This is a genomic window from Streptomyces sp. CB01373 (assembly GCF_002803075.1).
GTDB lineage: Bacteria > Actinomycetota > Actinomycetes > Streptomycetales > Streptomycetaceae > Streptomyces.
This window is the reverse complement of sequence record NZ_NNBK01000020.1, coordinates 115,343-172,332: the sequence shown is the minus strand read 5'-3', so window position 1 is coordinate 172,332 and position 56,990 is coordinate 115,343. Positions and strand designations below refer to the sequence as shown.

Genomic DNA, 56,990 nt, shown 5'->3' with positions numbered 1-56,990 from the left:
AGCGCTGACCGTCGGGCGGCGCTAACCACGAGTCAGTGCCACCTCAGGGCACAGCCGAAGGGGGTGCCGGCCGTATCGCTATTCCAGTTGTGCTCATGTCAGGCACAATCGCACGCATGCCGACACCCGACCCGCGGTCACCACGCCGCGCCGCGCAGCCCGTCTCCACCGACCGTGTCTTCCGGTCGCTCCTCGACATCGCCACAGGAGCGGTACTGCTTGTCGTCGTCCTGTGTCTGGGCATCGCCGCGGTCGTCACCACCGACGGCGGCATGCCCTGGAAGGCGCTGGCGGCGATGCTGCTGGTGATTCCGCTGCTGTTCGCCCTCACCTTGCGGCCCGCGGTCTTCGCCAACGACCACCGGCTGCGCATCCGCAACCCGTTCCGCACCATCACACTGCCCTGGGGTGCCGTCTCCGGTCTGCGGTCCGGCCACTCCAACGAAGCCTTCGACCAGATCGGCACCAAGTACCAGTTGTGGGCCATCCCGCTCTCCACGCGCCGCCTCAAGCGAGCCGGCCGCGCGCAGATCAGGATGTCCCACGCCTTGCAGAGTCCGGGTGGCCCCGGCCTGGACCGCCGCCTCTACGACCTGGGACGGCCCGACCGGCCGAGCACGGGGCTGGAACGCCTGCAGCCGCAACCCGACAGGACCATGGACAGCCTGCGTGCGCTCCAGGAGGCAGGTGCCATGACCAAGGAGGGCCAGGGGCAGCCCGAGGTGCGCTGGGCGTACGAGATCCTCGCCCCGGCGGCGGCCGGCCTGGTGCTGCTGGTGGTACTGCTCGCCGTGGCCTGACCGCACGCGAAGACATGTGGCCCATGGGCGGCCGGCACGAGTGTCAGCGATCGAACTGTCCCCGACCCACCACTTCCCCGGCTCCCACAGGTCAGTACCCGAAGTCCTGCGTCCACCACGGACCGCCGGAGCCGAAGTGCGCGCCGACGCCCAGGGTCTTGAAGTCGCAGTTCAGTATGTTGGCGCGGTGGCCCGGGCTGTTCATCCAGGCGTCCATCACCGCCGCCGCGTCGGCCTGTCCGCGGGCTATGTTCTCGCCGCCGAGGCTGGTGATGCCGAGCTTCGCCGCCCGGTCCCACGGCGAGGCACCGCTGGGGTCGGTGTGGTCGAAGAAGTTCTCCGCGGCCATGGCCTCGCTGAAGTCCTGCGCGAGGCCGGCGAGCGCGCTGCTCGCCGTCAGCGCGCTGCACCCGACCTTCGCCCGCTCCTCGTTGACGAGCCTGAGCACCTCGGCCTCGACGGCCGCCTGCGTGGGGGCGGCGGTCGGGGCCTCGGTCTTCGCCGGGGCGGCCTGGGAGGCGGTCTCGGCGGGCGCGGTCTCCGGCTTCTCCGGGGCGGTGGTCGGCTTCGCCTCCGGTGCCTTGGTGGGCGTGGCCGACGCCTCCGCTTCCGGCTTCGAGGCCGGAGCCGACTCGGAGGCGGACCGCTGCGACGGAACGGGCCGGTCCGCGCCGCGGCTCGTCGTGGAGCCGCCGGCCTGGCCGCCCGCGTCGGCGCTGCCGGAGGTGCCGCCCAGCGGGGCCTCGCTGTTCGTCGGCGAGCCCGCGGCCTGCACCTTGTCGGCGCCGCCGCCCGGGCCGCCCAGCTTGTAGTTCTCCAGACCGGGCACCGCGCCGGTGGCGACCGCGACGGTGCCGAGGGCGACCGCGGCGGAGACCCCGAGCAGCCCCGTGCGGACCGGCGTCGCGGCCTTCTTCTTCCGGCGGTGCCCCCGCTCCCGCGGCCCGTCCGCCGGGCTGAAGCCGTCGGCCGGGAAGATCACGGTGGTGTTGGCGTGGGCGGAGCCGTCGTCCGTGTCGAAGAGGTACTCCGGAGCCGTGGCGGGCGCGTCGCCGTACAGGTCCGGGTTCAGATAGGGCGCGATGCCCAGGCGGCCGTCGTCGTCCTGCGGGCGGCTGTCCCACGGATCGCGGTCGGGCTCGTACTCGTACGAGCCGTGCGTCCGACTGTCCCCCGTGGCGCGGCCCGTGGCGGCGCGGCCGGCGTCCCAGCGTCGGTGGCGTCCCATGTGCTGGCCTTCCTCGTCTCTCTCGGTCGACGCGCGCCCTGAGCCGACGCGGTCAACCCAACTCACACGATCGAGTGAGTTTCAGATGAGATTCATTGGATCGGGACGGTACCGCATGGCGCGAGGGGCGGAGGTGCCGCGAGAGACATTGGCCGGTTAGGTTGCACCCATGAGCGAGGATGTTCGACTGGTCGCCTGGGTCCGCGGGCACGTCCAGGGAGTGGGTTTCCGCTGGTTCACGCGGGCCAGGGCGCTGGAGATCGGGGACCTGAGCGGTTTCGCCCTCAACCTGGGGGACGGGCGCGTGCAAGTGGTCGCCGAGGGGGCCCGCGAGGGGTGCCAGAAGCTCCTGGACTGGTTGCAGGGCGGCGACACGCCCGGACGCGTCGACGGTGTCACCGAGATATGGGACACACCTCGCGGCGGCTACGACGGGTTCGCGATCCGCTGACCGTGTGGCGCGGTGGGGCCCCGACGGCGGCGGCGGCATCTGCCACCGGCACCTGCCCGGAGGGAAAAGGAGCAGGTGGTTGCCAAGAAACGCGCGGCATGGCAGGCTCCGCACAGCAGGATGATCCGCACGCCCCGAAGGGCCCGCAGGAGTCGCAGCGCCACCTGATTTCCGGTCGCGCGCCCCCGGGACACCCATGGATACGGGGCGTGATCGTGTTGACCGTCAAACTTTTTGGTGAGACGCTGAAAGCCCGCGCACCTCAGCTGTTTGGCATGGATGAACGGCACCACAACTCAGGCAGTGCCAAGCACCACGGGTGCGAATCCCTCACGACCCACACCGCTTCGGTCGGTCACTCAGTGTGGAGGACCATCCATCATGGCAAAGGCGCTTCTCGGTTACGTCGGCGGCTCCGACCCTCGACTCCTCGCCGAGATGCGACGGCTCCAGCAGCGCGTCCAGGACCTGGAATCCGAGCTTGTGCGGATCCAGGCCGAGAACGACGCCCTGACGGCTGCCGCTTCTCACGACAGGATCATGGAGCGCGTCGACGCACACCAGGCGGAGCCTGCGCTCACCTGATCACTGCATCGCACAACGACACAGGGGTTGGGCTGTCGTCAACCGCTCAGTTGCCAGAGTTGCAAGGGACGCTTCGGCGTCCCTTCGTTCTTTCCCCCGCCCTGCTTGGCCCTGCTTGGCCCCGCTTGCCCCGCCTTCGTTGCCCCCGCGCACCCTTTCACCGTCTTTAACATTTGGTGTGCCCTGCATATTCAGAGGCGAAACCGCGCGGTTGCGGGGGTTAGTGAAGTGGGGTAGGAGCTGCCGGTAAAGTCCGGCTGCGTGCACCTCAAGGCCCTGACCCTCCGCGGGTTCAAGTCGTTCGCCTCGGCGACCACGCTCCGGTTCGAACCGGGGATCACGTGCGTCGTCGGGCCGAACGGCTCGGGCAAGTCCAACGTCGTGGACGCGCTCAGCTGGGTCATGGGCGAGCAGGGGGCCAAGTCGCTGCGCGGCGGCAAGATGGAGGACGTCATCTTCGCCGGCACCACCGGGCGCCCGCCGCTCGGCCGCGCAGAGGTGTCCCTGACCATCGACAACTCCGACGGGGCCCTGCCCATCGAGTACGCCGAGGTCACCATCACGCGGATCATGTTCCGCAACGGTGGCAGCGAGTACCAGATCAACGGCGACACCTGCCGGCTGCTCGACATCCAGGAACTGCTGTCAGACTCCGGCATCGGCCGCGAGATGCACGTCATCGTCGGCCAGGGCCAGCTCGACTCCGTCCTGCACGCCGACCCCATGGGCCGCCGCGCCTTCATCGAGGAGGCCGCGGGCGTCCTCAAGCACCGCAAGCGCAAGGAGAAGGCGCTCAGGAAGCTGGACGCCATGCGGGCCAACCTCGCGCGCGTGCAGGACCTCACCGACGAACTGCGCCGCCAGCTCAAGCCGCTCGGCCGGCAGGCGGCGGTCGCGCGCAGGGCCGCGGTCATCCAGGCCGACCTGAGGGACGCGCGCCTGCGGCTCCTGGCCGACGACCTCGTCGGCCTGCGCGAGGCGCTGAGCAACGAGGTCGCCGACGAGGCGGCCCTGAAGGAACGCAAGGAAGCCGCCGAGCAGGAGCTGAAGAAGGCCCTCCAGCGCGAGGCCCTCCTCGAGGACGAGGTGCGCCGGCTCGTCCCGCGCCTCCAGCGCGCCCAGCAGACCTGGTACGAACTGTCCCAGCTCGCCGAACGCGTACGCGGCACGATCTCGCTCGCCGACGCGCGCGTGCACAGCGCCACCTCCGCGCCCGCCGAGGAGCGGCGCGGCCGCGAACCCGAGGAACTGGAACGCGAGGCCGAGCGCGTCCGCGAGCAGGAGGCAGGGCTCGAGGCGGCCCTGGAGGCGGCCCAGCGAGCCCTGGACGACACCGTCGCCCACCGCGCCGAGCTGGAGCGGGAACTGGCCGTCGAGGAGCGGCGCCTGAAGGACGCGGCCCGCGCCATCGCCGACCGCCGCGAGGGCCTGGCCCGGCTCGCCGGCCAGGTGAACGCGGCCCGTTCGCGCGCCGCCTCCGCCCAGGCCGAGATCGAGCGGCTGGCCGCCGCCAGGGACGAGGCCCAGGAACGTGCCGTCCAGGCCCAGGAGGAGTACGAGGCGCTCAAGGCCGAGGTCGACGGCCTCGACGCGGGCGACGAGGAACTGGCCGGGCGGCACGAGGCGGCGAGGACGGCGCTGGCCGAGGCGGAGGCCGCCCTCACCGCGGCCCGCGAGGCGGTCACCGCGGCCGAACGCAAGCGGGCGGCGACCCAGGCCCGGCACGACGCCCTCGCCCTGGGCCTGCGCCGCAAGGACGGCACGGGCGCCCTGCTCGGCGCGAAGGACCGCCTCACCGGCCTGCTGGGCCCCGCCGCCGCACTCCTGACGGTCACCCCCGGCTACGAGACCCCTCTGGCCACCGCCTTCGGCGCCGCCGCCGACGCCCTGGCCGTGACCAGTCCCACCGCGGCGGCCGACGCCCTGCGCCTGCTGCGCAAACAGGACGCGGGCCGGGCCGCGCTGCTCCTCGCCGGCCCCTCACCGGAAACGACCGCGGCCCCGCCCGGCCCGGCACCGGACCACCCCTTCGCCGCCGAGTTCGTACGCGGTCCCGCCGAGCTGATGCCCGCCGCGCGGTGGCTGCTGCGGGGAATCGTCGTGGTGGGGACGCTGGAGGACGCGGAGGACCTGGTTCTCGCACGGCCGGAGCTGACCGCGGTGACCGCCGAGGGCGATCTGCTCGGGGCGTACTTCGCCCAGGGCGGCTCCGCGGGGGCGCCCAGCCTGCTGGAGGTACAGGCCTCTGTGGACGAGGCCGCCGCCGAGCTGGAGCGGCTCGCCGTGCGGTGCGAGGAGCTGACCGCGGACCAGCAGCGGGCCGCCGAGCGGCGCGGCCGGTGCGCGGCGCTGGTCGAGGAACTGGGGGAGCGGCGGCGGACCTCCGACCGGGAGAAGTCGGCCGTCGCCCAGCAACTGGGCCGGCTCGCCGGACAGGCACGCGGCGCAGCCGGGGAGGCCGAGCGCTCGGCGGCCGCCGCCGCCCGCGCCCAGGAGGCCCTCGACAACGCCCTTCAGGAAGCGGGGGAGCTGGCCGAGCGGCTCGCCGTGGCCGAGGAGACGCCGATCGAGGAGGAGCCCGACACCTCCGCACGCGACCGGCTCGCCGCCGACGGCGCCAACGCCCGCCAGACCGAGATGGAGGCCCGCCTCCAGGTCCGTACGCACGAGGAACGGGTCAAGGGGCTGGCCGGCAGGGCCGACTCGCTGGACCGGGCCGCCCGCGCCGAACGCGAGGCACGCGCGCGTGCCGAGCAGCGGCGCGCCCGGCTGCGCCACGAGGCGGAGGTGGCCTCGGCGGTCGCCGCCGGCGCCCGGCAGCTGCTCGCCCACGTCGAGGTCTCCGTGGCCCGCGCCGAACAGGAGCGGTCCGCCGCCGAGGCCGCCAAGGCCCGTCGCGAGCAGGAGCTGACCGCCGCCCGCGCCGAGGGCCGGGACCTCAAGGCCGAACTCGACAAGCTGACCGACTCGGTCCACCGGGGCGAGGTGCTCGGCGCCGAGAAACGGCTGCGCATCGAGCAGCTGGAGACCAGGGCCCTGGAGGAACTCGGGGTCGAACCGGCGGGCCTGATGGAGGAGTACGGGCCGCACCAGCCCGTACCGCCCTCGCCCCCCGCCGAGGGCGAGCAGCTCCCGGAGGACCCGCAGCACCCCCGCAACCGGCCCCGGCCCTACGCACGGGCCGAGCAGGAGAAGCGGCTGAAGGCCGCCGAGCGCGCCTACCAGCAGCTCGGCAAGGTCAACCCGCTCGCCCTGGAGGAGTTCGCGGCGCTGGAGGAACGCCACCAGTTCCTCAGCGAGCAGCTCGAGGACCTCAAGAAGACCCGCGCCGACCTGCTCCAGGTCGTCAAGGAGGTCGACGAGCGCGTCGAGCAGGTCTTCACCGAGGCCTACCGGGACACCGCCCGCGAGTTCGAGGGCGTCTTCGGCAGGCTCTTCCCGGGCGGCGACGGGCGGCTCGTACTGACCGACCCCGACAACATGCTCACCACGGGCGTGGATGTCGAGGCGCGCCCGCCGGGCAAGAAGGTCAAGCGGCTGTCCCTGCTCTCCGGCGGCGAGCGGTCGCTGACCGCCGTGGCGCTGCTCGTCTCCATCTTCAAGGCCCGTCCGAGCCCCTTCTACGTCATGGACGAGGTCGAGGCGGCCCTCGACGACACCAACCTCCAGCGGCTGATCCGGATCATGCAGGAGCTCCAGGAGGCCTCGCAGCTCATCGTGATCACGCACCAGAAGCGCACGATGGAGGTCGCCGACGCGCTCTACGGCGTCTCCATGCAGGGCGACGGCGTGTCGAAGGTCATCAGCCAGCGCCTGCGGTAGCGGCCCGGGGCGCGTGCGGAGGCGGGGGAGGCCGGCGCCCGCGGCAGCGACCGGGCGCTCGTGCGGCGGCGGGCGGGTCCGCGTGCGCCCGCCACTTCGGGGTAGTCGGATCATGCCTGACCCCCACCCCGGAAGCGCCTGCCGGGGTGTGCCCGAGGAGTACACGTGACCACGACGCAGGCCCCAGGCCCAGGAGCCCGGACAGCTCACCCCGAACATCTCGGGCACGTCATCTTCATCGCCGCGGCCGCCGCCATGGGCGGCTTCCTGTTCGGGTACGACAGCTCCGTCATCAACGGCGCCGTCGAAGCCATCCGGAGCCGCTACGGCATCGGATCCGCGGAACTGGCCCAGGTCATCGCCATCGCCCTGATCGGCTGCGCGATCGGCGCCGCCACCGCGGGCCGTATCGCCGACCGCATCGGCCGGATCCGCTGCATGCGGATCGCCGCGACCCTGTTCACCATCAGCGCCGTCGGCTCCGCCCTGCCGTTCGCCCTGTGGGACCTCGCCTTCTGGCGGATCGTCGGCGGCTTCGCCATCGGCATGGCCTCGGTCATCGGTCCCGCCTACATCGCCGAGGTCGCCCCGCCCGCCTACCGCGGCCGCCTCGGCTCCTTCCAGCAGGCCGCGATCGTCGTCGGCATCGCCGTCTCCCAGCTCGTCAACTGGGGACTGCTCAACGCCGCCGGCGGCAACCAGCGCGGCCGGCTGCTGGGCCTGGAGGCCTGGCAGGTCATGCTCGGCGTGATGGTCGTCCCGGCCGTCCTGTACGGACTGCTGTCCTTCGCCATCCCCGAGTCCCCGCGCTTCCTGCTCTCCGTGGGCCGCCGCGAGAGGGCCCGCCGGATCCTCGCCGAGGTCGAGGGCGACCACATCGACCTCGACGCCCGCGTGGCCGAGATCGAGAACGCCATGAAGCGCGAGCACAGGTCCAGCTTCAAGGACCTGCTCGGCGGCAGCTTCCTCTTCAAGCGGATCGTCTGGATCGGCATCGGCCTCTCCGCCTTCCAGCAGTTCGTCGGCATCAACGTCGCGTTCTACTACTCCGCGACGCTGTGGCAGTCGGTCGGCGTCAACCCGACGGAGTCGTTCGTCTACTCGTTCACGACATCGATCATCAACATCCTCGGCACGGTGATCGCGATGATCTTCGTGGACCGCATCGGCCGCAGGCCGCTCGCGCTCATCGGCTCGGCCGGCATGGTCGTCGGTCTCGCCCTGGAGGCCTGGGCGTTCTCGTACCCCCTGGTCGGCGGCAAGCTGCCGGCCACCCAGGGCTGGGTCGCCCTGATCGCGGCCCACGTCTTCGTCCTCTTCTTCGCCCTGTCCTGGGGTGTCGTCGTCTGGGTCCTGCTCGGCGAGATGTTCCCGAACAAGCTCCGCGCCGCCGCCCTGGGCGTGGCCGCCTCCGCGCAGTGGATCGCCAACTGGGCCATCACCGCGAGCTTCCCGTCGCTGGCCGACTGGAACCTCGCCGGGACCTACGTCATCTACGCGGCCTTCGCCGCGCTCTCCATCCCGTTCGTCCTGAAGTTCGTCAAGGAGACGAAGGGCAAGGCGCTGGAGGAGATGGGGTAGCCGGGCGGCCGGCGGGCCCGGTGTTCCAGGGGCACGCGGCCCCGTCGGGACTACCGCTGAACGCCCAGGTGGTCGCGCATACTGGACGCGTTATGGAAACCATCATCCTTGCTGTAGTCATCGCCGTGGTGGTGCTCGGCGCGCTCGGCGGGCTCATCGTCGGCAGCCGGCGGAGGAAGCCGCCGCCCCCGCCGCCGCCCTCGGCGCCCGACATCACCGCCCCTCCGGCCGAGCCACACGTCGGCGAGGAGGCCGAGACGCCGCGGGAGGAGCCGCGGCGGACGATCGAGGAGGTGGACCTCCCCGGCGGCTCGGCTCCCACCGCCGTCGAGGAGCCGCCCGTCGAGGAGCTCCCGGCACCTCCGATCGAGGTGCCCGAGCCCACCGCCGGCCGTCTGGTGCGGCTGCGCGCCCGCCTCTCCCGCTCGCAGAACGCCCTGGGCAAGGGCCTGCTCGTCCTGCTGTCCCGCGAGAACCTCGACGAGGACACGTGGGAGGAGATCGAGGACACGCTGCTGACCGCCGACGTCGGCGTGCAGCCCACCCAGGAACTGGTCGAGCGGCTGCGCGAGCGCGTGCGTGTGCTCGGCACCCGCACGCCCGAGGAGCTGCGCGGACTGCTGCGTCAGGAGCTGCTCACGCTGATCGGGCCCGACATGGACCGCATCGTGAAGACCGAGCCGGCCACGAGCAAGCCGGGCATCGTGATGGTCGTCGGCGTCAACGGCACCGGCAAGACCACGACGACCGGCAAGCTCGCCCGCGTCCTGGTCGCCGACGGCCGCAGCGTCGTGCTGGGCGCCGCCGACACCTTCCGCGCGGCCGCCGCCGACCAGCTCCAGACCTGGGGCGAGCGGGTCGGCGCCTACACCGTGCGCGGACCGGAGGCCGGCGACCCCGCCTCCGTCGCCTTCGACGCGGTGAAGGAGGGCAAGGAGATGGGCGCCGACGTGGTGCTCATCGACACCGCCGGCCGCCTGCACACCAAGACCGGCCTCATGGACGAGCTCGGCAAGGTCAAGCGCGTCGTGGAGAAGCACGCGCCGCTCGACGAGGTGCTGCTCGTGCTCGACGCGACCACCGGGCAGAACGGCCTGGTCCAGGCCCGTGTCTTCGCCGAGGTCGTCGACATCACCGGCATCGTGCTCACCAAGCTGGACGGCACGGCCAAGGGCGGCATCGTGGTCGCCGTCCAGCGCGAGCTGGGCGTGCCGGTCAAGCTGGTCGGCCTCGGCGAGGGGCCGGACGACCTGGCCCCCTTCGAACCGGAGGCCTTCGTCGACGCCCTCATCGGCGACTGACCCCCACCCTCCCCAGCGCCCGCCCCATCACCGGGGCGGGCGCTTTCGTGTGACGCCGTCGCGGTGGGGGAACCCGCGCCCCGGTCCTCGCTCGCCGACGGAGGTCGCTCGCCGAAGGAGGTCGCCGCCGTCGCCGTGCCGAGCCCGTTCCGCTACGCCCGGGAGCGGTGGGCCACGTAGGCCAGGGTGCCGAGGAGGAGGCGGGCCTGCGGGGGCTTGGCCGCGTCCAGGGCGGGTGGGCGGAGCCAGCGCACCGGGCCGAGGCCGCCGCGGTCGGAGGGCGGGGCCGTGAGGAACGTACCGGGGCCGAGTCCGCGCAGGTCGAGGGAGCCGGGATCGTCCCAGCCCAGCCGGTAGAGCAGGGCGGACAGCTCGGCGGCGGCGCCGGGGGCGACGAAGAACTGGGCCCGGCCGTCCGGCGTGGCGGTCACCGGGCCGAGGGGCAGGCCCATCCGCTCCAGCCGGGCCAGGGCACGGCGCCCGGCCGGCTCGGCGACCTCGATGACGTCGAACGCGCGGCCGACGGCCAGCATCACCGCGGCCCCCGGCAGCTCCCGCCACGCTCTGGTCGCCTCGTCGAGCGTGGCCCCGGCCGGGATCCCGGGCGCGAAGTCCAGGGGATGGGCACCCGGAGCCGGGCAGGCCCTGCGGCCGCAGGAACAGGCCCCGCCGACGGCCCGCGCGCCCCGCACCACGTCCCAGCCCCACAGCCCGGTGTACTCGGCCACCGCCGTGCACTCCGAGGAGCGGTACGACCGGCCGCGGCGCCGCGTACCGGAGCGGATCTCGCGCATACCACCGATCGTGAAGCCCATGCCCCCTCCAACGGGTCCACCGCCCCGATGGTTACGAGACGAATGTTCATCGTCACTCTCCGTCGCCGAACCTCCCCGGTTGTACCGGGTCCGTGCGGCGTGCGGAAGTGCCGCGGGTGGTGCGCCCGGCGGCGCGCGCCCTCGCGTGCACCGCTCCACCCGCCCGCGGCCGGACTATGTCAAGTGAATCGCGCCTGGGCCGGCGCGGGTTCATACGAAGGGGTGGCGAATGGTGGCGTTTCAGCGATCCCCGTGGCTGAGCGGGTGATCGTAGGATTACTGTGAGTGTGCGAGGCCTGGGGGCACATGCACTCGTGGGTATGCCGGAGGCAACTCGGCAGTCGGTTCGAAGGGTGAGAATCGGCGGACGAAAGGCCTTGTTGACCGGCATTCTGATAGGGCTTGGCGCACCAAGCGACAAGTGGTCTCAGGGATGGGGGCGTTCCAGTGAGCGGCAACGGCGGAAGCGGGACGAGCGCTGCGAGCGCGGACAAGCGCCCGAACGAGCTGCTCGCCTCGTGGTTCGTGCGCAGCGGCTGGTCCAAGGGCGAGCTGGCCCGCCAGGTCAACCGCCGCGCCCGCCAGCTGGGCGCCAGCCACATCTCCACCGACACCTCGCGCGTCAGGCGCTGGCTGGACGGCGAGAACCCGCGCGAGCCGATCCCCAGAATCCTCTCGGAGCTCTTCTCCGAGCGTTTCGGCTGCGTCGTCGCCGTGGAGGACCTGGGCCTGCGCACCGCACGCCCGACGCCCTCCGCCACCGGTGTCGACCTGCCCTGGACGGGCCCGCAGACCGTGGCCCTGCTCAGCGAGTTCTCGCGCAGCGACCTGATGCTGGCGCGGCGCGGCTTCCTCGGAACGTCGCTGGCGCTGTCCGCGGGCCCGTCCCTCATCGAACCGCTCCAGCGCTGGCTCGTGCCCGTGCCCCCGGCGCCCCTGGCGGAGCCCGAACCGCAGGCCGCCTCCCGCCGCCCCGGCCGGCTCTCCCGGCCCGAGCTGGAGCTGCTGGAGACCACCACGGTGATGTTCCGGCAGTGGGACGCCCAGTGCGGCGGCGGCCTGCGCCGCAAGGCCGTCGTCGGCCAGTTGCACGAGGTGACGGACCTCCTCCAGGAGCCCCAGCCCGAACCCACCGGCCGCCGGCTGTTCAAGGTCGCCGCCGAACTCGCCGAACTGGCCGGCTGGATGAGCTACGACGTGGGACTCCAGCCCACCGCCCAGAAGTACTTCGTGCTCGCCCTGCACGCCGCCAAGGAAGCCGGCGACAAGCCGCTCGGCTCCTACGTCCTGTCCAGCATGAGCCGCCAGATGATCCACCTCGGCCGCCCCGAGGACGCCCTGGAACTCATCCACCTCGCACAGTACGGCAGCCGCGACTGCGCGAGCCCGCGCACCCAGTCCATGCTGTACGCGCTGGAGGCCCGCGCCTACGCCAACATGGGCCAGCCCGGCAAGTGCAAGCGCGCCGTGCGCATGGCCGAGGACTCCTTCGGTGACGCCGAGGACTGGGACGAGCCGGACCCCGACTGGATCCGCTTCTTCTCCGAGGCCGAGCTGTACGGAGAGAACTCCCACTCCTTCCGTGACCTCGCCTACGTCGCCGGCCGCAGCCCCACCTACGCCTCCCTGGCGGAGCCGCTGATGCAGAAGGCCGTGGAACGGTTCGCCGAGGACCACGAACACCAGCGGTCGTACGCCCTGAACCTCATCGGCATGGCCACGGTGCAGCTGCTCCAGCGCGAGCCCGAGCAGAGCACCGAGTACGCGAGGCAGGCCATGAGGGTGGCCAAGAAGGTCCGCTCCGAGCGCGTGAACACCCGTATCCGCAAGACCGTCGACAACGCCGTACGCACCTACGGGGACGTCGCCGAGGTCATCGACCTGACCGAACAGCTCGCCCTCGAACTGCCCGAGACCGCCGCCGAGGCCGTCTGACAGCGCCTCCCCGACCCCGGCCGCGGCCGGCCCTCCCGAACTGCCCGACTCGGCTCCCCCATGCCTGGTCATCGGAAGGCCGCCCGCGGTCGGCCTGTTCTTCCGTACAGGCTTCACGGCACGTCATCACGCGATTCACCGCCACGTAACACAGCAGATCTCTTCGTCATCCGGGCGAAACAACGAGAGGCGTCCGCCGAAACCGCGCTCGGCCAGTCTCGTGACACGGTCGGCCGGCCAAGCCCGCGCCGACTCGCCGACCGGACCGAGCAAGGCTTCGCCCGGCCGCCCGCACGGGGCCGTACCGACCGACGAGGAGACGCCGATGGCACCAGCCGCCATCATGCTGGCGGCGGACGCGCCCAAACTGTCGTCCGCCAACACCGGCTTCATGCTCATCTGTTCCGCCCTCGTGATGCTGATGACCCCCGGACTGGCCTTCTTCTACGGAGGCATGGTCCGGGTCAAGAGCACGCTGAACATGCTGATGATGAGCTTCATCAGCCTCGGAGCCGTCACCGTCCTGTGGGTGCTCTACGGCTTCTCGATGGCCTTCGGCACCGACCGGGGCTCCCTCATCGGCTGGACCTCCGGCTTCGTCGGCTTCAGCGGCATCGGCAAGACCGAACTGTGGCCGGGATCCACCATCCCGGTCTTCGTCTTCGCCGTCTTCCAGCTGATGTTCGCGATCATCACCCCCGCCCTGATCAGCGGAGCCCTGGCCGACCGGGTGAAGTTCAGCGCCTGGACACTGTTCCTGGTGCTGTGGGTCACGGTCGTGTACTTCCCGGTCGCCCACTGGGTCTGGGGCCCCGGCGGCTGGGCCGGCAAACTCGGAGTGATCGACTTCGCGGGCGGCACCGCGGTCCACATCAACGCCGGCGCGGCGGCACTCGGCGTGATCCTCGTCATCGGAAAGCGCATCGGATTCAGGAAGGACCCGATGCGCCCGCACAGCCTCCCGCTGGTCATGCTCGGTGCGGGCCTGCTGTGGTTCGGCTGGTTCGGCTTCAACGCCGGCTCCTGGCTCGGCAACGACGACGGCGTCGGCCCGCTGATGTTCGTCAACACCCAGGTCGCCACCGGCACCGCCATGCTCGCCTGGCTCGCCTACGAGAAGGTCCGGCACGGCGCGTTCACCACTCTCGGAGCCGCCTCCGGCGCGGTCGCCGGACTGGTCGCGATCACCCCGTCCGGCGGCGCCGTCTCCCCGCTCGGCGCGATGGCCGTGGGCGCCGTCGCCGGAGTCCTGTGCGCCATGGCGGTCGGCCTGAAGTACCGGTTCGGCTACGACGACTCCCTCGACGTGGTCGGCGTCCACATGGTCGGCGGCGTCGTCGGCTCCCTGCTGATCGGCCTCTTCGCCAGCGGCAAGGGCCAGTCCGCCGTCCGGGGCCTGTTCTACGGCGGTGGCCTGGAGCAGTTCTGGAAGCAGTGCGCCGGAGTCTTCGCCGTCCTCGCCTACTCCCTGATCGCCTCCGCGGTCCTCGCCTTCCTCCTGGACCGGACCATCGGCATGCGGGTCACCGAGGACGAGGAGGTCTCCGGCATCGACCAGGCCGAGCACGCCGAGACCGCGTACGACCTCACCGGAGCGGGCGGCGGAGTCGTCGGCGTCGCCACCCCGGCCCTGGCCGCCGCGCAGATCAAGAAGGCCGCCACACGGAGCAGGAAGGTGGACGCATGAAGCTCATCACCGCCGTGGTCAAGCCCCACCGGCTCGACGAGATCAAGGAGGCCCTCCAGTCGTTCGGCGTCAACGGCCTCACCGTCACCGAGGCGAGCGGCTACGGACGCCAGCGCGGCCACACCGAGGTCTACCGCGGAGCCGAGTACACCGTCGACCTGGTGCCCAAGATCCGCATCGAGGTGCTCGTCGAGGACGACGAGGCCGAGCAGCTGATCGAGGTCGTCGTCAAGGCCGCCCGCACGGGCAAGATCGGTGACGGCAAGGTCTGGTCCGTGCCGGTCGAGACGGCGGTCCGGGTCCGCACCGGCGAGCGCGGCCCGGACGCGCTCTGAACGGCGAGGACAGGAGCCGCCGATGACGGGCGCGGACGTACGAGGCGAAGCGGAGAAAGGCTACGCGGCGGCCCGGCTGCGCCTCCTCACCGAGGGGACACCGTCGGGGAAACCGCGCCGGACCGCGCTCGCCGAACTGACCGACGGCTGGCTCGCGGAGCTGTTCACCGCGGCGGCCGGGAGACTGCGGGGCGTCGCCCTCGTCGCCGTGGGCGGCTACGGGCACGGGGAGCTGTCGCCCCGCAGCGACCTGGACCTGCTGCTCCTGCACCACGGCGGCGACCCCGAGGAGATCGCCGCCCTCGCCGACCGCCTCTGGTACCCCGTGTGGGACCTCGGCCTCGCCCTCGACCACGCGGTCCGCACCCCGGCCGAGGCCCGCCGGGCGGCACGCGAGGACCTCAAGGTCCAGCTCGGCCTGCTGGACGCCCGGCACCTCGCCGGCGACCTCGGCCTGACGACCGCACTGCGCACCGCGATCCTCGCCGACTGGCGCAACCAGGCGCCGGGACGGCTGCCCGAACTCCGCGACCTGTGCGCCGAACGCGCCGAACGGCAGGGCGAGTTGAGGTACCTCCTGGAACCCGACCTCAAAGAGGCCCGCGGCGGCCTGCGGGACGCCACCGCCCTGCGCGCCGTCGCCGCCTCCTGGCTCGCGGACGCCCCGCGCGAGGGCCTCGCCGACGCCCGCCGCCGGCTGCTCGACGTGCGCGACGTCCTGCACCTGACGACGGGCCGCGCCACCGACCGGCTCGCCCTGCAGGACCAGGACCAGGTCGCCGCGGAACTGGGCCTGCCCGACGCCGACGCGCTCCTGCGCCAGGTGTACGAGGCGGCCCGTGTCCTCTCGTACGCCGGTGACGTCACCTGGCGCGAGGTGGGGCGCGTGCTCCGGTCACGCGCCGTGCGGCCGAGGCTGCGCGCCCTGCTCGGCGGCGGGAAGCAGGTCGCGGAGCGCACCCCGCTCGCCGAAGGCGTGGTGGAACAGGACGGCGAGGTCGGGCTCGCCCGCACCGCGCGCCCCGAGCACGACCCCGTGCTGCCGCTGCGCGCCGCTGCCGCCGCCGCGCAGGCGGGCCTGCCGCTCTCCCCGCACGCGGTACGGCACCTTGCCGCCACCGCGCGCCCGCTGCCCACGCCCTGGCCCGCCGAGGCCCGCGAACAGCTCGTCACTCTGCTCGGCTCCGGCCGCCCCACCGTCGAGGTCTGGGAGGCACTGGACGCGGAAGGGCTGATCACCCGGCTCCTGCCCGACTGGGAACGGGTGCGCTGCCGCCCGCAGCGCAACGCCGTCCACCGCTGGACGGTCGACCGCCACCTGATCGAGACCGCCGTCCGCGCCTCCGCCCTCACCCGGCGGGTCGGCCGCCCCGACCTGCTCCTGGTCGCCGCGCTGCTGCACGACATCGGCAAGGGCCGGCCCGGCGACCACTGCGCGGCCGGGGAGCCCATCGCCGCGGAGGTCGCCGGGCGCATCGGCCTCGACCCGGCGGACACCCGGGTGCTCGCCACCCTCGTACGCCACCATCTGCTGCTCGTCCGGACCGCCACCCGGCGCGACCTGGACGACCCGGCCACCGTCCGCGCCGTCGCCGAGGCGGTCGGCACCCAGAGCACCCTCGAACTGCTGCACGCCCTCACCGAGGCGGACGCCCTGGCCACCGGGCCCGCCGCCTGGTCGTCCTGGCGCGGCTCCCTCGTCACCGACCTGGTCGGACGGGTCCGCGCGGTCCTCGCCGGGGACATGCCCGACGAGCCCGAGCCCGCCACGCCCACCGCCGAGCAGGAACGTCTCGCCATCGAGGCCTTCCGCACCGGCGGGCCGGCCCTGGCCCTGCGGGCGCGGACCGAGCCGCCCGTCGAGGAGCACCCGGGGGAGCCCGAGCCGCTCGGCGTCGAACTGCTGATAGCCGTCCCCGACCAGCCCGGCGTCCTGCCCTCGGTCGCCGGAGTGCTGGCGACCCACCGGCTCACCGTCCGCACGGCCGAGCTGCGGCCGCTGGACCTGCCGGACGGCGTCGAGGGCGGCTCCGTGCTCCTGCTGGACTGGAGGGTCGCCGCCGAGTACGGCGCTCTGCCCCAGGCCGCCCGGCTGCGCGCCGACCTGGTCCGCGCTCTGGACGGCTCCCTCGACATCGGCGGCCGCCTCGCCGAACGCGACGCCGCCTACCCGCGCCGCCACGGCGTGGCCGCGCCCCCGCCCCGGGTCACGGTCGCCCCGGCCGCCTCCCGGCACGCCACCGTGATCGAGGTCCGCGCACAGGACGCGCCGGGACTGCTGTTCCGGATCGGACGGGCGCTGGAGGACGCGAAGCTACGGGTGCGCAGCGCCCACGTCAGCACGCTGGGAGCGAACGCCGTGGATGCCTTCTACGTCACCGGCCCCGCGGGCGACCCGCTTCCCGACCAGGAGGCGGCGTCGGTGGCGCGACGGCTGGAGGAGGCGCTGCGGACGTGACCTCGCGGTCGTTGTTTGCGTTGATTGTGGTGTGTGCTCCTCGCCTCATGCGGGGATGATCCGCCGGCTCAGCACGTGCTCAAGGTGGTGAATGCCTGCTCCCCGCCGACGCGGGGCTTGCGTCCCCGCCCGTTCACCCTGTGGGCGGGGACGAATCCCTTGCGGAGCCGGATACCCTGGAGGGCGATCCATCCTGTCGCCTATGCCGAGGACCGACGCCGCCGTGTTCGATACTCTCTCCGACCGCCTCTCAGCCACCTTCAAGTCCCTCAGGGGCAAGGGGCGCCTCAGCGAAGCGGACATCGACGCGACGGCTCGCGAGATCCGCATCGCGCTCCTCGAGGCGGACGTGGCCCTGCCCGTTGTCCGGACGTTCATCAAGAACGTGAAGGAAAGGGCCCTTGGAATCGAGATTTCCAAGGCCCTGAACCCTGCGCAGCAGTTCATCAAGATCGTCAACGACGAGCTGGTGACCATCCTCGGCGGGGAGACCCGCCGTCTGCGCTTCGCCAAGCAGCCGCCCACCGTGATCATGCTGGCCGGTCTCCAGGGTGCCGGTAAGACCACCCTCGCGGGCAAGCTCGGCAGGTGGCTCAAGGAGCAGGGCCACTCCCCGCTGCTGGTCGCCTGTGACCTCCAGCGCCCGAACGCCGTCAACCAGCTCAGCGTCGTCGCCGAGCGCGCCGGCGTCGCCGTCTACGCGCCCGAGCCGGGCAACGGCGTGGGCGACCCGGTCAAGGTCGCCAAGGACTCCATCGAGCACGCGCGGACCCAGGTCCACGACATCGTGATCGTGGACACCGCCGGCCGCCTCGGCATCGACCAGGAGATGATGCAGCAGGCGGCGGACATCAGGGACGTCGTCAGCCCCGACGAGATCCTGTTCGTCGTCGACTCGATGATCGGCCAGGACGCCGTCAACACCGCCGAGGCCTTCCGCGACGGCGTCGGCTTCGACGGCGTGGTGCTGTCCAAGCTCGACGGTGACGCCCGCGGTGGCGCGGCCCTGTCGATCCGGCAGATCACCGGCAAGCCGATCATGTTCGCGTCCAACGGTGAGAAGCTCGACGACTTCGACGCCTTCCACCCGGACCGGATGGCCTCCCGCATCCTCGACATGGGTGACCTGCTCACCCTGATCGAGCAGGCGGAGAAGACGTTCAGCCAGGAAGAGGCCGAGAAGATGGCCTCCAAGCTGGCGTCCAAGAAGGGCCAGGACTTCACCCTGGACGACTTCCTGGCCCAGATGGAGCAGGTCAGGAAGATGGGCAGCATCAGCAAGCTGCTCGGCATGCTGCCCGGCATGGGCCAGATCAAGGACCAGATCAACAACATCGACGAGCGGGACGTCGACCGCACGGCCGCGATCATCAAGTCGATGACCCCGGGCGAGCGCCAGGACCCGACCGTCATCAACGGCTCGCGCCGCGCCCGTATCGCCAAGGGTTCCGGCGTCGAGGTCAGCGCGGTGAAGAACCTGGTCGAGCGGTTCTTCGAGGCGCGCAAGATGATGTCCCGCATGGCCCAGGGCGGCGGGATGCCCGGCATGCCGGGGATCCCGGGCATGGGCGGCGGTCCCGGCCGGTCCAAGAAGCAGCCGAAGAAGGCCAAGGGCAAGCAGCGCTCCGGCAACCCGATGAAGCGCAAGCAGCAGGAGCAGGAGGAGGCCGAGCGCCGCGCCGCCGCCGCCCAGTCCGGCGGCGCCCTCGGACTGCCGCAGCAGGGCGGCCAGGACTTCGAGCTTCCGGACGAGTTCAAGAAGTTCATGGGCTGAGGCCCACCCGAGCGCCGTACGGGACCCGCGTGTCACCCGTACGGCGTCTGGACAACGCCGAGGGCGCCCTTCCGTGGAGGGGCGCCCTCAGCGCGTGCCGGGGTACGCCATGTGTCGTAACGTCCAGATATGAGCAATGCCGCGCCGTCGCGCGATGGCTCTGACCAGCCGTGGCGTACCGAGGGCACGCCGGACGAGCCGCCGGGGCGGCCCGGTGGCAGGCGGATGCGCGGCAGGTGGTGGGGGCTGCTCGTCACCGCGGTGATCGTCTTCCTGGTGGCCTACGGCGGGCTGAGCTACTACAACCAGGGCAACGAGCCGACGATCTCGTACACCGAGTTCAGCAGGCAGCTCGGCGCCGGCAACGTCGGCACGATCTACTCCAAGGGCGACGCGATCCAGGGCCGGCTCAGGAGCGCCCAGGCCAATCCGCAGGGCGGGGGGAAGTACACCAAGTTCAAGACCCAGCGCCCGGCCTTCGCGGACGACAAGCTCTGGCAGAGCCTGAGCAGCCACCATGTCACGGTGACCGCGCAGCCGGTCGTGCAGGAGCGCGGCCTGCTGCCGAACCTGCTGCTCTCGCTGGCGCCGATCGTGGTGCTGGCCGCGCTGTGGATCTTCTTCGCGCGGCGGATCGGCTCGGGTCTCGGCGGGCCGGGCGGTCTGCTGGGGCGCAAGGCGCCGCCCAGGCCGGTCGAACTCCAGCCGGGCACCCAGCGCACCACCTTCGCGGACGTGGCGGGCATCGACGAGGTCAAGGGCGAGCTCGACGACGTCGTGGACTTCCTGGAGCATCCGGACGCCTATCGCCACATGGGCGCGAAGATGCCGCGCGGGGTGCTGCTCACGGGGGCGCCGGGCACGGGCAAGACGTTGCTCGCGCGGGCCGTGGCCGGTGAGGCGGGTGTGCCGTTCTTCTCGGCGTCGGCGTCCGAGTTCATCGAGATGATCGTGGGGGTGGGTGCCTCCCGGGTGCGCGAGCTGTTCGCCGAGGCCCGCAAGGTGGCGCCGTCGATCGTGTTCATCGACGAGATCGACACCATCGGCCGGGCCCGGGGCGGCGGCGCCTCGATGGGCGGGCACGACGAGCGCGAGCAGACGCTGAACCAGATCCTGACGGAGATGGACGGCTTCTCCGGCTCGGAGGGCGTCATCGTGCTCGCCGCCACGAACCGCGCCGACGTGCTGGACCCCGCGCTGACCCGGCCGGGCCGTTTCGACCGGGTGGTGAGCGTCTCCCCGCCGGACCGGGGCGGCCGCGAGGCGATCCTGCGGATCCACACCCGCCGGATCCCGCTCGCCCCGGACGTGGACCTCGCCCGGGTGGCGCGTACGACTCCGGGCATGACCGGGGCGGAGCTGGCCAATCTCGCCAACGAGGCCGCCCTGCTCGCGGTCAAGCGGCGGCAGGAGCAGGTGACGCCGACCGACTTCTCGGAGGCGCTGGAGAAGGTCCAGCTCGGCGCCGAACGTGCGCTGGTGATGCCCGAGGAGGAGCGCAGGCGCACCGCGTACCACGAGAGCGGGCACGCCCTGCTGGGCATGCTCCAGCCCGGTGCCGACCCCGTACGCAAGATCACCATCGTGCCGCGCGGGAGGGCGCTCGGGGTGACGCTGTCGACGCCCGAGTCCGACAAGTACGCGTACACGGAGGAGTACCTGCGGGGCCGCATCATCGGCGCGCTGGGTGGCATGGCGGCGGAACACGTCGTCTACGGGGTGATCACGACGGGCTCCGAGCACGACCTCGAACAGGTCACCGGCATCGCGCGCGGGATGGTGGCCCGCTGGGGCATGAGCGAGCATGTGGGCCGTCTCTCCGCCCTCCCGGACGACGCCCAGCAGGCCTACGGGCTCGCCGCCGCCCCACAGACCCTGGACGCCATCGACAGCGAGATGCGGCGCATCGTCGACGAGTGCTACGACGAGGCGTGCCGCAAGCTGCGTGACCACCGGGAGCAGCTGGACGCGCTGGCGCAGGCGCTGCTGGAGAACGAGACGCTGGAGGAGGCCGACGCCTACCGGGTCGCCGGGATCACCCGGCTGCGCAAGGAGGCGGAGGCCGGCGACGGCGTCCGGTGAGACCCGTTCCGCGAGGTTCAGGGCGTCCGTGCGATCAGGTACCGGAAGACGTTGGGCATCCACACGGTGCCGTCAGGGCGCTGGTGCGCGTGCAGGGCCTCGGCGAGTTCCTTGTCGACCTGGTCCTGGTCGGTGGCGGCGACGGCCGCGTCGAACAGCCCCGTGGAGAGCAGTCCGCGCACCGCGCTGTCGAGGTCGGCGTACCCGAACGGGCAGGCGACGCGGCCGGAACCGTCGGGCCGCAGGCCGGCGCGCTGGGCCACCTCCTCCAGGTCGTCGCGCAGGGCGGGGCGCCAGCTTCCGGGACTGCGCAGCGGATCGGCGAGCTTGGTGGCCACCCGCAGCACGGACGAGGTCGCACAGCGCTCCGGCGGTCCCCAGCCTGCGAGGACCACGGGCGCCCCTTTCTCGGCGAGCGGTGTCGCGGCGGCCAGCAGGCCGGCGAGCCCCTCCGAGTCGCCCGCGAGGCAGCCGATCGGCTCGAAGGCGGTCACGAGGGTGTACGGGTCGGCTCCGGGGCCGGCCGCGTCCCGTGGCGAGCCGTCGACGATCCGGGCGGCCGTACGCGTACGTGTGTTCCACGGTTCCGGCAGCAGCCGCTGCCGGGCGAGGGCGAGCCGCTCCGGGCAGGAGCGGTCGACGCCGGTGACCGTCGCCCCTCTGGCCGCGGCCAGGAGCAGGGCGAGTCCGGAGCCGCAGCCGAGGGCCAGCAGCCGGGTGCCGGAGCCCACCTCCAGCCGCGCGTAGACGGCCTCGTGGAGCGGGACCAGCATCCGCTCCTGGATCTCGGACCAGTCACGCGCGCGTGCGCGTGGCTCCGAGTCGGCCGCTGTCGCCGTGTTCTGTAAGTGCCGCCGCACGAGCGCAGGTGTCATGGATAGGCGCCCCAATCCGCCGAGTGCTGCCGTTGTGCCCGGTTCCGTGGCCCCCGTGCAGTGCGCTCCCACTTCCCCCGTATGCCAGATAACTGCGTGCCCTCGCCCGCGTCCAGGGGTCGCGGGGCCCCGCTTGCCTCCTGGGGCGGTACGGGCCGGGATTTCACGTACCGGCAACCTGGGCCCGGGATCGACGTGGCCGGAAGTCGGCTGTCCCGTGGGCCGGTGTCGGACGCGGCGAGCGCACCGGGTAACGTCGGGGGTCTCCGACCGGTTGAGGCTCTTTGGCCCGGGAAGCGGCCGAAACGCCTCTTGCGCGTGGCCCGATCCCGCCGCCCCCGGCGTGCGGGAGTGTCGTACGCGCCGGTGCGTACTCCCTTTGCGCACCACCTTGGGATGAGCTGTGCGGCTTCTCCGCAGATCAGCGCACCCGCCCTCGTCAGGACGCATCAGTGACGACTGACGGGTACGTGCAAATTATTTGGGATGCCCCGGAATAGGAACACAGCGGCCCTTCGGCTCGTTGTCATTACGTGAGCACGACACCACCTGTTCTCGCCGCAGAGCTGGCGCAGGCGTGGGCCGACATTCAGCGGTACCACCCCGAGCTGCCGGACCTTGCCGCGCCTGAGTCCCTGATCGGGGAGTCCTCGTCCGCATGCGGACACGAACTCTCCTTCGAGCGACTGCTTCACGAGGCAGTCCATGGCGTAGCCGCCGCGCGCGGCGTACGCGACACGTCCCGTGCCGGCCGCTACCACAACCGCAGGTTCCTCGCGATCTCCGAGGAGCTGGGCCTGGACCACCCCGAGGAGCCGCATCCGAGCAGCGGCTTCTCGCTGGTCACGCTCAGCCCCGAGGCGAAGCGGCGCTACCGCCCGACGATCGAGCGCCTCCAGCGTGCGCTGAAGGCGCACTCGGCCGCCACCTCCACCGACACCGGCCGCAGCTTCCGCGGACCCGCCGCCCGGCACGGTTCCTCCGGCGGCGGGGTCAGGGTCAAGGCGGTGTGCGACTGCGGCCGCAATGTGCGGGTCGTCCCCTCTGTCCTGGCCCAGGCCCCGATCATGTGCGGCGGCTGCGGCAAGCCGTTCAGGATCCCGGAGCCGGTGGGCGCGGCGGCCGGCTGACCGGCCGACGGCGTCCCGGCATCTCGTGGGTGCCGGACGAGCAGCAGGACGGTGCGCGGGGCGCCGCCGTACCCGGCGGCGCCCCCGTCGACGCGGTTGGGCCCCCGCGTTTCATGGCACCCGGGGCGCCGGGTGCCGCTCAGTCGTGCCCGGAAGCGGCCCCTACGCCCTCCGCGGAAAGCGCCCCACCGGGTGTGGCACAATGGCTAGCTGTACTCGACAGCCGCACAGGACCCCTCTCTCCTCCGGCTGACGCGTCCGTCGGGCACTCGGGTACCGCAACCCCACGCGGCGTCTCCGCCGTGCCCAACCACGTCAAATCCAGGAGAACCCACTCCCGTGGCAGTCAAGATCAAGCTGAAGCGTCTGGGCAAGATCCGTTCGCCTCACTACCGCATCGTCGTCGCCGACTCCCGTACCCGCCGTGACGGCCGGGCCATCGAGGAGATCGGTCTGTACCACCCGGTGCAGAACCCCTCGCGCATCGAGGTCAACGCCGAGCGCGTGGCGTACTGGCTCTCCGTCGGCGCCCAGCCGACCGAGCCCGTGCTCGCCATCCTGAAGAAGACCGGCGACTGGCAGAAGTTCAAGGGCGAGCCCGCCCCTGCGCCGCTGCTCCAGCCGGCCGAGAAGGCCACGCGCCCGTCGTTCGAGGCCCTCGGTGGTGACGACGAGAACAAGGGTGAGGCCATCACCCAGAAGAAGAAGGCTGAGAAGAAGGACGAGGCCGGCGCCGAGTCTTCTTCGGCTGAGTCGACCGAGGCCTGAGCAGCATGCTCGAGGAGGCGCTTGAGCACCTCGTGAAGGGCATCGTCGACAACCCTGACGATGTGCAGGTCGCCTCGCGCGACCTGCGTCGCGGGCGCGTGCTCGAGGTCCGGGTCCACCCGGACGACCTCGGTAAGGTGATCGGCCGCAACGGCCGCACCGCGCGCGCCCTGCGCACCGTCGTGGGCGCCATCGGCGGCCGCGGAGTCCGTGTCGACCTCGTCGACGTGGACCACGTCCGCTGACGCTTTGCGCAACCGGCTCGGGCCGGGGAGGGCCGCTGGGCCGTCCCCGGCCCGTAGTCGTATGAGCCGCCCGGTGGCTCGTGTTCTGACGTTCCGACAGGAGATCTTCCACGTGCAGCTGGTAGTCGCACGGATCGGCCGCGCCCACGGCATCAAGGGCGAGGTCACCGTGGAGGTACGTACCGACGAGCCCGAACTGCGGCTCGCCCCCGGCGCCGTCCTGGCCACCGACCCGGCGTCCGCCGGTCCGCTGACCATCGAGACGGGCCGCGTCCACAGCGGCCGCCTCCTGCTGCGCTTCGAGGGCGTGAGCGACCGCAGCGCCGCCGAGGCCCTGCGCAACACCCTCCTGATCGCCGAGATCGACCCGGAGGAGCTTCCCGAGGGCGAGGACGAGTACTACGACCACCAGCTGATGGACCTCGACGTCGTTCTGGAGGACGGCACGGAGATCGGCCGGATCACCGAGATCTCCCACCTGCCCTCCCAGGACCTGCTGATCGTCGAGCGTCCGGACGGCACCGAGGTGATGATCCCGTTCGTCGGGGAGATCGTCACCGAGATCGACCTGGAGGAGCAGCGGGCGGTCGTCGACCCGCCGCCCGGCCTCATCGACGACCGCTCCGAACCCGACGAGGCCGCCGATGGGCCCGGCGCCTCCTCCCGCACGCCCGCGGAGGACTCGGAGGACACGGCGAACTCGGAGGACGAGTCCTGATGCGGCTCGACGTCGTCACGATCTTCCCCGAGTACCTGGAGCCCCTGAACGTCTCCCTCGTCGGCAAGGCACGCGCGCGCGGGCAGCTGAACGTGCACGTCCACGATCTGCGCGGCTGGACGTACGACCGCCACCACACGGTCGACGACACGCCCTACGGCGGCGGTCCGGGCATGGTCATGAAGACCGAGCCCTGGGGCGACGCCCTGGACACCGTCCTCGCCGACGGCTACGAGACCGGCTCCCACGCGCCCGCGCTCATCGTCCCGACACCCAGCGGCCGCCCCTTCACCCAGGAGCTCGCCGTGGAGCTCTCCGAGCGCCCCTGGCTGATCTTCACACCGGCCCGCTACGAGGGCATCGACCGCCGGGTGATGGACGAGTACGCCACCCGCATACCCGTCTACGAGGTCTCCATCGGCGACTACGTCCTCGCCGGCGGCGAGGCGGCCGTACTGGTCGTCACCGAGGCCGTGGCGCGGCTGCTGCCCGGCGTCCTCGGCAACGCCGAGTCGCACCGCGACGACTCCTTCGCGCCCGGCACCATGGCCAACCTCCTGGAGGGCCCCGTCTACACCAAGCCGCCCCTCTGGCGCGGCCAGGGCATCCCCGAGGTGCTGCTCAGCGGCCACCACGGCAAGATCGCCCGCTGGCGGCGCGACGAGGCCCTGCGGCGTACGACGGCCCACCGGCCCGACCTGATCGAGCGCTGCGATCCGAAGGTCTTCGACAAGAAGGACCGCGAGATGCTGTCCATCCTGGGCTGGGCGCCGGACCCCGAGGGCGGGGCGCGGGGCCGATTTTGGCGCCGGACCGACGGCATGGAAGAATAGACCGCTGTTGTGCGCCGTCCGGCGTGCGCCCCTGCCGCAGGGGGACACGACGCCCGTTCCGACCCGCGCAGCACCCGATCCCGTACATCTAGTTCCCGTTGATGACCTGTGGCATCAACGAAGAAAGCAGACGAAATGTCTCACCTGCTCGACTCCGTCGACGCCGCGTCGCTGCGCGAGGACGTCCCGGCCTTCCGCCCGGGCGACACCGTCAACGTGCACGTCCGCGTCATCGAGGGCAACCGCTCCCGTGTGCAGCAGTTCAAGGGCGTGGTGATCCGTCGCCAGGGCTCCGGCGTGCGCGAGACCTTCACGGTCCGCAAGGTCTCCTTCTCCGTCGGCGTCGAGCGCACCTTCCCGGTGCACACCCCGATCGTGGAGAAGATCGAGCTCGTCACCAAGGGTGACGTGCGCCGCGCCAAGCTGTACTACCTGCGCGAGCTGCGCGGCAAGGCCGCGAAGATCAAGGAGAAGCGCGAGCACTGAGCGCCTCCCGGAGTTCATGGCGGGGCCGGATAACATTCGGCCCCGATGGACACCGAAGCACAGCAGACGGAGCGCGACCGCTCCTCCCGCCCTTGTGACGGCGAACCCGGGACGACCCCGGGGACGCGGGGGCCGGAGGAACGGTCGCGTTTCGCGTTGATCTCGCGGATCACCGAGTGGCTCCCCGGCGGGAGGGTCACCCTGACCGCGCTGAGCTGCCTGGTCCTCCTGCTGCTCCTCAACACGTTCGTGATCCAGCCGTTCGAGATTCCGAGCGGATCCATGGAGCCGGGATTGAGGATCGGGGACCGCGTTGCCGTAAACAAGTTGGCGTACCGTTTTGGAGCCGTGCCGCGGCGCGGCGACGTCGTCGTGTTCGACGGCACCGGGTACTTCGGGGACGGCGACTACATCAAACGCGTTGTGGGTGTGGGCGGAGACCATGTGGTCTGCTGTGACAAGGAGGGCAGAATCCAGGTGAACGGCCGGTCGGCCGACGAGTCGGCGTTCCTCTATCCCGGTGACAGCCCGTCCACCGTGCCCTTCGACGTGGTCGTGCCCGAGGGCACCCTGTTCGTCCTCGGTGACCACCGCGGCGACTCCAGCGACTCCCGCGACCATCTGGGCTCGCCGGGCGGCGGCATGATCCCGGTCGGCGAAGTGATCGGCCGGGCCGACTGGATCGTCTGGCCCTTCGGCCACCGGACCCACCTGCACCGCCCGGACGCGTACGCGCGCGTGCCGGCGGCCGGCCACGCGGACGGCATCCATGGGTAGCCGCGGCAGACCGCGCGGCGTCTCCGCCGACGCCGCCGACAACCTCCTGCCCACCGGGGCACGGCGTGCCGCCGGTCCGGCCGGCGGCCGCAGCCGCGCGGAGCGGCGCAAGCTGCAACGCAAGGTCAAGCGGCGGCGCAGGCGCTCCGCGGTCCGGGAGATACCGCTCCTGGTCGGCGTCGCCGTGCTCATAGCCCTGGTGCTGAAGACCTTCCTCGTACAGGCCTTCGTGATCCCGTCCGGCTCCATGGAGCAGACGATCCAGATCGGCGACCGGGTCCTGGTCGACAAGTTCACCCCGTGGTTCGGCGCCAAGCCGCAGCGCGGGGACGTCGTCGTCTTCCACGACCCCGGCGGCTGGCTGGCCGGGGAGCAGACCGCCCACACGGACGACCCCGTCGGCGTCAAGCAGGTCAAGCAGGGCCTGACCTTCATCGGCCTGCTGCCCTCCGACGACGAGAAGGACCTCATCAAGCGGGTCGTCGGCGTCGGCGGTGACCATGTCAAGTGCTGCGACACCCAGGGCAGGATGACCGTCAACGGCGTTCCCCTGAACGAGGGGGCTTACCTCCATCCGGGCAACGCACCCTCCAACACCCAGTTCGACATCACCGTCCCCAGGGGCCGGCTGTGGGTGATGGGCGACCACCGGGACAACTCCGCCGACTCGCGGGCCCACCAGGACACCCCGTACGGTGGCACCGTCGCGGAGACGTCCGTGGTGGGGCGGGCCATGGTCATCGGCTGGCCCGTCGGCCACTGGACCATGCTGAAGGAGCCGAAAACCTTCTCCTCCGTGTCCGACGCGGCGGCGGGGTCGACCGCCACTCCCCGGCTGTCGCATAGGGTTGCCCCGGACGATCCGAACGGATCGGTTCGACTCCCGAGCCCTGCGGAACTCCCGCTCGTTATGGGAGTGGTGGGCCTGCGCCGCGCATGGGGCAGGCGGTGGCACGGAGTGAGGAGTTGGCGTGGGGGATGTGGCGGTCGGCGCACGGTCCGGACACGACGGCGAGGAGCACCGCGGACACCCCGAAGGAGCGGCGGACCCCGCTGCGCGCGGCGCCGTGGCCTCCGGGAGTGAGAGCGAAACAGCCGAGGACGGCACGGTGACGGAGTACAACGACGGCGGTGACCAGGGAAGCGGGAGCACCCCCGAGGCGAGGAAGCCCCGCTCCTTCTGGAAGGAGCTGCCCATCCTGATCGGTATCGCGCTGGTGCTGGCGCTGCTGATCAAGACCTTCCTCGTACAGGCGTTCTCGATTCCCTCGGACTCGATGCAGAACACCCTTCAGCGGGGCGACCGCGTCCTGGTCGACAAGCTGACCCCGTGGTTCGGCTCCGAGCCCGAGCGCGGCGAGGTCGTCGTCTTCCACGACCCGGACGACTGGCTGGCGGGCGAGCCGGCGGCCAGCCCGAACGCGCTGCAGACGGTGCTCAGCTGGATCGGCCTGATGCCGTCCGCGGAGGAGAAGGACCTCATCAAGCGCGTCGTCGGCGTCGGCGGCGACACCGTCGAGTGCAAGAACACCGGCCCGCTGCTGGTCAACGGCAAGCCGCTGGACGAGCAGTCGTACGTCTACGCGGGCAACACGCCGTGCAGCGTCGACGACCAGGGCGGCCAGTTCAAGGTTCACGTGCCCAAGGGCTTCATCTGGGTCATGGGTGACCACCGGCAGAACTCCCGGGACTCGCGCTACAACCAGAGCGACAAGAACCACGGCATGGTCCCGGTGAAGGAGGTCGTCGGCCGTGCCATCGTCAAGGCCTGGCCGATCAACCGCTGGGGCACGCTGCCCGTTCCGGACACCTTCGACCAGCAGGGCCTCAACCAGCAGTCCTCGGCGGCGGGCCTGTCGGTGGCCCCCGAGGGCGTGGCCCTGACCGCGGTCGTGCCGGTGGCGGTGTGGCGGCGCAGGCGGGCCGCGAAGGCCGCGGCCGGCACGGGCACGCCGACGACGGCCACGGGAGGCCGCTGAGCCCCGCCCGCTGCGGCTCGCGCTCGTGAGTCCACCGCTGTGAAGCCCTTGTGGAGCGTGCGGTGGTGGCCGGGCAGGAGGGGCTGACCCGTTCCGGTACCGACCGGTAGGGTGCGGGTCCATGGGTGGTGAGAGCGCGACGCGTACGGCCCCGCGCAGCGGCGGCACAGGCAGGAACCCGGTGGGCGGCAGGGCCGGAGAGCGGCTGTCCGGTCTGGCGGTGGCCGTGGGGCTGGCGCTGTTCCTCGCGGGATTCGCGTGGGCGGCGGTGGTCTACAGCCCGTACACCGTGCCCACCAGTTCGATGGCGCCCACGATCGGCATGGGCGACCGGGTGCTGGCCCAGCGGGTCGACGGCGGCCAGGTGCACCGCGGCGACGTGGTCGTCTTCCACGACAAGAACTGGGTGCAGAACTCCGCCGTGATCAAACGCGTGGTCGCCGTCGGCGGCGACACCGTCTCCTGCTGCGAGAAGGGCAGGCTGACCGTCAACGGCAAGCAGATCGACGAGCCGTACCTGAAGGGCGCCGTCGCCGAGGCCGGCGGCTTCCCGGCCGTGAAGGTGCCCCAGGGCCGGCTGTTCCTGCTCGGAGACGAACGCCACGGCTCCCTGGACTCCACCGCCCACCTCACCGACGCGGCCGCGGGCACCGTCTCGCGCGACGCCGTGGACGCCCGGGTCGACGCCGTCGTCTGGCCCGTGAAGGGCCTGCTGGAGCGCCCCACCGGCTTCCAGGCGCTCGGTGCCCTCTCCCAGCCGGGCCCGCTGCGCACGATCACCACGATGATCGTGGCGGGTGCCGTCCTGGTCCTCGCCGGGGGCGCCTACGGCCCGATCGCGGCGCGGCTCGGCGGCTCGCGCGCCCGCACCCGGACGGAGCCGGCCGGTGCTCGCTGAGGACGCCGGGGGCGCCGGGAACGCGGACGGCCGGCCCGGAGGGCTGCGCAAGGTCGCACGGGTGGTCCTGCTCGACCCCGAGAACCGCATCCTGCTGCTGCACGGCCACGAACCGGACGACCCGGCCGACGACTGGTGGTTCACCCCGGGCGGCGGCCTGGAGGGCGCCGAGACGCGCGAGGAGGCCGCCCTGCGGGAACTCGCCGAGGAGACCGGCATCACCGAGGTCGAACTCGGCCCGGTGCTGTGGCGCCGGACGTGCTCGTTCCCGTTCGCGGGCCGACGCTGGAACCAGGACGAGTGGTACTACCTGGCCCGTACGGACCGGACGGCGGTCGAGGCCACGGCCCTGACGGAGCTGGAGCGGCGCAGCGTCGCCGGAGCGCGCTGGTGGACGTGTCAGGAACTGATCCGGGCACATGAGACGGTGTATCCGACCAGACTCGCCGAGCTGCTGCGCACACTGCTCGACGAAGGTCCCCCGGCCGGGCCCGTGACCCTCGACACCGAAATCGTCTAGGGCCTCATGGGACTGGCGCACAATGGTGGGATCGCACGGCTGAAGGGGAACATGCCATGAGCGCCGAGGACCTCGAGAAGTACGAGACCGAGATGGAGCTCAAGCTCTACCGGGAGTACCGCGATGTCGTCGGTCTGTTCAAATTCGTGATCGAGACCGAGCGGCGCTTCTACCTCACCAACGACTACGAGATGCAGGTCCACTCGGTGCAGGGTGAGGTGTTCTTCGAGGTGTCGATGGCCGACGCCTGGGTGTGGGACATGTACCGGCCGGCCCGGTTCGTGAAGCAGGTACGCGTCCTCACGTTCAAGGACGTGAACATCGAGGAGCTGAACAAGAGCGACCTGGAGCTGCCGGGCGGGTGAGGGTCGTCATCGGCCTCACCCCGCCTCGATGCCGCTGCTCTCTGTTGTCGGCTCTCTGTTGTCACTCGCGTGAGTGACCGTGTTGTCCACAACCGGTGAGTAGCCCACCAAGATCCACTCCATGGGGCCGGATGCGTGACCGTGGGCGCCGGAGGTGGTGCCGACATGAACGCACGAAGCGCGCTCGGCAGGTACGGAGAGGGACTGGCGGCCCGCCGGCTGACGCAGACCGGCATGACGGTCCTGGAGCGCAACTGGCGCTGCGGCAGGACCGGTGAGATCGACATCGTGGCCCGGGACGGCGACGTCCTGGTCGTCTGCGAGGTGAAGACCCGCCGGGAGGGACTCTTCGAGCATCCGATGGCCGCGGTCACACCGGGGAAGGCCGAGCGGCTGCGCGGCCTCGCGGAACGCTGGATCCAGTCCCACGGAGGGGCGCCGCCGGGAGGCGTCCGCATCGACCTGGTCGGCGTCCTGCTGCCCCGGCGCGGCGCCCCCGTGGTCGAGCACGTACGGGGGGCCGCCTGATGGGCTTCGCGCGTACGTGCTCCGTGGCCCTCGTCGGTGTCGAGGGCGTGGTCGTCGAGGTCCAGGCCGACCTGGAACCGGGTGTCGCCGCCTTCACCCTGGTGGGCCTGCCGGACAAGAGCCTGACCGAGAGCCGGGACAGGGTGCGGGCCGCGGTGGTCAACTCCGGTGGCGAATGGCCGCAGAAGAAGCTCACGGTCGGTCTCAGCCCGGCCTCGGTGCCCAAGGCCGGCAGCGGCTTCGACCTGGCCGTGGCCTGTGCGGTGCTCGGCGCCGCCGAGCGGATCGACCCCCGGGTGCTCGCCGACATCGTGATGATCGGGGAGCTCGGCCTGGACGGGCGGGTGCGCCCCGTCAGGGGCATCCTGCCGGCGGTGCTGGCCGCCGCCGACTCCGGGTACGAGCAGATGGTCGTGCCCGAGTGCGCCGCCGCCGAGGCCGCGCTGGTGCCCGGCGTCTCCGTCCTCGGCGTCCGAAGCCTGCGGCAGCTGATCGCGGTGCTGACCGACGAGCCGGTGCCCGAGGAGGACCCGGACGAGCAGGGGCGACCGGACCCGCTGCTGGCGGGCCTGCGCCTTCCCGGCACGGGCGCGGCCGCCGGAATGCACAGCGTGGGCGCCGCCCAGCAGGACCAGGGACACGACCTGGCTGACGTCGTCGGCCAGGTCTCGGCCCGTACGGCGGTCGAGGTCGCCGCGGCCGGGGCGCACCACCTGTTCCTCGAAGGACCGCCGGGCGCGGGCAAGACCATGCTCGCCGAGCGGCTGCCCGCCCTGCTGCCCCGCCTCGCCCGGGAGGAGTCTCTGGAGGTGACGGCGATCCACTCGGTGGCCGGACTCCTGCCGCCGGGCAGACCGCTGATCGACCTCGCCCCCTACTGCGCCCCGCACCACTCGGCCACGATGCAGGCTCTCGTCGGGGGCGGCCCGGGCGTCGCCAGGCCGGGGGCCGTGTCGCTGGCCCACCGGGGCGTGCTCTTTCTGGACGAGACCCCCGAGTTCAGCAGCCATGCGCTCGACGCCCTGCGCCAGCCGCTGGAGGCGGGCCATGTGGTGATCGCCCGCAGCGCCGGGGTGGTGCGCTACCCGGCGAAGTTCCTGATGGTGCTCGCGGCCAACCCCTGCCCCTGCGGACGGTTCTCGCTGCGGGACACCCTGTGCGAGTGCCCGCCCTCGGCGGTCCGCCGCTACCAGGCCAGACTGTCCGGGCCGCTGCTCGACCGGGTCGACCTGCGGGTCGAGGTCGACCCGGTCACCCGCTCCGAACTCACCCGGCGCGAGGCCGGGGGCGAGGCCACGGCGGCGGTGGCCGACCGGGTGCGGGCCGCCAGGGAACGCGCGGCGGCCCGGCTCGCGGGCACGCCGTGGCGCACCAACAGCGAAGTGCCCGGCCGCGAGCTGCGCAGCCGCTGGCAGGCGGCGGCCGGCGCCATGGACGAGGCCGAGCGCGGTCTGGAGCGGGGCGTCCTCACCGTGCGCGGACTCGACCGTGTCCTGCGGGTCGCCTGGACGGTCGCGGACCTCGCCGGCCACGACCGGCCCGGCGCGTCGGACGTCGCCCTGGCGCTGCAACTGCGCACCGGAGTGCCCCGGGGAGTGCCCATGGCCATCGGGGCGCCGACGTGAGCACCGTCCCGCCCCCCGACGGCGAGCTGCTCGCCGTGGTCTTCCTCAGCCGGGTCCTGGAACCCGGGGACACGGTCGGCGGGCGGTGGCTGCGGGAGTTCGGGGCGGTGGAGGTGGCCCGGCGGCTGCGCTACGGCGGCCCGCGGCTCGCCGGGGTGTCGGACAAGCGGTGGGCGGGACTGTGCGCCCGGGCGGCAGGGGCCGATCCCGGACGGGATCTCGCCGCGGCGCGGGAGGCCGGGGTGCGGTTCGTGCGCCCCGGGGACACCGAGTGGCCCGCGCAGCTCGACGACCTCGGCGACGCGCGGCCCACGGGACTGTGGGTGCGCGGCCGGCCCAGCCTGCGGATATGGGCGCTGCGCTCGGTCGCGCTCGTCGGCGCCCGGGCCTGCACCCAGTACGGCGCCCACATGGCCGCGGCCCTCGCCGTCGGCCTCGCGGAGCACGGCTGGGTCGTGGTCTCCGGCGGCGCCTACGGAGTCGACGGTGCCGCCCACCGGGGCGCGCTCGCCGCGGGCGGTGCCACCGTCGCGGTACTGGCCTGCGGCGTCGACCGGCCCTATCCGCGCGGGCACACCGAGTTGATCAGCAGGATCGCGCAGCAGGGACTGGTGATCGGCGAGTTGCCACCCGGTGACCACCCGACGCCGAGCCGGTTCATCGTCCGCAACCGGGTGATCGCGGCGCTCACCCGGGGCACCGTGGTCGTGGAGGCCGCCCACCGCAGCGGATCACTGGTCACCGCACGGGCGGCGTTGCGGCTGGGACGGCACACCATGGGGGTGCCCGGCCCGGCCACCAGCGCGCTCTCCGCCGGTGTCCACGAACTCCTGCGCGATGGTGCGGTGCTGGTCACCGACGCCGCGGAAGTCGTCGAACTCGTCGGCGACATGGGGGAACTCGCTCCGGACCGGCGCGGTCCCGTACTCCCGCGCGACCTGCTGGAACCGGACGCCCGTCAGGTTCTGGCCGCGTTGCCGGCGCGCGGCGGGGCGACGCCGGACGAGATCGCCCGAGCTGCCCGGACGACCATGGACGACGCGATCGCGAAACTGTACGAACTCCGGTCGCTGGGGTACGTCGAACGACACGGCGATGGATGGAAGTTGACACGCCAGGCGCTGATCTCGGCCCGGGAGGGCCGCGAGCGGTGCTGACCGAGCGTGTTCGGCCGTCCGGGGGAGGCCCGACGCCATTGGGGATTCCCGCAGTTGGGCGTCGCGGTGGTCACCGAGGGTGACAGGTGTGACCCGGTGGGGCGCATCGCGGAACGAATCTGCGCACGCTTCGCGCCCCGTCCTTCGCGCACCGCGACACTTCAGTCACGCTACGCTCACGTGGTTCGGGCGCAGATACCACTCAGAACGACAGCTCACTCGGACGCCCGCATTCCACCGCAGAACGACGCAAGGCGACTAATGCCCCAGCACACCTCCGGGCCCGACCGGGCGGCGATCCCCCCAGCCGCCCGTGACGGTGGCAGCGTGCGGCCGCCCGCTCCTTCGACGCTCGAGGAGCTGTGGCGGTCGTACAAGGCGACGGGGGACGACCGGTTGCGGGAGCAGCTGATCCTGCACTACTCGCCGCTGGTGAAGTACGTGGCGGGCCGGGTGAGCGTCGGCCTGCCGCCCAATGTGGAGCAGGCCGATTTCGTCTCCTCAGGGGTCTTCGGGCTCATCGACGCGATCGAGAAGTTCGACATCGAGCGGGAGATCAAGTTCGAGACCTACGCGATCACCCGGATCCGGGGCGCGATGATCGACGAGCTGCGGGCGCTGGACTGGATCCCCCGCTCGGTACGGCAGAAGGCGCGGAACGTGGAGCGGGCGTACGCGACCCTGGAGGCCCGGCTGCGACGTACCCCGACGGAGGTCGAGGTGGCCGCCGAGATGGGCATCGCGGTCGACGAACTGCATGCTGTTTTCAGCCAGTTGTCGCTGGCCAACGTGGTGGCGCTGGAGGAGCTGCTGCATGTGGGCGGCGAGGGCGGCGACCGGCTGAGCCTGATGGACACGCTGGAGGACACCGCCGCCGACAATCCGGTGGAGGTGGCCGAGGACCGGGAGCTGCGGACGTTCCTGGCCCGGGCGATCAACACGCTGCCCGAGCGGGAGAAGACCGTCGTGATGCTCTACTACTACGAGGGACTCACGCTCGCCGAGATCGGCCATGTGCTCGGTGTGACCGAGAGCCGGGTCAGCCAGATCCATACCAAATCGGTGCTCCAGCTGCGGGCGAAGCTGGCGAGCTTCGGCCGCTGACCCGGGCGGAGTCACTCCCGGTCCGGGTGGCACATCCGTAAAGTGGTTGACGTGCCAAGGATTCGAGCGGCCTCCGTGGCCGAGCACCGGTCGATGCAGCGAGCCGCCCTGCTGGACGCGGCGCGGACTCTGCTGTCCGAGGGCGGGACGGAGGCGCTGACCTTCCCGGCCCTTGCGGAGCGGACGGGGCTCGCGCGGTCGTCGGTGTACGAGTATTTCCGGTCGCGGGCCGCCGTGGTCGAGGAGCTGTGCGCGGCCGACTTCCCGGTGTGGGCCGCGGAGGTCGAGGCCGCGATGGCCTCCGTCGACGGGCCCCCGGCCAAGGTCGAGGCGTATGTGCGCAAGCAGCTGGAGCTGGTCGGGGACCGGCGGCACCGGGCCGTCGTGGCGATCTCGGCGAGCGAGCTGGACGCGGGCGCCCGGGAGAAGATCCGGGCCGCCCACGGCGGGCTCGTCGCCATCATCGTGGAGGCGCTCGGCGAGCTGGGCCACGAGCAGCCGCGGTTGGCGGCGATGCTGCTTCAGGGCGTGGTGGACGCGGCGGTACGGCGCATCGAACTGGGCGCCGCGGAGGATCCGGCGTCCATCGCCGAGGCCGCCGTCGCCATGGCCCTGCGCGGCGTCTGCGGCTGACCCCACGGCGAGGCGCCGGTGCCAGGCCCTCCGTGAACAGTGCCGGAGCATCAGGGCAGTGGCACTCCCAGGACCGGGAGCAGTCTCGTTGGTCCGTTCAGGAGCCATGGGGGGAGCAGGAGGAGAGGGTTCAGGTAGGTCTTGCCGCGCAGTAGGCCCCAGTGGATGCACGGGCCTTCGCAATGCCGGCCCGTCGCCTCGACCGTGCCGACGACCGCCCCCGCCGTCACCTCGTCGCCCTGTTTCACCGACGCCCTCACCGGCTCGTACGTCGTCCGAAGCGGTGGTTCGCCGGTGCCGGACAGCTCGATCGACACCACGCCCCTGCCGGCCACCGGGCCCGCGAAGAACACCCGCCCAGCCGCCACCGCCCGGACCTGGGCACCCGGCGGCGCGCTCAGGTCCACGCCCCGGTGCCCGGGCCCGTAGACCGTCGCCGGTGGATCCCAGCCGCGCAACACCCCGGGCCGCACTCCCACGGGCCACACCCGACCCACGGCGGGCACGGGCGGATCCTCTTCCCCGGACCCGGACCCGGACCCAGGACCGACCGGCGTAGTGGGGTGGTCGCCCGCCCAGGTCGTCCATGTCACCGAGCCGGCCAGCGCCGCCGAGGCCGTGAGCGCCATCAGTACCACCGAGGCCACCAGGGCCATTAGGGCCACCGAGGCCGCCGGGGCCGCCGCCCGCCCGGGCAGTAGACGCCGCCGGACGCCGGCGGCCGTCCATCGCATCGCACGCATCCGAAACATGCGCCCACCGTCCCGCACCCCGCCGACCGCGACCGGAACCTGTGGACGACTCACCCATTGTGGACAGCGGCGTCACCCGGCGCCCCGCGGGTCCCGTACACTTCTGGTGGCGACCCGGGTCACTGGGTCGACTTCGCACGCCCCGACACTCCGACCGGCAACGGCCGGTGTCAGCGCCCCTCGGTCCCTCGTGGCACGGCGCACCGCGGGCGTCAGGCGCGGAAGCCGTCCGGCATCCGCGGCACAACCGAGAAACTCAAGGAGATACGGCCATGGCCGTCGTCACGATGCGGGAGCTGCTGGAGAGCGGCGTCCACTTCGGTCACCAGACCCGTCGCTGGAACCCGAAGATGAAGCGCTTCATCTTCACCGAGCGCAACGGCATCTACATCATCGACCTGCTCCAGTCGCTGTCGTACATCGACCGCGCCTACGAGTTCGTCAAGGAGACCGTCGCCCACGGCGGCACGGTCATGTTCGTCGGTACGAAGAAGCAGGCGCAGGAGGCCATCGCCGAGCAGGCCACCCGCGTCGGCATGCCCTACGTCAACCAGCGCTGGCTGGGCGGCATGCTCACCAACTTCTCGACCGTCTACAAGCGCCTGCAGCGCCTGAAGGAGCTCGAGCAGATCGACTTCGAGGACGTCGCGGCCTCCGGTCTGACCAAGAAGGAGCTCCTGGTCCTCTCCCGCGAGAAGGCCAAGCTGGAGAAGACCCTCGGCGGTATCCGCGAGATGCAGAAGGTGCCCAGCGCCGTCTGGATCGTGGACACCAAGAAGGAGCACATCGCGGTCGGCGAGGCCCGGAAGCTCAACATCCCGGTCGTCGCCATCCTCGACACCAACTGTGACCCCGACGAGGTCGACTACAAGATCCCGGGCAACGACGACGCGATCCGCTCCGTCACCCTGCTCACCCGTGTGATCGCCGACGCGGTCGCCGAGGGCCTCATCGCCCGCTCCGGTGTCGCCACCGAGGGCAAGGGCGAGAAGGCCGCGGGCGAGCCGCTCGCCGAGTGGGAGCGCAACCTGCTCGAGGGCGAGAAGAAGGCCGAGGAGGCCCCGGCTGTGGAGGCTCCCACCGAGGAGGCCCCGGCTGTGGAGGCTCCCGCCGAGGAGGCCCCGGCTGTGGAGGCTCCCGCCGAGGAGGCCCCGGAGGCTCCGGCCACCGAGGCTCCGGCCGCCGAGGGCGAGCAGGCCTGACCCGTCAGCGCCAGCGTTGACGGCGGGAGCGGCGACATGAAGTCCGCTCCCGCCGTTCACCCGTAGGTCAGCACCGAGTCGGGAATCTGCATCTACATGTAGACCGCAGACCGTGCAGATCTTCGATCCTCCAGACTTCGAGAAAGATTTACAGACTCATGGCGAACTACACCGCCGCCGACGTCAAGAAGCTCCGTGAGCTCTCCGGCGCCGGCATGATGGACTGCAAGAAGGCGCTGGACGAGGCCGAGGGCAACGTCGAGAAGGCTGTCGAGGCGCTCCGTATCAAGGGCCAGAAGGGCGTCGCCAAGCGCGAGGGCCGCTCCGCCGAGAACGGCGCCGTGGTCTCGATCATCGCCGACGACAACTCCTCCGGTGTCCTCGTCGAGCTGAAGTGCGAGACGGACTTCGTCGCCAAGGGCGAGAAGTTCCAGGCCGTCGCCCGCGAGATCGCCGAGCACGTCGCCAAGTCCTCCCCGGCCGACCTCGACGCGCTGCTCGCCTCCGAGATCGAGGCCGGCAAGACCGTCCAGGCGTTCGTGGACGAGGCCAACGCCAACCTCGGCGAGAAGATCGTCCTGGACCGCTTCGCGCAGTTCTCCGACGGCTTCGTGACCGCGTACATGCACCGCACGATGCCCGACCTGCCCCCGCAGATCGGTGTCCTCGTCGAGCTCGACAAGCAGACCGATGAGAGCGCCGCGGTCGCCAAGGGCATCGCCCAGCACATCGCCGCCTTCGCGCCGAAGTACCTCGCCAAGGAGGACGTGCCGGCCGACATCGTCGAGTCCGAGCGCCGTGTCGCCGAGGAGACCACTCGCGCCGAGGGCAAGCCCGAGGCCGCGATCGCCAAGATCGTCGAGGGTCGTCTGAACGGCTTCTTCAAGGACGCGACGCTGCTCGGCCAGCCCTACGCCCTGGACAACAAGAAGTCGGTCCAGAAGGTTCTGGACGAGGCCGGTGTCACCCTGAAGCGCTTCACGCGCATCAAGGTCGGCATCTGAGTCCACGGTCCGTACCGCGACGGACCCCCGACCCCGATAGGGTCGACAGCAGTCGTCCACGTCACGCGCGTGTGCAGCCACACGCGCGTGACGGACGGCAGCAGATCTGACGAGGAGGCCATTGCCGCTGCATGGGATGCGAATCACGCCCCACCGGCAATGGCCTTCTTCGCATGTGCACCACGTAACAGAGGCGGGATCTCATGACCACCAAGGCCCAGAAGAGCGACGACGGCAAAGTACCCGGCCGGTTTCTGCTGAAGCTGTCCGGAGAGGCCTTCTCCGGCGGCGGGGGCCTGGGAGTCGACCCGGACGTGGTGCACGCCATCGCCCGTGAGATCGCGGCGGTCGTACGCGACGGAGCGGAGATCGCGGTCGTGATCGGCGGCGGCAACTTCTTCCGCGGTGCCGAACTCCAGCAGCGCGGCATGGACCGCGCCCGCTCGGACTACATGGGCATGCTCGGCACCGTGATGAACTGCCTCGCCCTGCAGGACTTCCTGGAGAAGGAAGGCATCGACAGCCGGGTCCAGACCGCCATCACCATGGGCCAGGTCGCCGAGCCGTACATCCCGCTGCGCGCCGTGCGTCACCTGGAGAAGGGCCGCGTGGTCATCTTCGGCGCCGGTATGGGCATGCCGTACTTCTCCACCGACACCACCGCCGCCCAGCGCGCCCTGGAGATCGACGCCGAGGCGCTGCTCATGGGCAAGAACGGCGTGGACGGGGTTTACGACTCCGACCCGAAGGCCAACCCGGACGCCGTGAAGTTCGACTCCCTCGGCTACGGCGAGGTCATCACGCGGGACCTGAAGATCGCCGACGCGACGGCGATCACGCTGTGCCGGGACAACAAGCTCCCGATCGTCGTCTTCGAGCTCCTGAAGGAGGGCAATATCGCCCGCGCCGTCAAGGGTGAGAAGATCGGCACGCTTGTGGGTGACCAGGGCAGCCGGGACTGACCGGCCGACCCCGTACCGCGGGTCGCCGGAAAGAGACCTGTCCGGGCGACGGACGGGACGGACTCCGGCCGGAGGATGGACAATGTCCTGCCGGTCGGGAACCGTGCAGGAAGAACGCGACGAAGCCGGTCGCCGGTCCCGACAGGGAACCGCAGCCGGGCCTACTCAAGACACGCAGGAGCAAGTGGTGATCGAAGAGACCCTCCTCGAGGCCGAGGAGAAGATGGAGAAGGCCGTCGTGGTCGCCAAGGAGGACTTCGCCGCGATCCGCACCGGCCGTGCGCACCCGGCGATGTTCAACAAGATCGTGGCCGATTACTACGGCGCGCCGACGCCGATCAACCAGCTGGCCTCGTTCTCCGTGCCGGAGCCGCGCATGGCCGTCGTGACCCCGTTCGACAAGACCGCGCTGCGCAACATCGAGCAGGCGATCCGCGACTCCGACCTGGGCGTCAACCCGAGCAACGACGGCAACATCATTCGCGTGGTGTTCCCCGAGCTCACCGAGGAGCGCCGCCGCGACTACATCAAGGTCGCCAAGGGCAAGGGCGAGGACGCCAAGGTGTCCATCCGCTCCGTGCGCCGCAAGGCCAAGGACGCCATCGACAAGCTGATCAAGGACGGCGAGGTCGGTGAGGACGAGGGCCGTCGTGCGGAGAAGGAGCTCGACGACACAACCGCGAAGTACGTGGCGCAGGTGGACGAGCTGCTGAAGCACAAGGAAGCGGAGCTGCTCGAAGTCTGATGGACGACACTTCCTGGGGAGCGCCGCGGCAGGCCGGGTACTGGGGGCCCGCGGACGGGCCATCCGCCCATCAGGGGGGACCCGTCCCGGGGGCCGCTCCGGCGGGTGCCGCGTACGATGCGCATGACGCCCAGCGGACCCGCCCCATGCCCGTCGTGCCCGACGCGCCCGCTCACGGCGGAAACCAGGATGACGACCGGGGTGCCGCCCAGCCGGGCGGCGCCTCGTTCCGCGACGACACGCCGCAGCAGCCGCACCAAGCGCCGCAGCCGTGGCCCCACGACACGCCGCAGACACCGTCCTTCCACAGGACGGCGTCGCAGAATCCGGAGCCCATGCCCGACGCCCCGCAGCCGGCGCCCGCGCCGCAGAAGAAGAACGCGGGCCGCGACCTGGGCGCCGCCATAGGCGTCGGCCTCGGACTCGGCGTGGTGATCGTCGTGTCGCTGTTCGTCGTCAAGGCCGTCTTCGTGGGCGTCGTCGCGATCGCGGTCGTGGTCGGCCTGTGGGAGCTCACCAGCCGGCTCCAGGAGCGCAAGGGCATCAAGGCGCCGCTCGTTCCGCTGGCGGTCGGCGGCGCGGCCATGGTGGTCGCCGGGTACGTCCGGGGTGCCGAGGGCGCCTGGGTGGCGATGGCGCTGACGGCGCTCGCGGTCCTGGTCTGGCGCATGACGGAACCGCCGGAGGGCTACCTCAAGGACGTCACGGCCGGCGTCTTCGCTGCGTTCTACGTGCCGTTCCTGGCCACGTTCGTCGCGATGATGCTGACCGCGGACGACGGTCCGCGCCGCGTGCTGACCTTCCTGCTGCTCACGGTCGTCAGCGACACGGGCGCGTACGCCGTCGGCTGGCGTTTCGGCCGGCACAAGCTCGCTCCGCGCATCAGCCCGGGCAAGACCCGGGAGGGCCTGTTCGGCGCGGTGGCCTTCGCGATGGTGGCCGGCGCGCTGTGCATGCAGTTCCTGATCGACGACGGCGTCTGGTGGCAGGGCCTGCTGCTCGGCCTCGCGGTCGCCGTCACCGCCACGCTCGGCGATCTCGGCGAGTCCATGATCAAGCGGGACCTGGGCATCAAGGACATGGGCACGCTGCTCCCCGGCCACGGGGGCATCATGGACCGCCTGGACTCCCTGCTGCCCACCGCACCGGTGGCCTGGCTCCTGCTGGTCCTCTTCGTCGGCTCCGCCTGATCCCACGACCTGCCATCGAGCCCCCACCCGGCGGGTGGGGGCTCGATGCCGTTCCCCGCGGGGAACGAGATTCAGCGGTCGGCTTGCGTCCTGCCGACCACGGGTCGTGCCGCCCTGTAGAGGGTGAACGCTCGATGAGCGGCTTGAGCCGCCAGGAGCGCGAACAAGGTTCCCCCCAGGCATCGCGCAAGAAGGCTCCACCAGTCCATTGCCGGCCCCGCAAGAATCCGCACCGTCCACCAGACGTCGCAGGTCACCATGCCGGCCAGTCCCGCAGCCAGGAGAGCGGCCGTCCACCAGCGCTTGGGCCAACCATCGGTCACGTTTCCCCCCGGGCGAAATCACTCACCATTACCGGCCGTCTCCGGAGTGTGCCACGCCCGCTGCCTGCCCGTTCAGGCAGGAGCAACGGTGTGGCGGGCTGGAGCGTCTGGACGAGTGCCGGTTTCATCTTGGGCCAGGCTGTGTGAGGGGGGCTTGTGGCGCGGGGTATGCGGGAGCAGGACGGTACGGAGCGAGAGCTGAACGCGTACGAGCGGGTGCTCGCTGAGGACCGTCGGGTCGTGCGCGAGATGCTCCGTGTGAGTACCGGCGGTGCCCATGCCGGGCTCGCCATCACGGTCATCGTCGTCGCCTTGATCGCTGCCGTTGGCGGCGCCCAGTGGGCTCTGATGGTCGGTGGAGCGGTCGCGACCTGGTTCGCCGTCGCCCTTTTCGCGGTTGCCCGTGGCGGGCGCCGAGGGCTGGCCGCGGTCACGCGCGCTTACCTCCTGACTTTCGGCTGGGCCAGTTGGCTGTGATGGTCGCAGGCGTTGCATGGCTGGCACGATCATGCCCGCCGGGGGCAGAGTCCCAGGGAACTGGGCCGGTCCGTTTGAACTCAGCCGGACTGCTCGTTCCCCCACCGCGACCACAGCGTCTCGTGCCAGTGGTCGGTGTCGGAAGCGGGACGAGCCACTGAGGGCACCGGCCCAGGGCCCGTCTCGATCAGGTGCACCAGCGTCCAGGCGACGCCGTAACAGTCGTCGGGCCCGAAACACGTGGCCAGCGCCTGTGCCTCCTCCGCCGTAACCGGTCGGGAGATTGCCCGAAGCTGCTCGCAGCGCCTGTCGACTTCTTCTTCACTCCCGTCCCAGTCGGGGAGAGGACCGTCGGCGACGAACGCCTGCACTTCGGGTCTCATGCTCGAATGATCGGCAGCGGTAGCTGTCGTGGCAAGGCGTCTTGGCAGAACTCAGGTTGTCTGATCCTGAGAGCGAAGGGCACTGTGGTCGGCGGTACGTCGGGTGCATGATGATCCAATGACTTCTTGGCTGAGCAGCCGGAGCACATGGTTGCTGGTACCGCTCTTGTGGGCGATCACGCTGACAGCCACCCTGATCGGAATGGCGTTCGTCCGAGCCTTCCTTGAAAACCCGCCTCTGAGGCCCTTCGCTTCTCAACTCCCCGTGACAGTAGGCGGCACTTTCTGCCTCGCCGTGATCAGCGCCAGGGGTTGCGTCGTAGGCGACGGCAGCAAGACCGATGAGGGGGAGCCGGTTGCCGTACAGCACGGCACGATAGGCGCCTGGATCAAGGTGTATCGGTGGTGCGATCGTCGTCCTGGACTCGCGCAGCCGCATCTCTTCTGCGAGGTTGGCCTGCCTCAGGGTCTGGCCGGGCGATCTGGGAACTCTGGCAGAGTAGGTGCCGGTGTCCTCCGCGCCGACAAGCCGGATGACGGCGGTGCGGTCGGCATGGGCCCCGTCCCCGGAGCCGAGTTCGTCGTTGCCGCGGACGACCTCACTGCCTACGCCGACGTCGCGGCCACCCGGCCTCAGCCGCCGGGCTGGTCCCAGTCCCACGCGATTCCGCCGCCACACCAGCAACCTGCACCGCCCCAAGCACTACAGCCGCCGCCTACGCAGAGTCTTCTACCTCTCCGCGCAGACCAGCATCATCCGCGACGGCCTCAACCCTCGCGCGACGCCGCACGAGTGTGCTGTGGTCTCTCCTGCGTGACGACCGAGCCTTCACTCCCACCCCGCCCATCACGCAGACGGCTTGACTCAGCTCGACGACGCAAAGCTGGCAGCGTGGCTGAGGCCGGCGGGGCTCAGCGAGGCACACGCGCGCCTGATCGGTCAGCATGCCCGCCGTCGTGGCCGACTTTCGCCGGCTGAGGCACAAACGATCTCCGAGACGAGAGTGCCGCCCTCACTGGTGGAGGGCGGCCCATGACCTTGACTTGGTCATTGAAACTTCTACCCCAAAGCCGCTCCGCCGACCGCGCGATAGGCTCACCGCCTGTATAGGCAGGCCTCAGAGCAGTAAGGGGGGAGGAGCCGTGCAGCTCACTGTGCACTGGTGGGACCTATGGGCGCCCGTTTCGATGATCGTCCTAAGCGTCATTCTCAGCCGGGCAACTCGTCGGCGGCGGCACAAGCGGCAGACAGCAGTGAAGTGGGGCTCACGGACTCACTGGGAATGGCTGCCGTTCATGTTCGGGCTGACCGTAGCGATCGCGGAGTTCTCGCTCCTTCTTGACGTACCCGATCCTTGGACCGCGATCTCTGACGCGAGTGCCCGTGCGCTCGGCCTCACCACCGTGTTCATGGCCGCCCGGACAGCGTTCATCCTCTTCATGCGCGGCACTCGACACTTGTTCCGACGCCGAGGAGCGGACACCAGTAGCGGTCCGCGATGGTCGACCTGATAAGGATGAGGCCAGATTTCTCGCAGCTGGCATCCGGCACGGCGCCTGGCGGATCACGGCAAGCATGATGCGCCTACCGGCATTCATACATGGGGGAGCCATGAACACCCGCACCATTGCCGTCATCGCGGCCGTCCTGCTCGCTGGGCTGGCCGGCTGCGGAACCGGCCGAGGTCAAGAAGTCGACTACGGATATCCGCACCTCGGTTGAACACCTCCGTGAGGCGATAGACGAAGAGACCAAAGCGGTCAAGGGGGAGAGGGGCGATGTGCGCGCTCAGGCGGAGAATGTCCGCCTCGTCGCGCGGATCGAGTCCACGAACCTCACGAAGTACGCCAGCCGCGCCCCGGCCGAAACGCAACACTTCGCCAACGCCGCAAAAAGCTGGGCGGAGAGCGTCGCCACCGCACGCGAGGCGATGCTCAGCGACCAGGAAACCAGTGCCATCGCCCTCGCCGACTCCATTACCGAGGAACGGTTCATGGACTCGGCCGCCGCGGACCTCCACGTCACACCATGGACGCCGAGGCCCCCGTGGACGCCGAGCCCCGAAGCTGACAGCGAATAACCCAGAAGCCGGGCAGGCCTCAACGATCGCCCCGCCTGCAGTTCGCATCGAGGGGCGCACGCGACACCCCCGCTCGGGCTGTCTCCGGGCCGTGCGGGGATACTCAACCATGACAGATGACGACAGTCGACGACGGCTTCTCCCCCTGCTCGGAAACGGCGCTTCGGGTACCGGCGCAGGTGCTCATCCGTGAAGCAGAGTTGAAGAAGACCAGATCGACATCGTGAGCCCAGGCGCACCGTCCCCAGCAGTGAACGGGTCTCAGACGTTGATCCAGAAGGACTGACCGCATGCGCCCTTAACTCGGTCATTGAAACTCCAACTCAAAGCCGCTCCGCCGACCTAGTGCAATATCTACCTGTATGTCTCCGAGCGGGGTTCCTCAGTGAGCAGGTACAGCCCCAAGTGCTGGCGGAGAAAGCTCTCCAGCCGTGGAAGGCCGATCGCGTCGGCCGGGAGATCACTGGAACGGGGGTGGTAGAGCTCGACCAGCTGGGCCATCAGCTCTTCGTCAAGCACCGGCGCCTGATAGCGATTGATCGTCCCGAGGTAGAAGAGCCAGCTGTGCAGCCGGTTGGCAGGGCAGCGCCCTTGGCCCGCATGCGGATTCTCCGGCTCGTGCTCGTCACCCCAGGAACCGACGTGGAGGTAGGAGGCGCGACGCAAGCCCTCGTCCAGAACCGGGGTCGGATCATCCTTGCAGTTCCAATAGATCCGAGCCTCGTTCTCAGGTATGGGGCTCGGCACGGCCGCCAACCACAGTTGGTAGATCTCCTCCACGGCCGCAGTTTGGCATGCCGGGCCAAGGCGAAGCCTAGTAGTGGGATCACGTTTGCTGAGGTGGTGTATCGACGGCCACTCGGTGATCTCGTTTGAGGCTATGCGGTGAGTTCGGTGGGCAGGACGGTGTCGTCGGTTTCTGACTCGATCGGGTGGAGGCGGGCTTTGGCGAGGAGTTCGCGGCCCATGTAGCGGCGGGCCTCGGTCCACTCGTCGTTCTGCTCGGCCAGGACCGCCCCGACGAGCCGGATCACGGCGGTGCGGTCGGGGAAGATGCCGACCACGTCGGTGCGGCGGCGGATCTCCTTGTTCAGCCGCTCCTGCGGGTTGTTCGACCAGATCTGTCGCCAGATCTCGCGGGGGAAGGCGGTGAAGGCCAGCAGGTCGTGCTGGGCGGCATCCAAGTGGGCTGCGGCCTTGGGGAACTTGGCCTCCAGCGCGTCCAGGACATGCCTCATCTGTGCTTGGACCGCGTCGGTGTCGGGCTGTTCGAAGACCGTCCGCAGCAGTGTGGCCACCCAGGGCTGGGCCGATTTCGGAACCTGGCTGAGCAGATTTCTCGCGTAGTGAGTGCGGCAGCGCTGCCACGACGCACCGGGCAGGACCGCGCCGATGGCGTCGACGAGGCCGGCATGGGCATCGGAGATGACGAGCTGGACGCCGGACAGGCCGCGGGCGATCAGGGAACGCAGGAAGGCGAGCCAGCCGGCGCCGTCCTCGGCGGTGGCGACGTCGATGCCGAGGATTTCGCGGTGTCCGTCGGCGTTGACGCCGACCGCGATCAGCGCGTGGACGTTGATGATCCGGCCGCCTTCTCGGACCTTCTGGGTGAGCGCGTCGACCCAGACGAAGGAGTACGGGCCGGCGTCCAGGGGCCGGTTGCGGAAGGCGGCGACCTGCTCGTCCAGGTGCTTGGCCATCGCGGAGACCTGGGACTTCGACAGCTGGGTGACGCCGAGGGACTCGGCGAGTTTCTCGACTCTGCGGGTGGAGACGCCGAGGAGGTAGGCGGTGGCGACCACCGAGATCAGGGCCTGCTCGGCCCGGCGGCGGCGTTCGAGGAGCCAGTGCGGGAAGTAGCTGCCCTGCCGGAGCTTGGGGACGGCGAGCTCGACCGTGCCGGCGCGGGTGTCCCACTCGCGCGGGCGGTAGCCGTTCCGGTGGTTGACTCTCCCTTCGCTGACCTGCCCGTATTCGGCGTTGCAGAGGGTGTCGGCCTCCGCCGACATGAGCGCGTCGGCGAACGTCTTGACCATCGCGCGCAGCAGGTCCGGACTCGCCGAGGCGAGATTGTCCTCCGCGAGGGCGTGCAGGGGCAGACTGTCGGGTGCGGTCATCGTGCTGATCTCCTTCGAGCCTAGACATCTCGAAGATCAGCCGGTGGCCGTTCTTATATCCGGACCCTCACTCCGACGCCGGGACAAACACCCGGATCAGGTGGGAACCGGTACACCACTTCCCTGGACGCAACCGGCCCGTACCCCGACAGATACGGACTATGAGCGTCGGCTGCGGCGTGAGGCTCATGCCCAGAACGCGGCGGCGAAGCGAGCTGTACAGCAAGGAGGTACAGCAACCACAGCAACCAGCCTCGACCAGTAGCGCCTCCGAGGGGCCATGAAGCGGCCTGTATGACCGTCACCGACTGATCCACATAGAGCTACGGACTAGAAGCTACGGGTGCTGCGCACAATCGCAGTATGACCGACATCGTCGAAGCCGCCTGGCGCAAGATCCTGGCAACCGCCGGCGAGCACACCTGGCCGGATGGCTCGCCGCTCCTGGGGCCGTTCACAGAGATGGTGCGGATGGCCCATGCCGAGCCGCAGCTGCGTCAGCTCTACCCGTGGACGGGCATGTGGGAGCTGCACTTCAGCAGATGCACGGGGTTCCGTCCCACCTGGGACATCCCCTACATCGGTACCCTGAGCGACGGCCGGTACTACGTCGAGGGACCGCGTCGCAACAGCCCGCGGATCGCTGAAACGGACAGAGCACAGGCCGCCGTAGCCATGGTCATCGAGCGACTGCCACCAGGCTGCGGCCCGGCCTTTGTGGGCACTGCCGAGGAGCTGGCGGCTTACGAGAGGGAAGACGGACCCGAGTAGAGCGCAAGATCGATGAGTGCTCCCCGGGCCGTCTGCGGGCCGTCCGCGGGCGGTCAACGACGACCGGTGCCGACCACTGACGACAGTCGTCCGGGTGGACAGCCGCAGGTCACCCAAGTGGATCTGCGACACTGGTACCACCATGCCCAAGCCCGGAGAACTGGCAGTGGCCGGGCAGCAATATGCCCCCTACCAGCGCGTTCGGCGCGGACAGGGGGCCTGGTGTGGGTCACTGGGCCGTCTCTGGGCCGTCAGGCTCGCGCGGGGCCGGCAGAAGCACCCGATCCACGGCCTTCCTCGTACGCTCCTGACTCGACGGCATCAGGTGCGCGTACACCCGCAGCGTCAACCCAGGGTCGGAGTGCCCCAGGTACTCACTCACGGCCTTGATGCTCTCTCCCGCGTCGAGCAGGACCGAGGCGTAGAAGTGCCTCAGCGCGTGCATGCCGTGCTCGCGGGCGGACTCGTACTTGCGGTCCTCCCCGGCTTCCGCGATCAAGCCAGCCGCCGCGAGTGCAGGCTTCCATTCCTGGATATTGAAGTTGCTGCGCCAGACGAGTCCGCTTGCAGTGTTCGTGAACAGGAGGCGGGCCGACACCTTCGGGCCGTCCGGCTTGCGCCAGGGCAACGTGATCTCGACCGGCTTGTACGCGTCCATATGGGCACGAAGTGCCTCGGCGACCGATGGAGGCAGTGGTACGTCCCGCTCCTTGTTGCATTTCGGCGGAGCGAACACGGCCTTTCCTCGGATGAGCTTCACCTGCCTGACCACCCGCAGTGTGGCGCCCTCGAAATCCAGTGCATCCTCAGCGAGCCCAACGATCTCGCCTTGACGGAGTCCGCACCCCGCGCCCACGTCCACCATGGTCCGGTACCGCTCGGGGAGCGCGGCGCGGACGGCGTGCACCTGCGCGGGCAGCCACGGCACAACGCGGCGTTGCTCGGCGACCGGCGGGCGGACGGACTTCGCGGAGCACGGGTTTCGGGGCAACAGCCCGTCGTCAACCGCTGCACTGAGTACGGCTCGTACGTCGCCGTAGATGTTCCGCGCGTACCCGCCACTCACGGCAGGGTCCTTATCCAGCGCGCTCACCAGTCCACGGATGTGCTCCGGACGGAACGAGTCCAGCGGCCGTGCACCAATCAGCCGGAACGCGTGCAGACGCAACCGCTGTTCGACCACGACCTGACTGGCCGGGTCGATGCCGTGAGTCTGGAGCCACCTCTCCGCGTAGCTCTTGAAGGTGATCCGAGCAGCGCGCGGGTCGATGTACCGACCGCGCGACATGTCCGACGCAATGTCAGTGAGCCACTGCTCAGCGAGCCGTTTCTGACGGTCCGGGAAACTCTTGGACGCGCTTGCGGCGCCACTGGTAGACCGTCTCGACACTGGGCAGCTCGAACATCTCGACCAGGTCCTCAGGGGTCAGGAACCGGTTCGGCAGCTGTGAGGCCATGGTCAGCACTCCCTTTCGTCGGCGAGTTGGTCGCGTAGGGCTTCGCGGGCGGTGTGGCGGTTGAGTTGGAGGTCGCGGGCGATGGTGGCGGCGAGGGCGGATTCGCCGGGGGTGTGGCCGTGGCCGGCGTATTGCCAGTCGGCGAGGACGAGGACGGTGTCCGGCTCGGCGTCGTCCAGGCCGAGGGCGGCGTGTTCCTGGGCGGCGCGGTAGTCGGCGCGTGTCTGGCGGAGGGCGCCGAGGGTGGTGGAGTAGCGGCGGGATTTGGAGGAGAAGTGGCCGCGGAAGCCGAGCATGTGCGCCCAGGCCCACAGCCGCCGGTCTGGATACAGGGGGTCGAGCGTCTTGCAGGCTTCGATCAGGTGCCGGGTGTGGTCGGGGACTTGGTGGCGGTCGAGTTCGGCGAGTTCGCCGATGCGTCGGTCGAGGGTTCCGGTGTTTTCGGCGGCTTTGGTGGCGTACTTGGCGACGTAGGAGGCGACGGCCTGTTCGGTGATGTCGGAGCTGTCCCCGAAGGCTTTGACGGGCCGGACGTCGAGTTGGGTGCCCCAGCGGAAGGTGCGGGCCGGTTGGTCCGCGGCGGCCGGGGCGGAGACCGAGGTGTATGAGTGCGCGGCGGCGGCGCGGATCGCGTCGGCGAGGAGGCCGACGGTGGCCCAGGATGGCGGCGGGGTGTCCGGGCCGTCGGGTCCGTCGAGGCGGATCACGGCGTGGAAGTGGACGGCGCCGCGCTTTTGGAACTCGGCGACCTTGCCGTAGGACAGCCGGGTCGATTCCTTCAGCTCCCGTTGGGTGATGCCGGCGTGGGCGGCGATCTCGCGGCGGAGCCGGTTGGTGAAGCGCTGCCAGAGCTGTCCGGCGTGGTTGTTGAACAGCACGGCGCCCGCGTAGTCGTAGGTGGCCGGGTCGAGGGCGGTGCCCAGTTCGGGAGCGTCGGGGGCGTGGCGGGTGCCGCAGCGGCAGGCGCCATGGTCGGGCCGGTTGTGGACCGGGCCGAACGAGGGTGCGGTGAGGGTGGCGAAGACGCGGGGGTGATCGCGGACGGTGGCGGGGATGTCGCGGCGGTCGTCGCCCGCGAGCCCTGCGCGGATGAGGTGGTAGGTGTCGCCCGCGTAGGTCCAGGCGCAGGACGGGCAGCGGGAGGCGCGGCGGTTGCCGCAGGCGACGCGGAGTCGTCCGCCCGGCTCACCCTCGGTGCTGTAGTGGTGCAGGGTCTGGCCGGTGGTCTTGTCCTTGTGGAGGACCCAGCCGGTCAGGTGGATGGGGTCGGCGCATCCTCCGGTGCGGCGGATCTGGTCTTGCCAGCGGTCGAAGCCGGGGGACCCGGCCACCCGCAGGGAGCTCCCATCCCGTCCACCGTCGACCCAGGCAGAGCCGAGCAGACGCGGCCCATGGCGTCCAGGTCGTTCGTACAGTGGCGCGCTCCACCTGGACGCCATGGACCACGCCCGCTCCACGGTGTGTGGGTCGACGGCGGACGGGATGGGAGCTGAGGTGGTTGGTGGAAAAGGTGAATGGTTGCGCGGCGGCGATTTTCAGCCACATTTTATGATCTATCCAGCTAGAAGATGCTAGCCAATGCTAGCCAATCCAAGTTGCCCCCGACCTGCGTGAACGGATGATTCCAAAATCCCTGTGTAACGCTTTCGTCGCTCTGACCAGGGAAAATGCTCTGGCTTGTTCTTGCATTGCGTACGCACTACAGGAAAGCCTCGCGTAGAGCCTCGCGGAACGGCTAACTCCTGCCTGAAGCCGCCCTCTTGGGGTCCCTCACAAGGCAGCATGCTCGTAACAGCCAGAAGCCCACCACGCGGCTCCGACCTGGAAGCAAGGGCTGCGTGATGGGCTAGGAACCCGGAGGTTCTACAGTGAGTTTGGACCCGACCCCGAGGTATCTGTCAAACCGCCCCAAGTTCCCGTGGGTGGTCGTGATCGTCCTCGTGCTAATGATCGTATGGCCGCCTGTTGCCGAAGCGGTGAGTGCCTACGTCGATGCGGTCGCTGTTGCGGCCCTTTTCGCTGCCGGTTCCAGTACAGCAGTGAAGTACAGCAACCACAGCCGCCGATCCCGTCCGGTAGCGTCTCCCTAGGACCGTAGCGTGACCTGTCTTACCGCCGCTGACCGATTTCTTTAGAGCTACGGATCAGAAGGTTGCAGGTCCGAATCCTGCCGAGTGCGCACAGACCGGAGGCCCTGGAGAGATCCGGGGCCTCTGGCGTTTCAGAGGTAAGAGGCTCCCGGCCGAAGTCGCTGCGCCGACCGCTCTGTAGGGTGCGGCACACACTGGGGCGGGGTAGCTACTGGGGGAGTCATGAACGGCATGAAGGCTCATCAGCACATCGATGTGCGACCGTGGCACGTCTTTGCGTTCGGCTCGGCGCTGGGGTTGGCCGCGCTCTACGAGCGGGTGCAGGGCTTTCGGTCGGGCCGCCAATACGTGCTGTGCCACCAGTCACCAGCTCTGAACCACATCACGCTCGTGGCTCTCGCACTGGTCGCAGGAGCCTTCCTGATGGCCGTGGTCGGCGCGGGGACAGCGACCGTGAGGGGCAAGCCTTCGCGCCCTCCGTTCCTCATTGCTTGCATGTTGGCCGCCCTGGCCCTAGTGGTGGCAGCCGACAGGGTGGACGCCGGCGGCGAACAGCGGGCAGCCAAGATGGCGGCCGAGCCCTTCAGAGAGAACATCTGCGACTACGCGCCGCAGGACTACTCGGCCACTCCCGGTTGGTTCTCCTGGTGATCAGCCGCGGACGGTGATGAGAGGGATGGGTCCGTACTCGACGCCTTGGATCACCTGCACGGCTTGGCACGCGGCGATCACTGCGCCTCACCATGAGCTCGGCAGACAGCCCGACACCACCGAGCACACCCCAGGACTCCGATCAGCGTGACCGACGGCTAGGCCCACCTCGTGCCCGCCGTCTCATTTCCCGTCTCATTCAGCCCCGTTCACGGCCGTTCAGGAAGGACCGCACGCCGGGCTCAACGAAGGACTGAGAGGGACGATTAGATAACACAAAGGTAACGGATTGCTGGCCGTTTTGAGGGGGTCTGGGGCGATTCGTAGGTCACGGGAGGGTCACGGGAGCCAGATCACGTTATTAAGGCCCCTTGCGTTCCTGTCGTGATCAATAAATGCGAAATCGCTGCTCGCGCTGAGTTGCTGCAAGGCGCAAATGGCGTCTCAATTGCCAGCCAAATGGCAGCCATTGGCGGGCATTTGGGGCCGGCGAACCTTTTGCGTATCCCCTGGCCTACCAGCCACTATGGGCGACGTCATGAAGAAGCCCACCCATCCGCAGGCTTACCGGGCACAGGCGGAAAGGTGGGCACAAGCCGTAGGAGGCTCCGTATGAGTGTGACTCGTGCCCCATGGGGCGTGTCAATCCCGAACCTCAAGCTATGGGTGATCACTGTCGTGGTCGTCGTGATCGATTGGCGCGCTGTGGCTGATGCGCTGACCGCACTCGCCAATGTTCTGGGGCTCGTAGCCGTCCTGAGTGTGGGGGCGTACAGCAGCGCGGTACAGCAACCGCGCCGACCCTCAACCGACTGGACCGTCCTCCAATGACCGCTTGACCATGCTGCAGGACCTCAGCGACCCTCCCGCCCATAGTTCGCATCGAGGGGCGACCTGACATCCACGGCTGACATCAACGACGCCGGACGGGGGCGTACCCCAGCGCCTCTGTCCGGCCGTCGCTCCAGTCGATGACAGCAGGCGGAGCAGGCTCGGATCGAACTCCTAAAGCGGGTGTCGTGCCAACGGGCACGTGGCTCATTGGTCGCGGTGGTGACGCCCGCAGCGCGCAGCCCTGTGCTATTCGGCCAGGTAGCCAAGTCCATGGTCCGTCGGCCGGGTAGTCACAGATCCACCCCTCACCTGCCACTCGACCTGTTGAGCCACCTCGCTGCTGGCTACAAAGAGTCCGCGAACCCGGTCCCCGTCCTCGTCGGAAGCAGGGATCGCGGCTATGGACCGCAGTTGCTCCATGAACCAGTCCACAGCCGACTCACGAACATCGCCGCCGTAGAACACGTAGTAGGTCCAGTTGAAGTGGCGGGCGGGAAAGCCCCAGCCGCCGCTGTAGTGCCCGTCAGAATGCCCCGCGATCACTTGACGGACGGCGGCGAGCTGCTGCTCGTCGCACTCCAGCCAGCCCCTGATGGAGACGAAAACGCCCATCTTGTCGCCCTCCCATTGGACCAGCATCACCGTGCCTGCCAAGAGCCGATCTTCCGTGGGAATCGTAGGCGCACCCCCCACCCGCGGGCCGGGCCGACAGCAACGCTGACGGCAACGAGGGCGAACGGCGGCGGCTCCCACTAGCCCGCCGCGGCGGTGGCGCAAGCCTGTCGGCCTGAGGTACGAGGGGTCCGCCCGCATCTTCTAAGCACCGGTCCCAGGGCGTCATGATCTGCCGATGGATGAGTACGCCTGGCCCACGGGCCCTGAAGTGCCGGCCGCGGACTTGGTGCGGGAGAGCTGGGAGGCAACCGTCGCGGCTCTGCCCGTCGAGGCCCGGATCACTGGGGAGGTCATCGGTCGCCAGCGCTTCGGGGTCTTCATACGTATAGACGGCGTGCCGTACGCCACAGCGCTGGCGGAGATCACGGCCATGCCGCTCGGGATGGACCTCGCAGCCCTCGGGGCCTTCGTCAGTGGGGAGGTCATCTGGCACGCCGCCCACAACCACCAGGTCAAGGTCCAGCTCGATGAGTGGCGGGCAGCCGACGAGTGATCTTCGCTGGGCCGTCTCTGGGCCGTCCGAGGCTGCTCAGGGGCGACCGGTGACGACTACTAACGACAGTCGTAGCGACCGGCAGCCCCAGGTCACAGGATTTGATCTGCGACACTGGTAGCGCCATGCCTAAGCCCGGAGAACTCACTTTCGTCGCCCCGCGCGGTGCCAAGAAGCCGCCGCGGCATCTTGCCGACCTGTCGCCTGCCGAGCGCAAGGAGGCTGTCGCCGCGATCGGCGAGAAGCCGTTTCGTGCGAAGCAGCTCTCGCAGCACTACTTCGCGCGGTACGCGCACGACCCGGAGCAGTGGACCGACATCCCCGCCGGGTCCCGCGCCAAGCTCCAGGAGGCGCTGCTTCCGGAGCTGATGACGGTCGTACGGCATCTGTCGACCGACCAGGGGACCACCCGCAAGACGCTGTGGCGCCTGTTCGACGGCACGCTCGTGGAGTCGGTGCTCATGCGCTACCCGGACCGGGTGACCATGTGCATCAGCTCGCAGGCGGGCTGCGGCATGAACTGCCCGTTCTGCGCCACGGGACAGGCCGGGCTCGACCGGAACCTGTCCACCGCCGAGATCGTGCACCAGATCGTCGACGGGATGCGCGCCCTGCGGGACGGCGAAGTCCCCGGTGGTCCCGCGCGCCTGTCGAACATCGTCTTCATGGGCATGGGCGAGCCGCTCGCCAACTACAACCGCGTCGTCGGTGCCATCCGCGCCCTGACCGACCCCGAGCCGGACGGGCTCGGCCTGTCCCAGCGCGGGATCACCGTCTCGACGGTGGGCCTGGTCCCGGCGATCCACCGGTTCTCCGACGAGGGCTTCAAGTGCCGGCTCGCCATCTCCCTGCACGCGCCGGACGACGAGCTGCGCGACACGCTCGTCCCGGTCAACACGCGGTGGAAGGTGCGGGAGGTGCTCGACGCCGGATTCGAGTACACCGCCAGGTCCGGGCGGCGGCTGTCCATCGAGTACGCGCTGATCCGGGACATCAACGACCAGGCGTGGCGCGGCGACCGGCTCGGCCGGCTGCTCAAGGGCAAGCCCGTGCACGTCAACCTCATCCCGTTGAACCCGACGCCCGGCTCGAAGTGGACCGCGTCCCGGCCCGAGGACGAGAAGGCGTTCGTCGAGGCGATCGCCGCCCACGGTGTGCCGGTGACCGTCCGGGACACCCGGGGCCAGGAGATCGACGGCGCCTGCGGTCAGCTGGCTGCGACCGAAAGGTAGCCGGACGGTAGGCTGAGAACCTACACATCTTCATATTCCGACAGGGGAGCGCCACAGCGCTGAGAGTGCGGCACCGGCCGCAGACCCTCTGAACCTCGCCCAGGTCATTCTGGGTAGGAAGTTCGGTCATCACTCAAGCTGTTGTGCCCTGCCCGGGTGTCCCTCGCGGACCCCGGGCAGGGCCGCGTCTCTTCCTGGCCAACCCCCAGGAGGACATCCAGTGCACATCAAGACGTTCGCCGTGGCCGCGGTCGGGCTCGGCCTGGTCACGCTGTCGGCGTGCGGCTCGTCACCCAGCGACAAGGGCTCCGCGGGCGCCAAAACGGTGACCCTCGTCAGCCACAACTCGTGGGCCGCCTCCAAGAGCGTCATCGCCGACTTCGAGAAGAGCTCCGGCTACAAGGTGAAGGTCCTGGAGGACGGCGACGCCGGCCAGGCCGTCAACAAGGCCATCCTCACCAAGGACAACCCGCAGGGCGACGTCTTCTTCGGCGTCGACAACACCCTGCTGTCCCGCGCCCTGGACAACGGGCTGTTCCAGCCGTACGAGCCGAAGGGCGCCGACCTGGTCCTGCCGCAGTACCGGGTCGACGAGGCCAAGCACCGGGTCACGCCCATCGACACCGGCGACATCTGCGTCAACTACGACAAGAAGTACTTCGCCGACCACAAGCTGACCCCGCCCGCCTCGTTCGACGACCTGATCAAGCCGGAGTACAGGAACCTCCTCGTCACCGAGAACGCCGCCACCTCCTCGCCCGGCCTCGGCTTCCTGCTCGGCACCGCCGCCAAGTACGGCGACCAGGGCTGGCAGGACTACTGGAAGAAGCTCAAGGCCAACGGCGTCAAGGTCGTCGACGGCTGGGAGCAGGCCTACAACCAGGAGTTCTCCGGTTCCGCCGGCGGCAGGAAGGCCAAGGGCGACCGGCCCCTCGTCGTCTCCTACGCCTCCTCGCCGCCCGCCGAGGTCATCTACGCCGACCCGCGGCCGAAGACCGCGCCGACCGGCGTCGCGCAGGGCACCTGCTTCCGCCAGGTCGAGTACGCGGGACTGCTCAGCAACGCCAGGAACACCGAAGGGGGCAAGGCCTTCCTGGACTTCCTGATCACCAAGAAGTTCCAGGACGACATGCCGCTGAACATGTTCGTCTACCCGGTGCGCGAAGGCGCCCAGGTGCCCGCGGAGTTCGCCGAGTACGGCCCCCAGGCCAAGAACCCCGAGACCCTGGCCCCCGACAGGATCGCCGCCAACCGTGACCAGTGGGTCAAGTCGTGGACCTCGCTCGTCCTCAGGTAGGCCGCGGACGCGGCCGCCGCACGGGGAACGCGGCGCGGCTCGGCCTCATGGCCGTGCCCGTCGCGTTCTTCGCGGTGTTCTTCGCCTACCCCGTGGCCGCGATCGTCCGGCGCGGCCTGGAGACGGACGGGGCCTGGCAGCTGCGGCGGATCACCGATGTGCTCGGACAGTCCGACATCCGGCACGTGCTGTGGTTCACCACCTGGCAGGCGCTCGCCTCCACCGCGCTCACCCTGCTCGTCGCCCTGCCCGGCGCCTATGTCTTCGCCCGCCTCGACTTCCCCGGCCGACAGGTCCTGCGGGCCGTCGTCACCGTGCCGTTCGTGCTGCCCACCGTCGTGGTCGGCACCGCGTTCCTCGCGCTGATCGGGCGGGGCGGCCTGCTCGACGAACTGTGGGGCGTCCGGCTGGACACCACGGTGTGGGCGATCCTGCTCGCCCACGTCTTCTTCAACTACGCCGTCGTCGTACGGACCGTGGGCGGACTGTGGGCGGGGCTCGACCCGCGCCAGGAGGAGGCGGCCCGGATGCTCGGCGCCTCGCCGCTGACCGCCTGGCGCAAGGTCACCCTGCCCGCGCTGGCCCCAGCGGTGGGCGCCGCGGCGCTGATGGTCTTCCTGTTCACGTTCACCTCCTTCGGCGTGGTGCAGATCCTCGGCGGCCCCGCCTTCTCCACCCTCGAAGTGGAGATCTACCGGCAGACCTCCGAGATCTTCGACCTGGCGACCGCGGCGGTCCTGACGATCCTCCAGTTCGCGG

At 70.4% G+C, this 56,990-nt stretch carries 51 protein-coding genes and 3 pseudogenes (1 of these 54 cut by a window edge); 43 read left to right on the top strand and 11 right to left on the bottom strand.

All coding sequences use genetic code 11. The features are described 5' to 3' along the window. Positions 1-116 precede the first annotated feature (116 nt). Complete coding sequence (locus CG719_RS29440) at positions 117-800, top strand: PH domain-containing protein (RefSeq protein WP_100571748.1); 684 nt, start codon at positions 117-119, stop codon at positions 798-800. Positions 801-891: 91 nt separating this feature from the next. Here CG719_RS29440 and CG719_RS29435 read toward each other — a convergent pair whose 3' ends face one another. Continuing rightward, positions 892-2,028: a CAP domain-containing protein gene (locus tag CG719_RS29435; protein WP_100571747.1), complete on the bottom strand. Its 1,137-nt coding sequence runs from the start codon at positions 2,026-2,028 to the stop codon at positions 892-894. A 169-nt stretch (positions 2,029-2,197) separates the two neighbouring features. On the opposite strand from CG719_RS29435, the gene CG719_RS29430 reads away from it, so the two are divergent. The 5 genes from CG719_RS29430 to ftsY all read left to right on the top strand — a co-directional run bounded on the left by CG719_RS29430 (position 2,198) and on the right by ftsY (position 9,768). After that, entirely contained in the window at positions 2,198-2,479 is a 282-nt protein-coding gene (locus tag CG719_RS29430) for an acylphosphatase (protein WP_100571746.1), read from the top strand. 381 nt (positions 2,480-2,860) lie between these two features. Further along, the gene (locus tag CG719_RS29425; protein ID WP_009190853.1) at positions 2,861-3,064 is read left to right on the top strand and encodes a hypothetical protein; all 204 of its coding nucleotides are present in this window, start codon (positions 2,861-2,863) and stop codon (positions 3,062-3,064) included. Between the two features lie 261 nt (positions 3,065-3,325). Further along, on the top strand, positions 3,326-6,886 hold the full coding sequence (gene smc, locus CG719_RS29415) for a chromosome segregation protein SMC (protein ID WP_100571744.1): 3,561 nt from the start codon (positions 3,326-3,328) through the stop codon (positions 6,884-6,886). 165 nt (positions 6,887-7,051) lie between these two features. Then, on the top strand, positions 7,052-8,467 hold the full coding sequence (locus CG719_RS29410; protein WP_100571743.1) for a sugar porter family MFS transporter: 1,416 nt from the start codon (positions 7,052-7,054) through the stop codon (positions 8,465-8,467). Between the two features lie 92 nt (positions 8,468-8,559). Next, on the top strand, positions 8,560-9,768 hold the full coding sequence (ftsY, locus tag CG719_RS29405; protein ID WP_100571742.1) for a signal recognition particle-docking protein FtsY: 1,209 nt from the start codon (positions 8,560-8,562) through the stop codon (positions 9,766-9,768). Positions 9,769-9,920: 152 nt separating this feature from the next. On the opposite strand, the gene CG719_RS29400 is transcribed toward ftsY, so the two are convergent. Further along, positions 9,921-10,583 carry a bifunctional DNA primase/polymerase gene (locus CG719_RS29400; protein ID WP_100571741.1) on the bottom strand — a complete coding sequence of 221 codons (663 nt, stop codon included), beginning with the start codon at positions 10,581-10,583 and terminating at the stop codon, positions 9,921-9,923. 447 nt (positions 10,584-11,030) lie between these two features. Between CG719_RS29400 and nsdA the strand changes: the two genes are divergently transcribed. The 6 genes from nsdA (at position 11,031) to ftsH (ending at position 20,854) form a co-directional block, all read left to right on the top strand. Next, entirely contained in the window at positions 11,031-12,518 is a 1,488-nt protein-coding gene (gene nsdA, locus CG719_RS29395; protein ID WP_100571740.1) for a transcriptional repressor NsdA, read from the top strand. 325 nt (positions 12,519-12,843) lie between these two features. Continuing rightward, positions 12,844-14,205 (top strand): ammonium transporter, encoded by a 1,362-nt coding sequence (locus CG719_RS29390; RefSeq protein WP_100571739.1) that lies wholly within the window; start codon positions 12,844-12,846, stop codon positions 14,203-14,205. Next, positions 14,202-14,540 carry a P-II family nitrogen regulator gene (locus tag CG719_RS29385; protein ID WP_100571738.1) on the top strand — a complete coding sequence of 113 codons (339 nt, stop codon included), beginning with the start codon at positions 14,202-14,204 and terminating at the stop codon, positions 14,538-14,540. The genes CG719_RS29390 and CG719_RS29385 overlap by 4 nt, the downstream gene beginning before the upstream one ends. Before the next feature lie 22 nt (positions 14,541-14,562). Beyond that, a complete protein-coding gene (locus CG719_RS29380; protein ID WP_100571737.1) occupies positions 14,563-16,998 on the top strand; it encodes a [protein-PII] uridylyltransferase in 2,436 nt (811 codons plus the stop codon). Positions 16,999-17,221: 223 nt separating this feature from the next. Further along, on the top strand, positions 17,222-18,772 hold the full coding sequence (ffh, locus tag CG719_RS29375; RefSeq protein WP_100571792.1) for a signal recognition particle protein: 1,551 nt from the start codon (positions 17,222-17,224) through the stop codon (positions 18,770-18,772). A 129-nt stretch (positions 18,773-18,901) separates the two neighbouring features. Continuing rightward, positions 18,902-20,854 carry an ATP-dependent zinc metalloprotease FtsH gene (gene ftsH / locus CG719_RS29370; RefSeq protein WP_100571736.1) on the top strand — a complete coding sequence of 651 codons (1,953 nt, stop codon included), beginning with the start codon at positions 18,902-18,904 and terminating at the stop codon, positions 20,852-20,854. Between the two features lie 17 nt (positions 20,855-20,871). Here ftsH and CG719_RS29365 read toward each other — a convergent pair whose 3' ends face one another. Beyond that, positions 20,872-21,729 (bottom strand): class I SAM-dependent methyltransferase, encoded by an 858-nt coding sequence (locus CG719_RS29365; RefSeq protein ID WP_100571735.1) that lies wholly within the window; start codon positions 21,727-21,729, stop codon positions 20,872-20,874. Between the two features lie 533 nt (positions 21,730-22,262). Here CG719_RS29365 and CG719_RS29360 point away from each other — a divergent pair. From CG719_RS29360 to CG719_RS29280, 17 genes are all read left to right on the top strand, one after another. Continuing rightward, positions 22,263-22,859, top strand: a complete 597-nt coding sequence (locus tag CG719_RS29360; RefSeq protein ID WP_100571734.1) for a hypothetical protein — start codon at positions 22,263-22,265, stop codon at positions 22,857-22,859. 339 nt (positions 22,860-23,198) lie between these two features. Continuing rightward, positions 23,199-23,627: a 30S ribosomal protein S16 gene (gene rpsP, locus CG719_RS29355; RefSeq protein WP_100571733.1), complete on the top strand. Its 429-nt coding sequence runs from the start codon at positions 23,199-23,201 to the stop codon at positions 23,625-23,627. A gap of 5 nt (positions 23,628-23,632) precedes the next feature. Beyond that, positions 23,633-23,872 (top strand): RNA-binding protein, encoded by a 240-nt coding sequence (locus CG719_RS29350; RefSeq protein WP_005479813.1) that lies wholly within the window; start codon positions 23,633-23,635, stop codon positions 23,870-23,872. Positions 23,873-23,984: 112 nt separating this feature from the next. Beyond that, on the top strand, positions 23,985-24,590 hold the full coding sequence (gene rimM, locus CG719_RS29345) for a ribosome maturation factor RimM (protein WP_100571791.1): 606 nt from the start codon (positions 23,985-23,987) through the stop codon (positions 24,588-24,590). After that, positions 24,590-25,423, top strand: a complete 834-nt coding sequence (gene trmD, locus CG719_RS29340) for a tRNA (guanosine(37)-N1)-methyltransferase TrmD (RefSeq protein WP_100571732.1) — start codon at positions 24,590-24,592, stop codon at positions 25,421-25,423. The genes rimM and trmD overlap by 1 nt, the downstream gene beginning before the upstream one ends. A gap of 135 nt (positions 25,424-25,558) precedes the next feature. Continuing rightward, entirely contained in the window at positions 25,559-25,909 is a 351-nt protein-coding gene (rplS, locus tag CG719_RS29335) for a 50S ribosomal protein L19 (RefSeq protein WP_100571731.1), read from the top strand. A 45-nt stretch (positions 25,910-25,954) separates the two neighbouring features. Further along, positions 25,955-26,686: a signal peptidase I gene (gene lepB, locus CG719_RS29330; protein WP_100571730.1), complete on the top strand. Its 732-nt coding sequence runs from the start codon at positions 25,955-25,957 to the stop codon at positions 26,684-26,686. After that, a complete protein-coding gene (gene lepB / locus CG719_RS29325; protein WP_100571729.1) occupies positions 26,679-27,770 on the top strand; it encodes a signal peptidase I in 1,092 nt (363 codons plus the stop codon). Before lepB (CG719_RS29330) ends, lepB (CG719_RS29325) begins: the two co-directional genes overlap by 8 nt. Continuing rightward, a complete protein-coding gene (lepB, locus tag CG719_RS29320; RefSeq protein ID WP_100571728.1) occupies positions 27,658-28,665 on the top strand; it encodes a signal peptidase I in 1,008 nt (335 codons plus the stop codon). The genes lepB (CG719_RS29325) and lepB (CG719_RS29320) overlap by 113 nt, the downstream gene beginning before the upstream one ends. Positions 28,666-28,786: 121 nt before the next feature. After that, the gene (lepB, locus tag CG719_RS29315) at positions 28,787-29,563 is read left to right on the top strand and encodes a signal peptidase I (protein ID WP_100571727.1); all 777 of its coding nucleotides are present in this window, start codon (positions 28,787-28,789) and stop codon (positions 29,561-29,563) included. Further along, on the top strand, positions 29,553-30,083 hold the full coding sequence (locus CG719_RS29310; protein WP_100571726.1) for an NUDIX hydrolase: 531 nt from the start codon (positions 29,553-29,555) through the stop codon (positions 30,081-30,083). Before lepB (CG719_RS29315) ends, CG719_RS29310 begins: the two co-directional genes overlap by 11 nt. Before the next feature lie 56 nt (positions 30,084-30,139). Beyond that, positions 30,140-30,448 carry a DUF2469 domain-containing protein gene (locus CG719_RS29305; RefSeq protein ID WP_043444228.1) on the top strand — a complete coding sequence of 103 codons (309 nt, stop codon included), beginning with the start codon at positions 30,140-30,142 and terminating at the stop codon, positions 30,446-30,448. 165 nt (positions 30,449-30,613) lie between these two features. Continuing rightward, positions 30,614-30,976 (top strand): YraN family protein, encoded by a 363-nt coding sequence (locus CG719_RS29300; RefSeq protein ID WP_199836825.1) that lies wholly within the window; start codon positions 30,614-30,616, stop codon positions 30,974-30,976. Next, the gene (locus CG719_RS29295; protein WP_100571724.1) at positions 30,976-32,601 is read left to right on the top strand and encodes a YifB family Mg chelatase-like AAA ATPase; all 1,626 of its coding nucleotides are present in this window, start codon (positions 30,976-30,978) and stop codon (positions 32,599-32,601) included. The genes CG719_RS29300 and CG719_RS29295 overlap by 1 nt, the downstream gene beginning before the upstream one ends. Then, positions 32,598-33,758 (top strand): DNA-processing protein DprA, encoded by a 1,161-nt coding sequence (dprA, locus tag CG719_RS29290; RefSeq protein WP_100571723.1) that lies wholly within the window; start codon positions 32,598-32,600, stop codon positions 33,756-33,758. The genes CG719_RS29295 and dprA overlap by 4 nt, the downstream gene beginning before the upstream one ends. Positions 33,759-34,019: 261 nt before the next feature. Further along, complete coding sequence (whiG, locus tag CG719_RS29285; RefSeq protein ID WP_100571722.1) at positions 34,020-34,862, top strand: RNA polymerase sigma factor WhiG; 843 nt, start codon at positions 34,020-34,022, stop codon at positions 34,860-34,862. Positions 34,863-34,937: 75 nt separating this feature from the next. Then, positions 34,938-35,495 (top strand): TetR/AcrR family transcriptional regulator, encoded by a 558-nt coding sequence (locus CG719_RS29280; RefSeq protein WP_100571721.1) that lies wholly within the window; start codon positions 34,938-34,940, stop codon positions 35,493-35,495. 50 nt (positions 35,496-35,545) lie between these two features. Here the strand turns inward: CG719_RS29280 and CG719_RS29275 are convergent, their stop codons facing one another. Continuing rightward, positions 35,546-36,001, bottom strand: coding sequence for a murein hydrolase activator EnvC family protein (locus CG719_RS29275; protein ID WP_401740126.1), 456 nt, complete (start codon positions 35,999-36,001; stop codon positions 35,546-35,548). A 518-nt stretch (positions 36,002-36,519) separates the two neighbouring features. Between CG719_RS29275 and rpsB the strand changes: the two genes are divergently transcribed. The 6 genes from rpsB to CG719_RS29245 all read left to right on the top strand — a co-directional run bounded on the left by rpsB (position 36,520) and on the right by CG719_RS29245 (position 42,150). Next, the gene (rpsB, locus tag CG719_RS29270; RefSeq protein ID WP_100571720.1) at positions 36,520-37,449 is read left to right on the top strand and encodes a 30S ribosomal protein S2; all 930 of its coding nucleotides are present in this window, start codon (positions 36,520-36,522) and stop codon (positions 37,447-37,449) included. A 158-nt stretch (positions 37,450-37,607) separates the two neighbouring features. After that, entirely contained in the window at positions 37,608-38,453 is an 846-nt protein-coding gene (gene tsf / locus CG719_RS29265; protein WP_100571719.1) for a translation elongation factor Ts, read from the top strand. A gap of 203 nt (positions 38,454-38,656) precedes the next feature. Further along, complete coding sequence (gene pyrH, locus CG719_RS29260) at positions 38,657-39,415, top strand: UMP kinase (protein WP_100571718.1); 759 nt, start codon at positions 38,657-38,659, stop codon at positions 39,413-39,415. Between the two features lie 187 nt (positions 39,416-39,602). Continuing rightward, entirely contained in the window at positions 39,603-40,160 is a 558-nt protein-coding gene (gene frr, locus CG719_RS29255) for a ribosome recycling factor (RefSeq protein ID WP_100571789.1), read from the top strand. Beyond that, complete coding sequence (locus CG719_RS29250) at positions 40,160-41,350, top strand: phosphatidate cytidylyltransferase (protein WP_100571717.1); 1,191 nt, start codon at positions 40,160-40,162, stop codon at positions 41,348-41,350. The genes frr and CG719_RS29250 overlap by 1 nt, the downstream gene beginning before the upstream one ends. A gap of 491 nt (positions 41,351-41,841) precedes the next feature. Next, positions 41,842-42,150 carry a hypothetical protein gene (locus CG719_RS29245; RefSeq protein ID WP_100571788.1) on the top strand — a complete coding sequence of 103 codons (309 nt, stop codon included), beginning with the start codon at positions 41,842-41,844 and terminating at the stop codon, positions 42,148-42,150. Positions 42,151-42,230: 80 nt separating this feature from the next. Here the strand turns inward: CG719_RS29245 and CG719_RS29240 are convergent, their stop codons facing one another. Next, positions 42,231-42,533 carry a hypothetical protein gene (locus tag CG719_RS29240; protein ID WP_100571716.1) on the bottom strand — a complete coding sequence of 101 codons (303 nt, stop codon included), beginning with the start codon at positions 42,531-42,533 and terminating at the stop codon, positions 42,231-42,233. Positions 42,534-43,083: 550 nt separating this feature from the next. Here CG719_RS29240 and CG719_RS29235 point away from each other — a divergent pair. After that, positions 43,084-43,397 (top strand): annotated as a pseudogene (locus CG719_RS29235) (transposase); the annotation flags it as partial. 764 nt (positions 43,398-44,161) lie between these two features. After that, positions 44,162-44,614 (top strand): hypothetical protein, encoded by a 453-nt coding sequence (locus CG719_RS29225; protein ID WP_100571714.1) that lies wholly within the window; start codon positions 44,162-44,164, stop codon positions 44,612-44,614. Between the two features lie 354 nt (positions 44,615-44,968). On the opposite strand, the gene CG719_RS29220 is transcribed toward CG719_RS29225, so the two are convergent. Together CG719_RS29220 and CG719_RS29215 are read right to left on the bottom strand one after the other, a co-directional pair. Beyond that, positions 44,969-45,394 carry a hypothetical protein gene (locus CG719_RS29220; RefSeq protein ID WP_100571713.1) on the bottom strand — a complete coding sequence of 142 codons (426 nt, stop codon included), beginning with the start codon at positions 45,392-45,394 and terminating at the stop codon, positions 44,969-44,971. Between the two features lie 98 nt (positions 45,395-45,492). After that, positions 45,493-46,731, bottom strand: a complete 1,239-nt coding sequence (locus CG719_RS29215; RefSeq protein ID WP_100571712.1) for an IS256 family transposase — start codon at positions 46,729-46,731, stop codon at positions 45,493-45,495. A gap of 363 nt (positions 46,732-47,094) precedes the next feature. Between CG719_RS29215 and CG719_RS29210 the strand changes: the two genes are divergently transcribed. After that, positions 47,095-47,502 carry a DUF6193 family natural product biosynthesis protein gene (locus tag CG719_RS29210; protein ID WP_234375811.1) on the top strand — a complete coding sequence of 136 codons (408 nt, stop codon included), beginning with the start codon at positions 47,095-47,097 and terminating at the stop codon, positions 47,500-47,502. Between the two features lie 229 nt (positions 47,503-47,731). Here the strand turns inward: CG719_RS29210 and CG719_RS29205 are convergent. The 3 genes and pseudogenes from CG719_RS29205 to repSA all read right to left on the bottom strand — a co-directional run. Continuing rightward, positions 47,732-48,856, bottom strand: a pseudogene (locus CG719_RS29205) (tyrosine-type recombinase/integrase); the annotation flags it as partial. A gap of 1 nt (position 48,857) precedes the next feature. Beyond that, positions 48,858-48,959: pseudogene (locus CG719_RS35955) on the bottom strand (DNA-binding protein); the annotation flags it as partial. Positions 48,960-48,961: 2 nt separating this feature from the next. Further along, positions 48,962-50,341, bottom strand: a complete 1,380-nt coding sequence (repSA, locus tag CG719_RS29200) for a replication initiator protein RepSA (RefSeq protein ID WP_442802755.1) — start codon at positions 50,339-50,341, stop codon at positions 48,962-48,964. 930 nt (positions 50,342-51,271) lie between these two features. On the opposite strand from repSA, the gene CG719_RS29195 reads away from it, so the two are divergent. Continuing rightward, entirely contained in the window at positions 51,272-51,700 is a 429-nt protein-coding gene (locus CG719_RS29195) for a hypothetical protein (RefSeq protein WP_159024975.1), read from the top strand. 1,080 nt (positions 51,701-52,780) lie between these two features. On the opposite strand, the gene CG719_RS29190 is transcribed toward CG719_RS29195, so the two are convergent. After that, positions 52,781-53,188 (bottom strand): hypothetical protein, encoded by a 408-nt coding sequence (locus CG719_RS29190; RefSeq protein WP_324838952.1) that lies wholly within the window; start codon positions 53,186-53,188, stop codon positions 52,781-52,783. A gap of 196 nt (positions 53,189-53,384) precedes the next feature. Here CG719_RS29190 and CG719_RS35950 point away from each other — a divergent pair, with 196 nt between their 5' ends. From CG719_RS35950 to CG719_RS29170, 4 genes are all read left to right on the top strand, one after another. Then, positions 53,385-53,702 (top strand): hypothetical protein, encoded by a 318-nt coding sequence (locus CG719_RS35950; RefSeq protein WP_199836823.1) that lies wholly within the window; start codon positions 53,385-53,387, stop codon positions 53,700-53,702. Positions 53,703-53,827: 125 nt separating this feature from the next. Beyond that, positions 53,828-54,934: a 23S rRNA (adenine(2503)-C(2))-methyltransferase RlmN gene (gene rlmN / locus CG719_RS29180; RefSeq protein ID WP_100571710.1), complete on the top strand. Its 1,107-nt coding sequence runs from the start codon at positions 53,828-53,830 to the stop codon at positions 54,932-54,934. A 220-nt stretch (positions 54,935-55,154) separates the two neighbouring features. Beyond that, positions 55,155-56,231 (top strand): thiamine ABC transporter substrate-binding protein, encoded by a 1,077-nt coding sequence (locus tag CG719_RS29175; protein ID WP_100571709.1) that lies wholly within the window; start codon positions 55,155-55,157, stop codon positions 56,229-56,231. Next, positions 56,207-56,990, top strand: the 5' end (the start) of a protein-coding gene (locus CG719_RS29170) for an ABC transporter permease (RefSeq protein WP_199836822.1). 890 nt of this gene lie beyond the right edge of the window; only the first 784 of its 1,674 coding nucleotides appear in the window; it begins with the start codon at positions 56,207-56,209; its stop codon lies beyond the right edge, outside the window. The genes CG719_RS29175 and CG719_RS29170 overlap by 25 nt, the downstream gene beginning before the upstream one ends.

Bases quoted from the DNA above. Each gene is read 5' to 3' on its own strand.
- CG719_RS29440 (WP_100571748.1), top strand. From the start codon at position 117: ATGCCGACACCCGACCCGCGGTCACCACGCCGCGCCGCGCAGCCCGTC.
- CG719_RS29435 (WP_100571747.1), bottom strand. From the start codon at position 2,028: ATGGGACGCCACCGACGCTGGGACGCCGGCCGCGCCGCCACGGGCCGC.
- CG719_RS29430 (WP_100571746.1), top strand. From the start codon at position 2,198: ATGAGCGAGGATGTTCGACTGGTCGCCTGGGTCCGCGGGCACGTCCAG.
- CG719_RS29425 (WP_009190853.1), top strand. From the start codon at position 2,861: ATGGCAAAGGCGCTTCTCGGTTACGTCGGCGGCTCCGACCCTCGACTC.
- ftsY (WP_100571742.1), top strand. From the start codon at position 8,560: ATGGAAACCATCATCCTTGCTGTAGTCATCGCCGTGGTGGTGCTCGGC.
- CG719_RS29400 (WP_100571741.1), bottom strand. From the start codon at position 10,583: ATGGGCTTCACGATCGGTGGTATGCGCGAGATCCGCTCCGGTACGCGG.
- CG719_RS29390 (WP_100571739.1), top strand. From the start codon at position 12,844: ATGGCACCAGCCGCCATCATGCTGGCGGCGGACGCGCCCAAACTGTCG.
- CG719_RS29385 (WP_100571738.1), top strand. From the start codon at position 14,202: ATGAAGCTCATCACCGCCGTGGTCAAGCCCCACCGGCTCGACGAGATC.
- CG719_RS29380 (WP_100571737.1), top strand. From the start codon at position 14,563: ATGACGGGCGCGGACGTACGAGGCGAAGCGGAGAAAGGCTACGCGGCG.
- ftsH (WP_100571736.1), top strand. From the start codon at position 18,902: ATGAGCAATGCCGCGCCGTCGCGCGATGGCTCTGACCAGCCGTGGCGT.
- CG719_RS29365 (WP_100571735.1), bottom strand. From the start codon at position 21,729: ATGACACCTGCGCTCGTGCGGCGGCACTTACAGAACACGGCGACAGCG.
- CG719_RS29350 (WP_005479813.1), top strand. From the start codon at position 23,633: ATGCTCGAGGAGGCGCTTGAGCACCTCGTGAAGGGCATCGTCGACAAC.
- trmD (WP_100571732.1), top strand. From the start codon at position 24,590: ATGCGGCTCGACGTCGTCACGATCTTCCCCGAGTACCTGGAGCCCCTG.
- rplS (WP_100571731.1), top strand. From the start codon at position 25,559: ATGTCTCACCTGCTCGACTCCGTCGACGCCGCGTCGCTGCGCGAGGAC.
- lepB (WP_100571730.1), top strand. From the start codon at position 25,955: ATGGACACCGAAGCACAGCAGACGGAGCGCGACCGCTCCTCCCGCCCT.
- lepB (WP_100571729.1), top strand. From the start codon at position 26,679: ATGGGTAGCCGCGGCAGACCGCGCGGCGTCTCCGCCGACGCCGCCGAC.
- lepB (WP_100571727.1), top strand. From the start codon at position 28,787: ATGGGTGGTGAGAGCGCGACGCGTACGGCCCCGCGCAGCGGCGGCACA.
- CG719_RS29305 (WP_043444228.1), top strand. From the start codon at position 30,140: ATGAGCGCCGAGGACCTCGAGAAGTACGAGACCGAGATGGAGCTCAAG.
- CG719_RS29300 (WP_199836825.1), top strand. From the start codon at position 30,614: ATGAACGCACGAAGCGCGCTCGGCAGGTACGGAGAGGGACTGGCGGCC.
- CG719_RS29295 (WP_100571724.1), top strand. From the start codon at position 30,976: ATGGGCTTCGCGCGTACGTGCTCCGTGGCCCTCGTCGGTGTCGAGGGC.
- whiG (WP_100571722.1), top strand. From the start codon at position 34,020: ATGCCCCAGCACACCTCCGGGCCCGACCGGGCGGCGATCCCCCCAGCC.
- rpsB (WP_100571720.1), top strand. From the start codon at position 36,520: ATGGCCGTCGTCACGATGCGGGAGCTGCTGGAGAGCGGCGTCCACTTC.
- tsf (WP_100571719.1), top strand. From the start codon at position 37,608: ATGGCGAACTACACCGCCGCCGACGTCAAGAAGCTCCGTGAGCTCTCC.
- pyrH (WP_100571718.1), top strand. From the start codon at position 38,657: ATGACCACCAAGGCCCAGAAGAGCGACGACGGCAAAGTACCCGGCCGG.
- CG719_RS29250 (WP_100571717.1), top strand. From the start codon at position 40,160: ATGGACGACACTTCCTGGGGAGCGCCGCGGCAGGCCGGGTACTGGGGG.
- CG719_RS29245 (WP_100571788.1), top strand. From the start codon at position 41,842: ATGCGGGAGCAGGACGGTACGGAGCGAGAGCTGAACGCGTACGAGCGG.
- CG719_RS29240 (WP_100571716.1), bottom strand. From the start codon at position 42,533: ATGAGACCCGAAGTGCAGGCGTTCGTCGCCGACGGTCCTCTCCCCGAC.
- CG719_RS29215 (WP_100571712.1), bottom strand. From the start codon at position 46,731: ATGACCGCACCCGACAGTCTGCCCCTGCACGCCCTCGCGGAGGACAAT.
- CG719_RS29210 (WP_234375811.1), top strand. From the start codon at position 47,095: ATGACCGACATCGTCGAAGCCGCCTGGCGCAAGATCCTGGCAACCGCC.
- CG719_RS29195 (WP_159024975.1), top strand. From the start codon at position 51,272: ATGAACGGCATGAAGGCTCATCAGCACATCGATGTGCGACCGTGGCAC.
- CG719_RS35950 (WP_199836823.1), top strand. From the start codon at position 53,385: ATGGATGAGTACGCCTGGCCCACGGGCCCTGAAGTGCCGGCCGCGGAC.
- rlmN (WP_100571710.1), top strand. From the start codon at position 53,828: ATGCCTAAGCCCGGAGAACTCACTTTCGTCGCCCCGCGCGGTGCCAAG.